The following is a 57,671-nucleotide window of genomic DNA, read 5'->3' on the forward strand; positions in this document are numbered from 1 at the left end:
GGCTGGGCACCGCTGGGGGCGCTCCTTCTGGTGCCGCCGGTGCGGTGGGCCGCCCACGCCGTGTACCGGCTGGTCGCGGACAACCGCCGGTGGCTGCCCGGCGGTACGGGCGCGTGCGCCGCCCCCGCGCGGCGCCCGGACGGCAGCTGAGCGCCACTCCCGGCGCCACCCGCCGACCGCCCGCGCGTGCGGGGCGAGCCCGGCACGGTCCGGGCGCGACGGGCGCCCGGGCGGGCGCGAGGTCAGGACATCGTCAGCAGCGAGTCGTCCTCCGGGCGGGCGCCGGGAAGGCGGTGGCGGGCGGCGACCAGGGCGGTGTCGACGTCCCCGGTGCCCGTGGCGACGCACAGGGTGCGGGCGATCTCGGCCATGCGCCCCCGGACCTCGGGGCCACCCGCCTCGGCATGCAGCAGCTTGAGGGTGTCGTACTGCTCGACCAGGTTGTTCAGGACGGCGGGGTGAGCCATCAGCACGGCCGGTCTCCTTCCTGACGCCAAGCGCCGGTTGTCCGCGTGGAGCCCTGCTACCCGGTGATCCGTTCCGCATGCCCCGGCGTCCTGGGCTAGCTTCACCCCATGACCAGCGCCGCAGCCCCCGTGTTCGCCGAGACGCTGACGTCCTCGGCCTCCCCCGTCGTCCTCGACGGCGGGCTGTCCAACCAGCTGGAGACCGCCGGGCACGACCTGGGCGACGGCCTGTGGTCGGCACGGCTGCTCGCCGACCGGCCCGAGGCGATCGTGGCCGCGCACCTCGCCTACTACCAGGCCGGCGCGAGCGTGGCGACGACGGCGACCTACCAGGCCACCTTCGAGGGCTTCGCCCGCCGAGGCATCGGGCACGACCGGGCGGCCGGACTCCTCGCCCTCGGCGTGGAGCTGGCACGGGAGGCCGCCCGGCGCGCCGAGGCGAAGGCGCCGGGACGACCGCTGTGGGTGGCCGCCTCCGCCGGACCGTACGGCGCGATGCTCGCCGACGGTTCGGAGTACCGGGGCCGCTACGGGCTGACCGTCGCCGAACTGGAACGGTTCCACCGCCCGCGGCTGGAGGTCCTGGCCGCCGCCCGCCCGGACGCCCTGGCGCTGGAGACTGTGCCGGACGCGGACGAGGGCCGGGCCCTGGTGCGCGCGGTGCGCGGGCTGGGCGTACCGGCGTGGCTGTCGTACAGCGTCTCCGGCGACCGGACGCGCGCGGGCCAGCCGCTGGAGGAGGCCTTCGCGGTCGCCGCCGGGTCGGAGGAGATCGTCGCAGTCGGGGTGAACTGCTGCACGCCCGAGGACGCCGGTCACGCGGTCGCGGTGGCGGCGCGCGTCACGGGCAAGCCGGTGGTGGTGTACCCGAACAGCGGGGAGCGGTGGGATGCCGGAGCCCGTGCCTGGCGGGGCCGTTCGACGTTCTCGGCCGGGCGCGTCGCCGACTGGCGGCAGGCCGGCGCACGGCTGATCGGCGGCTGTTGCCGGGTCGGACCGGACGCGATCGCCGAACTCGCCGCGAGCACCGGCTGATCGTTCGATCGTTTGACCGGGTCCCCGTCGGCCGATCACCATGCCCGGGAGCCGCTCCGCCCCGCGGAACGCCCCGTCACCAGGTGCCGCCGCCGGTGGGCAAGCCGGGAGCGGGGGCGGCGGTTCCGCCCTCCCGTGCGACGTGAAAGGCCGGTGCGCCCCGCATGAGCGAGTACCTGCGACTGCCGCCCGACGACCGGGTGGCGAGCCCGTGCACCGGGTTCACCCGCGCCCACTGGGAGGCGGCGGCCGACGGCCTGGTGCGGGCCGCCTGGCGCTGGGCGACGCCCGGGGGCGCGCTGCTGGACCTGCCGGGGCGGCCGTCCGTCTCGGGGGTCCGCTCCGACGGGCTGGAGGGGGTCGCGCGGACGTTCCTCGCCGCCGCGTTCCGGGTCGCGGGCGCCGGCGGGGCGGACCCGTACGGGCTGCTCGGCCGGTACGCGGACGGGCTGGCCGCCGGGACGCGTACGCCGGGCCGCGAGGACGCCGAGTCGTGGCCGGCCGTCCGCGACCACCACGCCGGGGGCCAGCCGATGGTCGAGTCGGCGTCCGTGGCGCTGGGGCTGCGGCTGACCCGCCCCTGGCTGTGGGACCGCCTCGACGGCGGCGTGCGGGACCGGGCCGAGCAGTGGCTGCGGGGCGCGCTGCGGCACACCCCCGCCCCGAACAACTGGTACCTCTTCCCGCTCACCGTCGCCGGGTTCCTGGAGTCCGTGGGGCGCGGCGACACCGAGACGGCACGGGCGATCGGGCGGGGCCTGGAGCTGCTGGAGGGCTGGTACCAGGGCGACGGCTGGTACGCGGACGGCGACGGCCGGGCGTTCGACCACTACAACGGCTGGGCCCTGCACCTCTACCCGCTGATGCACGCCCACCTCGCGGGCGACCGTGCCCTCCTGGGCGCGTACGGGCCCCGGCTGCGCGAGCACCTGGAGGGGTACGCGCTGCTGTTCGGCGGCGACGGGGCGCCGGTGCACTTCGGGCGGTCGCTGACGTACCGGTTCGCGGCCGGTGCCGCGGTGGGGCTCGGCGCGCTGACCGGTCACACCCCGCTGGCGCCCGGGGTCTCGCGGCGGCTGCTGAGCGGCTGCCTGCGGTACTTCCTCGACCGGGGCGCGGTCGACGCGCGCGACGGGCTGCTGACGCCCGGCTGGCACGGTCCGCACGAAGCGACGCTCCAGTCGTACTCGGGCCCCGCCTCGCCCTACTGGGCCTCGAAGGCGTTCGTGGCGCTGCTCGTCCCGGCGGACGACCCGCTGTGGACGGTGCGGGAGGAGGAGGCGCCCGCCGAGCGCGGCGACCGGGTGCGGGCGCTGCCCGCGCCGGGGCTGCTGGTCCAGACGACCGGCGCGGACGGCGTCGCCCGGCTGCACAACCACGGCAGCGACGCCGTGCCGCCGTTCGCCGGGGACACCGCCGGGGGGCACGACGTGCTGTACGGGCGGCTCGCCTACTCCACCCGTACCGGGCCGACCTCCGCGGCCAACCCGCCCGACAACCACCTGGCCGTCGAGGTCGGCGGGGTGGCGTCGGTGCGCTGCCGGATCCGGCCGCTGGGCGCGGGGCACGGGGACGGCTGGGGCTGGGCCGCGTCCTGGCACCGGCCGGTGTTCCCGGCCGGGCCGCCGACGGTGCCGGGGCTGCGGGTGCAGAGCGTGACGGTGGCCCGCGGCCGGTACGAGCTGCGGGTGCACCGCCTGCTGGGCCTGGAGCGCGGGGCGCGGGTGCGCCTGTCGGGGTGGGCGACCGGCCCGGACGAGCCGCTCACCTCGCAGCTGCTCGGGCTGTACGGGTGGGAGGCGGCGGACGCCGAGGAACTGCGCGCCCCTCAGGGCACGGCGTTCACCCGCTGGGCGGTGCTCCCCCGGCTGACCGCCGTGCCGCCCGCCGCGGGCGGCACGGCCGTGCTGGTGGCGCTGGCGTCCCTGACGGCGGCCCCGGACGCGGCGCCGCTCGCGGGCGCGGCGGCCGTGGAGCGGGCGGACGGCGAGCTGGTCGAGGTGCGGTGGGCGGACGGCGGAACGCTCACCCGGATCGCGTTCACCCCGGCGGTGACGGTCACGCGGGTGTCCGGGTGACCGTCACGCGGGTGTCCGGGTGACCGTCACGCGGGTGTCCGGGTGACCGTCACGCGGGTGTCCGGGTGAGGGTCCGGTCGGCGGCCTGGAAGGTGCGGCGGTAGGCCAGGGGGGAGACGCCGATCGCGGCGTGCAGGTGCTGTCGCAGGGAGGTGGCCGTCGCGAAGCCGACCTCGCCCGCGATGCGGTCCACCGGCAGGTCGGTGGACTCCAGCAGGTGCCGGGCCCGGGCGACGCGCTGCTGGATGAGCCACCGGCCGGGGCTCGTGCCCACCTCCTCGCCGAACCGGCGGGCGAAGGTGCGGCTGCTCATGCGGGCGTGCCGCGCGAGGTCGGCGAGCGTGAGCGGCAGGTGCAGGTTCTCCAGTGCCCAGTGCCGGGTGGCGCCCGTCCCGTTGTCCGACGTCTCGGGCACCGGCTGCTCGATGTACTGGGCCTGGCCGCCGTCCCGCCAGGGCGGCACCACGCACCTGCGCGCCACCTGGTTGGCCACCTCGCTGCCGTGGTCCTCGCGCACGATGTGCAGGCAGACGTCCACACCCGATCCGGCACCGGCGGAGGTCAGGACGTCGCCGGTGTCGACGAAGAGGACATCGGGGTCGAGCGTCACGTGCGGGAAGAGCTCGCGGAAGAGCGGCACCAGCGACCAGTGCGTGGTGGCGGTGCGGCCGTCCAGCAGGCCCGCCGCCGCCAGCAGGAAGGCGCCCGTGCAGATGGAGACGGTGCGGGTCCCCGGGCGGATCAGGGTGAGCGCGTCGGCGACCGGTCGGGGCAGGTCGGCGGTGGCGAGCCCGATGTCGAAGGGCGGGATGACCACGGTGTCGGCGGTGGCCAGCGCCTCGGGGCCGTGCTCGACGGCGATCGAGAAGTCGGAGCCGGTACGCACCGGCCGGCCGTCGGCGGAGCAGGTGAGCACCTCGTACCGGCCGTCGGCGGAGCCGAAGACCCGGTTGGGGATGCCCAGTTCGAAGGGATAGACGCCGTCGAGGGCGAGGACGACCACACGATGCATGGCACGATCCTATCGGATGTTGGCCATCTTGCCATTTCTCCCGCGGGCCACCCCCGGCACAGTGGAACGCATGACGAACACGACAACGATGCGCGCGATCAGCCAGGACGTCCTCGGCGGCCCCGAGGTCCTCAAGGAGGTCGAACTGCGGCGCCCCGAGCCGGGCCCGAGCCACATCCTGGTCCGCGTCCACGCGGCGGGGGTCAACCCGACCGACTGGAAGCACCGCGGCGGCCGGATGTTCCTGGGCGATCCGCCGTACGTCCTGGGCTGGGACGTCTCCGGAACGGTGGAGGCGGTCGGCATGGGCGTCACTCTGTTCAAGCCCGGCGACGAGGTCTTCGGGATGCTGCCCTACCCGCACGGCGCCGGTTCCCACGCCGAGTACGTCACCGGCCCGGCGCGCGCCTTCGCCCGCAAGCCGGCCGGCATCGACCACGTCCAGGCCGGCGCCCTGCCGCTGGCCGCGCTGACCGCTCATCAGGCCCTGGTCGACACCGCCCGCGTCGAGGCCGGGCAGCGCGTGCTGATCCACGCGGCGGCCGGCGGCGTGGGACACCTGGCGGTCCAGATCGCCAAGGCACGCGGGGCGTACGTGATCGGCACGGCCAGCGCGGGCAAGCACGCGTTCCTCCGCGATCTGGGCGCCGACGAGCTGATCGACTACCGCGAGCAGGACTTCGCCGAGCAGGTCGCCGACGTCGACGTCGTCCTCGACACCATCGGCGACGACGATTACCGCACGCGCTCGCTGCGCACGCTCCGCCGGGGCGGCCTGCTGGTGTCCATCCTCCCGATGGGCGGCGAGGAGCTGGCCGCCCGGGCACGCGAGCACGGCGTACGCACCGAGCTGCTGCTCGTCGAGGCGGACCACGCGGGCATGAACGCGATCGCCCGGCTCGTGGAGGAGGGCCGGCTCCGCGCGGCGATCGCGGGCACCTTCCCGCTCGCGGAGGCCGCCAGGGCGCACGAGCTGGGCGAGACCGGCCGGACGGCCGGCAAGCTGGTCCTCACCGTCGCCTGACGCCGGACGGGCCGAGGGATGCCGGGCGGCGCCTCACGCGTGACACCTGGCGCGCTGAGGCGTTGTCCGGGGCATGGAGCAGACGAACGGTGAGGACGAACGGTCGACGACGGCGGGCGCGCCCGCCACGGGCGCGCCGCCCGCGCGGGTGCCGACCGTGGGCGTGGTCGTCGCGCGCACGGGCCGGCTGGCGGGGCTGGGGGATCCGCTGGCCTACGTCATGGACCTGCTGGCGCCGGTACTGCGCGGGCGGCTGCGCCTGGTGGGCCGGGACAGCCGGTCCACCGCCGAGGGCGCCCGGCGGGCCGTGCGGGAGCTGGTGGAGGTGGAGGGGGCGCGGATCGTGCTGACGCTGGCGGGCACGGAGGTGCTGCCGGCGGTGGCCGACGCGTGCGAGGAGGCCGGCGTCCCGTGCCTGTCGAGCACCTTCCCCTGGCAGGTGTACTACTACGGCGGCGCGCGGCGGCGCTGGACCTACCACTTCTGCTGGGGGCTCGACGACATCGCCGAGACGTTCGCCGACCTGTGGGAGGCGGTCGGCGGTACGGAGCGGACGGTGGGCTGCCTGTGGAACGACGGCCCGCAGGGCACCTGGTCGCGCCATGGGACGCACGGTTTCCTGCCGGCGGCACGCGCGCGTGGCCACCGCCTGGTGGACCCGGCCGGTTACCGGGAGCCGGCCACCGGCCTGGGCGGGCATGTGACGGCGTTCCAGGAGGCCGGCGCGGACGTCGTCACGAGCGCGGCGACCGGCGCGGATCTTGGGGTGTTCCGCCGGGAGGCGGCGGCGCGGGGGCTGCGGCCCCGGCTGATCACCTGCTCGCGGTGGCTGGCCTATCCGCCCTCGACGACCGGGTCGGCGGATGCCGGGGCCGGGGTGGCGGCCACGGGAGCCGAGGAGCCGCCCCAGGCGAACGTCGCGACGCTCGTGTACTGGACCCCGGCCCACCCGTACCGCTCGTCCCTCGACGGCACGACCGCCGCCGAGCTGGCCGAGGGGTACGAGCGGGCCACGGGCAACCAGTGGCTCCAGCCGCTGGGCCTGGCGTACGCCCTGGTCGAAGTGGCCGCGCACGCCCTGGCCACGGCCGGCGACCCGACCGACCCCGCCTCCGTGGCGGCCGCGCTCGGGGCGACCCGGCTGGAGACCGTCGCGGGCCCGCTGGACTGGACGTCCGGCCCCGTGCCGCACATCGCCACGGTGCGGCTGGCCGGCGGGCAGTGGCAGCGGGGCCGTCGGCACCCGTACGAGCTGGTGGTCGTCGACGCCCGCGGCCTGGACGGGCTGCCGGCCGGCGGCGAACTGCTGCCGCCGGATCCGCTCCGGTAGGCGACGGGGCCCGGAGCCAGGGGGTGTCCTGCCGATCTTGCCGGGCTCACTGATCCGGCCTGACACCCCCATCTGTGGGCCGGGGCCCCTCCCCGGCGCCGCCAGCCGGATGACGTTGCAGGACATGGGTTCCAGCACGGCGCTCAGGACGCCGCCCGCGAGAGTGGTCGTCGATCATGACCCGCCACCCCGAACGGGACCGTAGGTTCGGCCGCGGTCGGCGTCAATGGCGAGCGGGCGGGCGCCCAAGTCGACGACACGCGTCCGGAGTCGCGAAGGGCCCGGCGACGTCCCGTGTGTCAACTCGGGGTTGACGCGAGGGCAATGTCAACCTACGGTTGACACATGACGAAACCGGTCGGCATGACGCACACAGTCCGCCTCGACGACCTCATCGAGGCCATCAAGAAGGCCCACACCGACGCGCTCGACCAGCTCTCCGACGCCGTGATCGCCGCGGACCACCTCGGCGAACTGGCCGACCACCTGATCGGCCACTTCGTGGACCAGGCCAGGCGGTCGGGCGCCTCCTGGACCGACATCGGCAGGAGCATGGGCGTCACCAGGCAGGCCGCCCAGAAGCGCTTCGTACCGAAGGCCGGCGAGTCCTCGGACCTCGATCCCGCCCAGGGCTTCGGCCGCTTCACCCCGCGCGCCCGCAACGTCGTGATGGCCGCGCAGAACGAGGCCCGCGCGGCGGAGAACGACGAGATCCGCACCGAGCACCTGGTGCTGGGACTGCTGCACGAACCGGAGGGGATCGCGGCGAAGGCCATCACCGCGCAGGGAGTGCTCCTGGACACGGTCCGGCAGGAGGCCGCCGCCGCGCTGCCGCCGAAGGCGGACGCCGCCCCCGACCTCGTCCCCTTCGACGCCCGGGCGAAGAAGGTGCTGGAGCTGACCTTCCGCGAGGCCCTGCGCCTGGGCCACAACTACGTCGGCACGGAGCACCTCCTGCTCGCCCTGCTGGAGTTCGAGGACGGCGAGGGGATCCTCACCGGCCTCGGCATCACCAAGGCGGCCACCGAGACCGAGGTGGCCACCGCGCTGGCGGCGGTGGCCGGCACGGGGTCCGGCGGCGGTTGAGACGCCGGCCCGTCCGCCGCCCGGAGAGGGGCTCCCGCCCCGGTGGTTCGCCGGTCAGGGCCCCTCACGGGTCGCGGTGCCGTCCGCCTCGTCCGGTTCCGCGAGGACCCGGCGGGCCACCGCGAAGGCGGCGTCGGCCGCCGGGACGCCGCAGTCGCGGCGGCCTGGAGCAGGGCGGCGCCGATCTCGTCCGGGGTCGGGCCGTCGCGGCGGGCGGCCCCCACGGCGGCCCCCGGCCGGCGCCTATGCTCCTGCCATGGAGGCACTCGCCGTACGGCTGTCGGGACTGGACGCGCTCGCCGAGGGGGCCATCCGGGTGATCACGTTCTACGACACGCTCATGCGCCGGCGGGTGGATCTTCCGGCGCTCGCCCGGGCGTCGGCGGGCCTGGCCGAGTGCGTGACCGGGATCCGGCTGCACGGCACGGGCCGGACGATCCGCGTGTCCCCCGACGGTACGGACGCGACCACCCCGCCGTCCCCCGCGTCCACCACCACCCCGATCACCCTCGACGAGGAGGAGATCGGCACCGTGTGGCTGGAGCGGCCCGGGCCGGCCGTCCCGCTCGACGACGTGCTGCTGGAGCGGCTCGCCATCGCCGCGGCCGGGGTCGTCGAGCGGTACGGCCCGGCCCGCACCACCATGGCCGACCCGGCCCTGGTCGAGCTGGTGGTCGGCTGCGACAGCGACGAGGCGGCCAGGGCCCGCGCGCTGCGGCTCCTGGGGTTCGCCGCCGGCCTGCCCGTCCGCGTCGTCGCCGTACGCTCACGGCTTCCGCTCGACCGGGTCGGCGGCCTGCTCTGCCCGGACCGCCCGGTGAAGGCGGCGCTCCTCGCCGACGTGGGCGTCGTCCTGGCGACCACCGTGGACGCGGCGCGGCTCCCGGCCGGCGTACGGGCGGGCATCGGCGCCGCGGAGAGCCCCGACCGGGCCTGGCGGGAGGCCCGTGCCGCGCTGCGCTTCACCACCGCGCGCCGGCCGGTCGTCCGCTACGACACGCTGGGGGCCCTCGCCCTGCTCGCCCAGGTGCCCGACGCGGCCCTGCGGGACAACACCGATGTGGCGGCGGTCGCCCGGATCGCGGGCAGCCCCGAGGACCTCGACACCCTGGACGCCTACTGCGCCACCGGCTCGCTGCGCCGGGCCGCCGACCTGCTCCACCTGCACCACAGCAGCGTGGCCCGCCGGCTCGACCAGATCGCCAGAACCCTGGGCATCGAGCTGACCGAACCCGCGGGACTGACCCGCGCCTCCCTCGCCCTCACCGCGTGGCGACTCCTCGGCGACTGAGCCGTCCCTCCCCCGCACGGGCGGGTGCCGCCACACCTACGCTGGGACGCGGACGCCCCGTGTCCCCGGCGGGCGCCCCGGAGGAAGGAGCCGCCTCGATGCGCGTCGCGCTGTTCGTCACCTGCGTCAACGACGCGGTGTATCCCGCGACCGGGATCGCCACGGTGAGACTCCTCGAACGCCTGGGCGTCGAGGTGGACTTCCCCGCGGCCCAGACGTGCTGCGGTCAGCCGCAGTTCAACACCGGCTACCGCCGGGAGGCCGAGGTCCTGGTCCGTCGCACGGCACGGGCCTTCGAGGGGTACGAGTACGTCGTCACCCCCTCCGGTTCGTGCGCGGCCATGGTGCGCGACCACTACGGCCGGCTGGGCGGGGCGGGGCTCGGGCCCAGGACGTACGAACTGACGGAGTTCCTGGTCGACGTGCTGGGCGTGACCGACGTGGGGGCGTACTTCCCGCACCGGGTGACGTACCACCCGTCGTGCCACGGTCTGCGGCTGCTGGGGCTCGGTGACCGGCCGCGCCGGCTGCTGGAGGCGGTGAGGGGCCTGGAGCTGGTCGAGCTGCCCGGCGCGGAGGAGTGCTGCGGCTTCGGCGGCACGTTCGCGGTGAAGAACCCGGCGGTGTCGGTGGCGATGGGTCGTGACAAGGCGCGTGCCGCGGTGGGGACGGGGGCCGAGGTGCTGTGCGGGGCGGACAACTCGTGTCTGATGCACATCGGCGGCGTCCTGCGGCGCGAGGGCGAACGGCTGCGGCCGGTGCACATCGCCGAGATCCTGGCCGGTACGGGGGAGGAACCGCCGCGATGAGTGGGACGTTCCTGGGCATGCCCGCCTTCCCGGAGGCCGCCGCGCGGGCGGTGGCCGACCCGGGCCTGCGGGCGAACCTGCGCCACGCCACGCACACGATCCGCGACAAGCGGGCGCGGGCGGTGGCGGAGCTGGACGACTGGGCGCAGCTACGGGAGGCGGGCAGGCGGATCAAGGACCGGACGCTGCGCCGGCTGGACACCCACCTGCTGCGGCTGGAGGAGGCCGTCACGGCGGCGGGCGGCACGGTCCACTGGGCGGAGGACGCCGCCGAGGCCAACCGGATCGTGACCGGGCTGGTGCGGGCGACCGGCGAGCGGGAGGTCGTCAAGGTCAAGTCGATGACCACGCAGGAGATCGGCCTGAACGAGGCCCTGGAGGCCGAGGGCATCGCCGCGTACGAGACGGACCTGGCCGAGCTGATCGTCCAGCTGGGCGAGGACCGGCCCTCGCACATCCTCGTCCCGGCGATCCACCGCAACCGCGGGGAGATCCGGGACGTGTTCCGCGACCGGATGGCCGACTGGGGGCGGCCGGCGCCGGACGGCCTGACCGACGCGCCCACCGATCTGGCCGAGGCGGCCCGGCTGCACCTGCGGGAGAAGTTCCTGCGGGCGAAGGTGGGCGTCTCGGGGGCGAACTTCATGGTCGCGGAGACCGGCACACTGATCGTGGTCGAGTCCGAGGGGAACGGGCGGATGTGCCTGACCCTGCCGGAGACGCTGATCTCGGTGGTCGGGATCGAGAAGGTGGTGCCCACCTGGCGCGACCTGGAGGTGTTCCTGCAGACGCTGCCCCGCTCGTCGACGGCGGAGCGGATGAACCCGTACACCAGCATGTGGACCGGGACGGCGGACGCCGACGGGCCCACCGCGTTCCACCTGGTCCTGCTGGACAACGGACGCACCGCCGCGCTCGCCGACGAGGTGGGCCGCCAGGCGCTGCGCTGCATCCGCTGCTCGGCGTGCCTCAACGTCTGCCCGGTGTACGAGCGGGCCGGCGGGCACGCCTACGGTTCGGTCTACCCGGGGCCGATCGGCGCGATCCTGACCCCGCAACTGCGCGGCACGGCGAGCGACGTCGACGCCTCCCTGCCGTACGCGTCGTCGCTGTGCGGGGCGTGCTACGAGGTGTGCCCGGTCGCGATCGACATCCCCGAGGTGCTGGTCCACCTGCGCGGCCGGGTCGCCGGGCGGGGCGGCCGGGGTCACCGCCTGGAGCGGGCGGCCGTCCGGGCCGCCACCTGGCTGCTGGACCATCCCAACGCCCTCGCGGCGGGTGAGCGCGTCGCTTCCGCGTCCCGCGGGGTGCTCCCGTCCCGCCCGCCGGGCGCCGGGGCGTGGACCGACGGCCGTGACCTGCCCGAGCTGCCGGAGCGGTCGTTCCGCGACTGGTGGAGGGAGAACCGCGCATGAGCGCCCGCGAGCGGATCCTCGCCCGTGTCCGCGCGGCCGTCGCCGGCGCGCCGGACGCGCCCGAGCCGGTCCGGGACTACCGCGCGAGCCACTCCCCCGAGGACCCTGCCGCCCTGCTGGACCTGCTGCACCGCAACCTGGCCGAGTACCGGGCCCACGTCCACCGTGCGGGCGAGGCGGAACTGCCGTCGCTGATCGCCCGGTTGCTGGCCGGGCGCGGGGCCGCCTCCGTCGCCGTGCCGCCCGGCCTGCCGGCGGCGTGGCTGTCGGCGACGGAGGCCGAAGTGCGGCACGACACGGCGGAGCGCCCGCTGACCGCGTACGAACTCGACGCCACCGACGCCGTCGTCACCGGCTGCGCCCTGGCGATCGCCGAGACCGGGACGATCGTCCTGGACGCGACGGAGGGCCAGGGGCGGCGCGCCCTGACCCTCGTACCGGACCTGCACATCTGCGTCGTGCGCGCACCCGGGCAGGTGGTCGCCTCGCTGCCGCGGGCGCTGCCGCGGCTGGACCCGGTGCGGCCGTCGACCTGGATCTCCGGCCCGTCGGCCACCAGTGACATCGAACTCGACCGGGTGGAAGGGGTGCACGGCCCCCGGACGCTTGAGGTCGTTCTCGTCACGCCGGACTGACCGGGCGCCGGGCGGCACGGGCGGGCAACGCGGCGGCGGGGCGCCGCCATACGCAGCCGGAGTGAACGTTTCGCCGCTCCTGTACGGGTGAGCCACGGCCCGGCGACGGGGGCGCGCGGCGGCGCGGGCAACGGGGCGCGTACGTGTGCGGTGCGCTACGGCACGACACGTGCGCACGCGCGCCGATCCCCTTTCACTTCGCGTGACGGATATTCACTACGCGTGACGACGCCTGGTGGGGTCGCACGCCGGTCCGACGGCCGCCCCGCCGCACGGATCAGCGTACGAAAGGGACATCAGCCCATGGCAGTCAGGACGCGCCCCGCTTCGCCGGAACCGCAGATCCCCGCCTGGCGCGGCATTCCCATCCTGCCGTGCGGCAAGATCCCCATCACCGAGCACCACACGTCGTCGATCATCGCGATGCGCACCGGCGAGGACAACGAGGGCGTCATCGGCCTGTACCAGACCGGGCTGCCCGACGAGTACGAGCCCGGCCTCGACGTCCGCTTCATGGGTATCGACGAGAAGGCGATCATCTCCTACCTCGTCAGCACCTACTACTCGGCCGCGGTCATGGTGCCGGACGCGATCGGCATCCTCGAGAACGTCGAGGTACGCCCCCGGCTCCCGACCGGACCGACGGGGCCGGGCACGGCCGCCGCCCGGCCGACCGCGCGGACCGTCCCGTACTGGTAACCGCGCGCCACGTCCGCGCTCGCCACGGGCATCGAGGAGCCCCTCCTCACCACGTACGAGGAGGGCGGCTTCCACTACCCGCTGATCGCGGCGGACCGGGTCTGACACGTCGGACCCGTCCGGGCACGGGTGCGGAAGGGCGCCGAGGCGTACCGTGGGCAGATAGGCAGCCCCGCCGCAGCGCGCACCTGGAAGGACGGTGCCTCCCATGCCCGAGGAATCGCTGTTGGGGGGCCGTGCCGCCGATGGCCGGGCGCACGGCCCCTGCCGGGGGGACATCGGCCGGCGCGTGGCCGCGCGCCGGGAGCAGCTCGGTCTGAGCCGCGAGGAGGTGGCCGTCCGGTCGGGTTCGGCGCCCGGGTACATCCAGTATCTGGAGGAGCAGCCGGCGACGCCCGGGATCGGCTTCCTGCTGCGGCTGGCGGACGCTCTGGAGACCACCGTCGTGGAACTCACGGGCGGCACCGCCGACCTGCCCCCCGGCGCCGGCCGCGCCCCGCTCCACCCGCAGCTCGTCGACCTGGACCTGGAGGAGTGCCGCACCCTGCTGGGCACGCACGGGGTGGGACACGTGGCCGTGACGACGCGCGAGGGCCCCGCCATCCTTCCGGTGAACTATCTGGTCGCAGACGGAGAGGTCGCCTTCCGGGTGGCGCCGGACGCGTTGGCGCCGGCGGCCGGGGACGGCCGGGTGGCCTTCGAGGTGGACCACATCGACGACGCGCTGTGCCGGGGCTGGAGCGTCCTGGTCGTCGGCGCGCCGCACACGGTCACGGACCCCGACGCCGTGCGCGGCCTGGACGAGCAGGCGTACGGCACCCCGTGGGCGGCAGGCGGTGAGGGGGCCCGGTGGGTGGCCGTGACACCGGTGCGGGTCAGCGGCCGGCGCATCGAGGTGCCGTTCACCCACGCGTAGGGCCCCCGGCGGCCCCGTCGGCTCCCTGGCCGGTGCCGTCCGCCTGGTCGGCGAACCGCAGCTCGCACACCTCCCCCGGCTCGACCGCCACGGGCACGCCCCCGGCCGGCTCGACGGCGATCGGTTCGCTGCCGGAGCCGGGCACGGCGATGCGCAGGTGGCCGGGTGTCATGCGCAGCCGTACGCCCCAGTGGCCCCGGTAGCGGAGGGTGAAGTCGTATTCCGACAGCTCGGGCAGCGGCACCGGGTCGAGCCGCAGGACTCCGCCACGCGTCTCCAGGCCGGTCAGGCCACGCTGCACGAGGTCGAGGGTGCCCGCCATCGCGCCCAGGTGGATGCCCTCGCCGGTGGTGCCGCCCTGGACGTCGGCGATGTCCCCGATGAGCGCCTCCTGGCAGAACCGCCACGCCTCGGAGCGCCGGACACGCGCCAGCACCCAGCCGTGGACCAGGCCGCTGAGCGTCGAGCCGTGGCTGGTGCGGTTCAGGTAGTAGTCCACGGTCCGGTGCCAGGTCTCGTCGTCCAGGTCGTGGCCCAGGCGGCGCAGCAGCGCCCGCAGCTCGGCGGGTGAGAAGAGGTAGCCGAGCATCAGGACGTCGGCCTGCTTGGACGCCTGGTAGCGGTTGACGGAGTCGCCCTCGGCCTCCAGGATCCGGTCGAGCCGGCGGATGTCGCCGTAGCGGCGGCGCCAGCCCTCCCAGTCGAGTTCCGCGAGGTCGCCGAAGCCCTCGAACTGGCTGATGACGCCCCCGTGGAACGGGACGTGCAGCCGCCGCGAGACGTCCTCCCAGAGTTCCAGCTCGGCGTGGTCGAGCTCGGTGCGCTCGGCGAGCTCCCGGCGGCGCGGCTCGGGCAGGTCGCGCAGCAGCTCCAGGGTGCGGGAGAGCACCCAGGCGGCCGTGACGTTGGTGTACGCGTTGTCGTCGAGCCCGGGCCGGTCGGCGCCCGGGTAGGCGTCGTGGTACTCGTCGGGGCCGAGGACGCCCCTGATCCGGTAGCGGCCGAGGCCCGGGTCCCAGGCGGCGCGGCAGGCCCAGAAGCGGGCGATCTGGAGCAGCATCTCCGCGCCCTTGGTGTGCAGGAACTCGGTGTCGCCGCTGGCTTCGCAGTACTGCCACACGTTGTAGGCGATGGCCGAGCCGACGTGGTGCTGGAGGTGGGAGTGGTCCGGCAGCCAGCGTCCCGAGCGGGGGTTGAGGTGGAGCAGCTGGGTCTCCTCGCGGCCGTCGCTGCCGCTCTGCCAGGGGTACATCGCGCCGGTGCAGCCCGCGTCGCGGGCGGTGAACCGGGCCTGTTCGAGCCGCCGGTGGCGGTAGGTGAGCAGGGCCCTGGACACCTCGGGAAAGTGCAGGTTGAGGTAGGGCAGGACGAACAGCTCGTCCCAGAAGATGTGGCCGCGGTAGGCCTCGCCGTGCAGACCCCGGGCCGGGACGCCGACGTCGAGGTCGGCGGTGTGCGGGGAGAGGGTCTGCAGGACGTGGAACAGGTGCAGGCGCAGGATGCGGCCGGCCTGGTTCGGCACCTCCAGGGCGGCCCGGCGCCACAGCTGCCGCCACGCGGCGCGGTGGGACAGCAGCAGCGCGTCGAAGCCGGGGGCGCGGCGCACCCGGTCGACGGCGGCGTGCAGGGGGTCACTGATCGCCGCGTCCCGTGAGGTGTGCAGGGCGACGGTCTTGTCGACGACGACCGGGCTGCCGGGCCTGAGGGGCAGCCGCAGGCGCTGGGTGGCCCGGCGGCCGGCGTGGTGGACCGTGAGCCGGGCACCCTCGGCGCCGGTGGTGGTGGTGCGGGCGGCCATGCCGACGCGGATGTCGGAGGTGCGGGTGCGGCAGCGCAGCCACACCGTGTCGGCGGCGGCGTCACCGGTGTGCACATGGGTGAGGTGGCGGGAGGCGAGCTGCCGGTAGCGGGCCACCCCGGCGTTGGTGACGTCGCCGTCTAGTTCGGCCTCGACGTCCAGCGTGCCGGCCCAGTTCTCGGCCGTGAACTCGGTGCGCAGTGCCGCGAGGTGCGGGGACGCCATGTGGACGACCCGGGTCTGGCGCACCATGAGGCGGCGGCCGTCGTCGTCCTCGTACCGGATGAGGCGTTCCAGCGTGCCCGCCCGCAGGTCGAGCGTCTGGCGGTGGTCGGTCAGCTCGTCGCTGCCGGGTCCCAGCCAGGCGCCGGGGGTCTCGGAGTCGTCGACGCGGTAGCGCAGCGGCAGCCAGTTCGGCAGGTTGACCATGTCCTCGTTCTCGACGGTACGGCCGGCGACGTCGGAGGTGAGGCGGTTGTAGCAGCCCGCCACGTACGTGCCGGGGTAGTGGACGCCGTCGGCCGGGCACTCGGGGGCGGCGCCGCGGGTGGCGAAGTAGCCGTTGCCGAGCGTGCACAGGGATTCCCGGAGGCTCTCCTGCGCGGGGTGGTACCCCTCGTACTCCCAGGTCCAGGCCGTCACGACGGCACCCCCGCGCCGGGGGCGGCGAGCAGGTCCGCCGGGTCGCGTACGACGGTGTCGGCGCCCGCGCGGCGCAGCGCGCCCGCCGTTCCGGGGCCCGCCGCGCGGTCGACGCCGACGACCAGGCCGAAGCCGCCGCGCCGCCCGGCCTCGACGCCCGCCAGGGCGTCCTCCAGGACCGCGCAGTCGGCGGGTGGTACGCCGAGCCGGCGGGCCGCCTCCAGGAAGAGCGCGGGATCGGGCTTGCCGGGGAGCCGCAGCCGGGCCGCGTCGACGCCGTCGACGACCGTGTCGAAGAGCTCCAGGAGGTGCGCGGCGGCGAGGACCTCGCGGGCGTGCCGGGAGGCGGACACGGCGGCCAGCGGGACGCCCGCCCCGTGCAGGGCGCCCAGCAGCCGCACGGTGCCCGGGTGGGCGCGTACGCCCCGCTTCCTGATCAGTTCGGTGAACAGCCGTTCCTTCTCGGCGGCCACGGCCCGGATCTCGGCGGGGGACGGGCGCAGTCCCCGGGCGGTGAGGAAGGCCGCCGCGCCGTCGAGGCGGGACCTGCCGTCGACGTACCGGAGATAGTCCTCGGTGGCGTCGAAGGGCCTGCGGGCCGCCGGGTCCCCCAGGGTTCGCAGGTGGGCGTCGAAGGCCGCCTTCCAGGCGGTGGCGTGCGTCCGGGCCGTGTCGGTGATCACGCCGTCGGTGTCGCACACCACCGCGCGCGGGGCGTTCAGCCGGTGGGCGGGGGCCGGTGCGGTCATGGGCGGTCCTCCTGGTGGTGCTCCGGACCTCGGCGGGTTCCCGGCCACGGGCGGCGTACGCGGCGAGCCGTCACCATCCGCCCCTCGGAAAGGGAACCTCTCCCGTCTCTTGATCCTCTTCCCTGCCGAAGCGCGCGCAGTCAGCCGAACAGGACGAGAGAGAGGGGGGCCGCGTCGATGGGTCGCACGCCGTACCGTCCGTGGCCGCCCCTCGTGGAGAGGCATTTATGTTCAGCAAGGCATTCGCGCCGGAGTACCAGGGTGCGCTCAGCGCGCTGTCGGTGAACTCCTCGCTCACGGACGTGCTGGAGGCGGCGACCGGGCAGCTGGTCGCCGCCCGGCGCGCGGGGGACGCGCACGAGATGGCGCGGGCCGCGCTCGCGGTGGCGGAGGCGAACCGGCGGCTCGGCCACGTCGAGGCGGCGGACCGGGCGTGGAAGACGAGCTACCGCACGGCCCGCACGGCCCGGGACGTGCCGGCCATGGCCTGGGCGCTGTGGAGCGGCGGCACGCTTGCCCGGCAGCGCGGCGCCCTCGCTCTCGCCTTCCGCCTCCTGCGGTACGCCGCCGACCTGGGCAAACGGGGCGGTGACGTGGTGGCCCACGGCTATTCGCTGGCCGGGCTCGCGGAGACGGGCCGTATACGGGGCGACTACGAGGCGGTCGGCGCGCTGCACGACGAACTGCTCGCGGCGGCGCGCGAGCGGGGCGAGGCGCGGCACACCGTGTGGGCGCTGGAGGGCATCGCCCAGATGCACCGCAACGGCGGCCGGTACGACACGGCGTTCCGCCTGTTCGAGGAGGCCGCCGGCATAGCGGCCGCCGCGGACGACCGGCGCGGTCACGCCTGGGCGCTGCGCGGGCTGGCGGACATCGTCTCCGTACGGGACGGGGACACCGCCCGCGCGCTGGAGCTGCTCGGCCGGGCGGAGGCGGGCTGCCGCGAGATGAACCTGTCGAGCGCGCTGGCCTACAACCACAAGATGCGCGCGAACGTGCTGTACCGGGCGGGGCGGTACGCGGAGGCGCTGGAGACGTACGAGCAGGCGCTCGGCGAGTTCCGCGCGATGGGCGAGCCGCGCGGGGAGGCCCTGTCCCGCCTGGGCTCGGTCAAGGCCCGCGCCCGGCTCGGCGCGGACCCGGCACGGACCGCCGCCGAGCTGGCGGAGCTGGGCGGCATCCTGGACGGCATGGGTCTGCGTCACGCCCGCGCCATGGTGGACAAGGCCCTCGCCGAGCTCGGCCTGTCCTTCGAGGAGTCCCGCTGATGACACGCCCGCCCCACAGCCGCCCCGCCCCGCCGCCATCCCCCACCGGCGCCGCGCAGGACCCCCCGGCACCGGCCGCCCCGGGCAGCGCGCCGGGCACGTCGGGGGCCTCGGGCTCGCCGGGGGCCTCGGCGGGGCCGGCCGGCACGGCGGGACCGCAGGCCGGGCGGGAGCCGGGCACCGGGCAGGAGTCGGGCGGTGGCGGGCACGCGGCCGTGGCGGAGGGCACCGGCGGCGAGGGTGTGCGGGAGCATCCCGTACCGGATGACGCCGACGCCGTGGAGTCGGTGCTGGCGCGGTGCCGCGCCATGGTGGAGCCCGCGCTGCGGGCGCGGGTCGGCGGGATGCACGCGTGGCCGGCCGAGATGGCCGGGTACGCCTTCGGATGGTGGGAGCGCGGCGGCGCGCCCCGTGCCGGGTCGTCCGGCAAGGGCGTGCGCCAGGCGCTGGCCGTCCTGTGCGCGGAGGCGGCGGGCGCGCCGGCGGAGGCGGCCGTCGACGGTGCCGTGGCCGTGGAGCTGGTGCACACCTTCTCCCTGCTCCACGACGACATCATGGACGGTGACGAGACCCGCAGGCAGCGCCCCGCGGCGTGGAAGGCGTACGGGACGGGGCCCGCCGTCCTGGCGGGGGACGCGCTGTTCGCGCTGGCCTTCGAGGTCCTCGCCGGCTCGCCCGGCCCGCACGGAGGGGCGGCCGTGCGGCGCCTGTCCGGGGACATGGCGGACGTGGTGGACGGACAGGCCGAGGACCTGCTGTTCGAGGAGCGGCCGTGGACGGGACCCGGCGCCGTCCCGGTCGACGCCTACCTCCGCATGGCCGAGCACAAGACGGGCGCCCTGCTGGGTTGCGCGGCGGCGCTGGGCGCCCTGCTGGCGGGCGCGCCGGGGGCGACCGTGGACGCGCTGGCCACGGCGGGGCGGCAGCTCGGTGTGGCGTTCCAGGCGGTCGACGACGTCCTGGGCCTGTGGGGCGACCCGGCGACGACGGGCAAGCCGGTCCACGGCGACCTGCGGCGCCGCAAGAAGACCCTGCCGGTGCTGGCGGCCCTCGCGACGGGTACGCCGGCGTCCCGGGAGCTGGCGGCGCTCCTCTCCGGGCCCGGCCCCCTGGACGGGACCGCGTCGGCGCGGGCGGCCGGGCTCGTCGAGGAGGCGGGCGGCCGGGAGGCGGCCATGGCGGAGGCCCGTGGCCGTCTGGACCGGGCGCGGGCCTGCCTGCGCGGGGTCCCGTTGGCCCCGGAGCCGGCCGGCCGGCTCCTCACGCTGCTGCCGTACGTGGTGGGCCGCTCGCTGTGAAGGCGGGCCGGCGGAGGGACGGCGCCGTCACGGACGGGGCCGGCGCCGGGAGAGCGGCCGCCCCCGTCCGGCCCGCACATCCTTTTTGAGGCAATGTCAGCGAATCTGCACACCGAATGTACAGGCGTCACACGGCCTCCCGCGTCTCGTCATGACCTTGGCGGGATCACCCGGCCGTTGATACCGGAATGTCCCGTTCCGAAATGTCGGCGGCCACGGCACCGGAATGGCGGCCGGGCGGCCGTGTGAAGAAGCTGCCACCAAGCCATGGATTCGTCTGCACATCGACGCAATTCAGCACCCCGTCAACGCCGTTGCGGGTACCCGGCGGATTGGCTGGGCAACCTGCCCGCGTGCTTTGATCCTTCGCACTGCGGCGGTCGCACAAAGGCTCGCACCGCAGTCATTTCGAGTTATTCGCGCGAAGGGAACAGCATGAACCCCCAGATCCAGACCCAGGAAATCTCCGACGCCGACCTGGACGCCGTGTCCGGTGGCCTGCACAGCGCCGTCGCCAGCGGTGTCGTCGGCAGCGCGACGGCCACCCTCGACTCGGTCGCCCCGGTTTCCACCGTCGCCGCCACGACCGTCGGCGCCGTCGAGTCCTTCGCGGGCCTGAACACCTCGGCCGTCACCGGCCTGGTCGCCGGTCTCTGAGACGGTACGGGCGGGCCCCGGGACTTCACCGTTCCGGGGCGCACCGCTCGGTTCACCTCCTGATCCGGACATGCGCAGTTGAGGGAAGAGTTACGTGCAGTTCCGCCAAAAGGCCCTTTCCAAGCTGCAATCGCCCGAGGAAATGGACCTGCCGGTGCGACTCGCCCGCCCGCAGGGCCTTCTCGTGCTGGCCGTCACCGTCGTCGCCATGACGGCCGCGGCCGTATGGGCCGTCACCGGAACGGTGTCCTCCACGCTCACCGCGCCCGGCATCCTCACCCATGGCAGGGGCAGTTACGTCCTCCAGAGCCCCGTCGCCGGCCAGGTCACCCGCGTGCTCGCCGAGGAGGGGGACCACCTGCCCTCCGACGCGCCGCTGCTGGAGGTCCGCACCGCCCAGGGTCCGTCCATGGTGCGCACCATCGCCGCGGGCCGGATGACGACACTCGTCGCGACGATCGGCTCCGTGGTCACCACCGGCTCCGACGTGGCGTCCGTCGAGCGGGTCGCCACGAAGGACGCCCCTCTCACGGCGACAGTCTACGTCCCCGCGGAGCGCGGCGCGACCGTACCCGTGGGCGCCGCCGTCGACCTCACCGTCCCGTCGGTGCCGGCACAGACGTACGGCGTCCTGCGCGGCCGGGTGACATCCGTCGGCCGCACCCCCCAGAGCCGCCAGCGCATCGGCGCGTTCCTCGGCAACAGCCAGTTGGGCGAGCAGTTCTCCCGCGCCGGCCAGCCCGTGGCGGTCCTGGTCGAGCTGGAACGGTCGGCCTCGACGCGGACCGGGTACGCCTGGTCGACGTCCGGCGGCCCGGCGTACGCGCTCGACTCCATGACCCCGGTGAGCGCCTCCGTGCACCTGGCCTCGCAGCACCCGGCCGAATGGCTGCTGCCGTGAGCGCGCCGGGCGGCCGGCGCCGCGCCGGGCAGGCTCCACGGCGCGGGGCGAGGGCCGGGCGGCCCGCCGCTGCCAAGCGGCCCCGTACCGTCCGCACGCCCACCGTGCTCCAGATGGAGGCCGTGGAGTGCGGGGCCGCCTGCCTCTCCATGGTGCTCGCCCACCATGGACGGCACGTGCCGCTGGAGGAGCTGCGCATCGCGTGCGGGGTCTCCCGCGACGGCTCCCGCGCCAGCAACGTGCTGAAGGCCGCCCGGACCTACGGCCTGGAGGCCAAGGGCATGCAGATGGAGCCCGAGGCGCTCGCCGGGGTGCCGGTTCCGGCCATCCTGTTCTGGGAGTTCAACCACTACGTCGTCTACGACGGGACGGGGCGCCGCTTCGGCCGCCGCGGCGTGTACGTCAACGACCCCGCCAAGGGCCGCCGTTTCGTCCCGCCGGAGGAGTTCGACACCAGCTTCACCGGTGTCGCGCTGGTCTTCGAGCCCGGCCCCGGCTTCCGCGCGGGCGGTCGCAGGCCCGGTTTCCTGAGCGCCGTGCCCGCCCGGCTGCGCGGCACGACGGGCACGCTGCTCGCGGCGCTGCTCGCCAGCCTTCTGCTCGTCGCGGTGGGCGCGGTGCTGCCCGCGCTGAGCCGTACGTACATCGACATGTTCCTGATCGGCGGCCAGACCTCGGTGCTGGGACCGCTGTTCGCGGCGATGGCGGCGATGGTCGCCCTGACCGCCGTGCTGACCGGGCTGCAGCAGGCGAACCTGCTGCGGGGGCGCATCATCGCCTCCACCCTCGGCAGCGCCCGCTTCCTCCGGCACCTGATGCGGCTGCCGGTGACGTTCTTCGCCCAGCGCAGCCCCGCCGACCTGGTGCAGCGGCTCCAGTCCAACGACGCGGTGGCCGAGACACTGGCGAGGGACCTCGCCGCCGCCGGGGTGGACGGGGTCGTGGTCGTCCTCTACGCGCTGCTGCTGTGGACGTACGACCCCCAACTGACACTGGTGGGTGTGCTGATGGCGCTGCTCAACGTCGTCGCCATGCGGACGGTGATCCGGCTGCGGTCGACGCACACCCAGAAGCTGCGGGCCGACAGCGCGCGGCTGACCAACACCTCCTACACGGGTCTCCAGCTGATCGAGACCATGAAGGCGACCGGCGGCGAGGACGGCTACTTCCGCCGCTGGGCGGGCCAGCACGCCACCACGCTGGAGGTGCAGCAACGCCTCGGCGTGCCCAGCGCCGCCCTGGCGGTCGTCGCACCCACCCTGGCCACCCTCAACAGCGCGCTGATCCTCTGGATCGGTGGCCTGCGGGCGGTGGAGGGCCACCTCTCCATCGGTCTGCTCGTCGCCTTCCAGGCCCTGGTGACGCGGTTCACCGCGCCCATCACCCGCCTGAACGGGGTGGCCGGCCGCATCCAGGACTTCGCCGCCGACGTGGCCCGGCTGAAGGACGTCGAGAACTTCCCCGTGGACGCCCTCTACGCGCGCGTGGAGCCGGACGCCGACACCCGCCGCCTCAAGGGCCACGTGGAGCTGGAGAACATCACCTTCGGCTACAGCCCGCTGGACGCTCCGCTGCTGAGCGGCTTCTCGCTGACCCTGCGCCCCGGCCGGCAGGTCACGCTGGTCGGCGGCTCCGGCAGCGGCAAGTCGACCGTGTCCCGGCTGATCTCGGGCCTGTACGCCCCCTGGGAGGGGACGATCCGCATCGACGGCCGACGCCTGGAGGACATCCCGCGCGGCGCGCTGGCCGCCTCCGTGTCCTTCGTCGACCAGGACGTGTTCCTCTTCGAGGGCACCGTGCGGGACAACGTCGCCCTGTGGGACCCCTCCATTTCGGACGACGCGGTCGTCGCGGCCCTCAGGGACGCGGCCGTGTACGACGACGTCGTCGCCCGGCGCCCCGGGGGCATCCACAGCCGCGTGGAACAGGACGGCCGCAACTTCTCGGGCGGGCAGCGCCAGCGGCTGGAGATCGCCCGCGCCCTGGTGCGGCGACCGAGCGTCCTCGTGCTGGACGAGGTGACCAGCGCTCTGGACGCCCGCACCGAGCAGGTCATCATCGACAACCTGCGGCGGCGCGGCTGCGCGTGCGTGGTGATCGCCCACCGGCTGTCCACGGTCCGCGACAGCGACGAGATCGTGGTCCTGGACCACGGCACGGTCGTCGAGCGGGGCCGCCACGAGGACCTGCTCGCCGCCCGAGGGGCGTACGCCGAGCTGGTCGAGGAGCGCTGACATGTCCGTGCGTCCCGAGTCCGTCCACCAGGAGGCCGCTCACCCGCGATCCGGTCATCCCGGGGTGGCCGCCGACCCGGTGGTCCACGCCCTGGGCACCCTGGGCCACCCCGTCGCGTGCGCGGGTCTGCGGAACGTGCCGCTCGACGGGCCGCACGTGCTGTGGCTGGTCGTGGCCGGCGGGCTCGACCTGTTCGCCGTCGACGCCGCCGAGCAGGGCCACTGGCACTTCCTGGGCCGCCTGGAGACGGGGAGCCTGCTCCTCGGCCCCGTCGAGGGACCGCAGCACACGCTGGTGGGCCGCCCGACGCAGGACTGCGTGCTGCGCCGGATCGCGCTGCGCGAGCTGTACGCCGACCAGGACCCGTACGCCCCGCACGACCCGTGCCACTCGCACGACCCCTACGGCAGCCACGGCACCTACGACCCGTACGGCGCGGGGGCGCCCGTGGAGCACGCCGTGGCGCTGGGCACCGCCCGCAGCCTGGGCGTGCTGTTCGAGGCGCCGCTCGGCGACGGGCGCGCCCCGGGCGACGGGACCGTGGCCGCCGACGACATGCTGTGGATGCCGGTTCCGCCCGGCAGCGTCCGTTACGGCGCGGCGTACCCGGCCGTGTACGGCGTGGAGGCGGCGGGCGATCTGCTCGTCGACGCCGCGCTGTGGCAGCGGATGGTGAACCAGCAGTACCGGCTGCTGGCCGCCGTGGACCGCTGGATCGAGCAGCTGGAGCGGGCGCACGAGGACCGGGCGGCGGCCGGCCTCAGGGCGGGTGAGGCGGTCCGCACGCGGGCCGACCAGGCGCTGCTGGCGTCGATCGGCCGGCCGGGGCGCACGGGCCGGAAGAAGACGCCCGCGGCGTCCGACGACGCCACCTTCGCGGTGTGCCGGCACGTCGCCCGGGCGGCCGGGATCACCCTGGCCGAGCCGTCGGCGGGCGGCGTCGCCGACGAGCGGACCGGCGCGGTGGAGCGGATCGCGCTCGCCTCCCGGGTCCGTACCCGGTCGGTACGGCTGGAGGGGCGCTGGTGGCGGACCGACTCGGGCCCCCTGGTGGGGCACTGGGCGAAGTCCGGCGCCCCGGTGGCGCTGCTGTGGCGGCGCGGCCGGTACGAGGCGGTGAACCCGGCGTCGGGCCTGCGGTTGCGGATCGACGGGGAGAAGGCCGCCGAGCTGGAGCCCCGGGCGGTGATGTTCTACCGGCCGTTGCCCGAGCGGCCGATGACGCCGGCGCGGCTGATGCGCTTCAGCCTGCGGGGCGCCGGGGGCGACGCCCGCAGGCTGGCCCTCGCCGGGCTGGTGACGGTGGGCCTGGGCGCGCTGGTGCCGGTCGCGACGGGGCGGATCCTCGGCGCGTACGTGCCGGCCGGGCGGACGGGCCCGATCGCGCAGATGGCGCTGGCCGTGATGGTGGCGGGCGTGGTCTCGGCCGCGTTCATGCTGATGCAGAACCTGACGGTGCTGCGGATGGAGGGCCGCGTCGAGAGCATCCTCCAGCCCGCCGTGTGGGACCGGCTGCTGCGGCTGCCGACGAAGTTCTTCGCCGAACGCTCCACCGGGGAGCTGGCGAGCGCCGCCATGGGCATCAGCGCGATCCGCCGGGTACTGACCGGCGTCGGCCCGGTGGCCGTGCAGGCGAGCACGGTCGGCGTGGTCAACGTGGTGCTGCTGCTCTGTTACAGCGTCCCGCTGGCGCTGACGGCGATGGCCATGCTGCTGGTCATCGCGGTCGTCTTCCTGGGGCTCGGGCTGTGGCAGGTGCGCTGGCAGCGGCGGCTGGTCGAGCTGAACAACAAGCTCAACAACCAGGCCTTCCAGACCCTGCGGGGACTGCCGAAACTGCGGGTGGCGGCGGCGGAGAGCTTCGCGTACGCGGCGTGGGCGCGCCAGTTCGCCCGCTCCCGCGAGCTCCAGCGCCAGGCGGGCCGGATCCGCGTCGTCACCACCGTCCTGGACGCGGTGTACCTGCCGCTCTGCTCGCTCATCATGTTCATGCTGCTGGCGGGACCGGCGCGCGGCAGCATGACGGCCGGCGGGTTCCTGACGTTCAGCACGTCGGTGACGATGCTGCTGACGTCCGTCACGCAGGTCACCGGCGCCCTGGTGTCGGCCGCCGCGGCGCTGCCCCTGTACGAGCAGGTCAAGCCGGTCCTGGAGGAGGCGCCCGAGGTCCGCGGTTCGACCACCGCGCCCGGTGTCCTGTCGGGCGCCGTGGAGGCGCGCAACCTCTCCTTCCGCTACTCCGACGACGCGCCCCTGGTCCTCGACGACGTGTCGCTCGACATCCGTCCGGGCGAGTTCGTGGCGGTGGTCGGCCCGAGCGGCTGCGGCAAGTCGACGCTGCTGCGCCTGCTCATCGGCTTCGACCGGCCGGTCTCGGGCAGCGTCCTGTACGACGGCCAGGACCTGACCGCTCTCGACCAGGCGGCGGTGCGGCGCCAGTGCGGTGTCGTCCTGCAGAACGCCCAGCCCCTGACCGGCTCCATCCTGGACTGCATCAGCGGGGCCGAGTCCTTCTCCCAGGAGGAGGTGTGGACCGCCGCGGAGATGGCCGGCCTGGCGGAGGACATCAGGCGGATGCCGATGGGCCTGCACACGATGATCGCCGGCGGCGGGGCGATCTCCGGCGGCCAGCGCCAGCGGCTCATGATCGCCCAGGCCCTGATCCGCCGGCCCCGGATCCTGTTCCTGGACGAGGCGACCAGCGCGCTGGACAACGAGACGCAGCGCGTCGTCATCGACTCCACGCGCCGCCTCGACGCCACCCGGCTGGTGATCGCCCACCGGCTGTCGACGGTCATGGACGCCGACCGGGTGATCGTCATGTCGGCCGGCCGTGTCGTCGAGGAAGGCCCTCCCGCCACGCTCCTCGCCGACCCGGACGGTCACCTGTACGACCTGGTGCGCCGCCAAATGCGCTGACCGGGCACCCCTCGAAAGGGTGGGATCCACCCCGAGGGGCGCGCCGGTCCCCGCGATCGAGGGAACCCCTCCCTCCGAACCCCGCCCGGACGGACCGGGCGGCGCGTCCACGGAGGAACACATGCTCAGGAAGGCCTTTGCCTGCACGGCTCTCGTCGCCGCTGCCCTGGCGCTCGGCACCGTCCCCGCCGCCGCCGACGGCTACGAGAACGACGACCACGGCAAGTTCCACGCCGTCGAGTGGGACAAGGGCAAGTTCGCCGCCCTTGAGTCGGCCGGCGGCTCGAAGATCGCCGCCGGCGGCTGGAACAAGGGCGGGGCCATCGGCGCCGAGTGGTAGCCGACCCGCTCGCCGAACGGCGGCCGCCGGGACGACAGCGTCGTCGTCCCGGCGGCCGCCGCCGTCCGGACCCTCCTACGCCCCGGAGGGCGCATCCCGCCGTTGCGGCCGTGGTGACCGGCGGTGCCGGAGGCGCTGGGCCGCGGCGCAACGCAAAAGGCCCCTGATGGATCAGGGGCCTCACGTGGTCCGTGGTGGGTCGTTCACGAGATCCTTTGACCAGCCGCAACTGGGCTGATTGCTGTCGAGGGTCCCGCGAGTCGCAAGATCACTTCCCGAGAGTACGCAGCAGACCATAGGACTTAGCGGAATTTCATAAAGTTTTTCGGTATGAAACCGAGGTATAGGGTCCTCGGCCCGCACTCAGAGACGCCACTCCTCGGCGAGCACGCCCAGCAGCTCCTCCTGCCTGGCCTTGAGCGACTCGGGGGTCCACTCGGCGTGCTGGAGCACCTGGCTCGTCAGCGCGAAGGGGACCACTCCCCCGCGTCCGGTGAAGTACTTGGCCCTCTTGGCGGCGAAGTCGTAGTTCTGGGCCGCAGAGTTCTTGGCGCGGTTCAGTAGAACCAGGTTTCCCAGGCGGTGCGTCCACTGAGCGCGCTGCTCCTCATCGAACAGCTCGACCCACTGCGAGTCGTCATTCGGGCTCTGCGGCAGAACGTGTTCCACCGTGATGAGCGGGTGGTCGTACGTCACCCCCTGCCCTCGGGCCAGCAGCTCGTCGAGGCGAAGCAGAACGTACTTGCGGATCCTGCGGACGAGATAGAGATCGCCGTCGAGCAAGGTAAGGGTGTCCGCCTTCTCGTCATCCCTCAGTTCGAGGGCCGGGGAGTCGAGGCCCTGGCCCTCGTCGAGCTGCCGGAGCAACTCGGCATAGCGCATGACGCGAGGTGTCGTGTAGACGCGTCGGATGAACATGCTGGCCGACAGGCGCTCCAAAGCCCGCAGGAACGCGTCGAGCCATGCCGGGTCGCTCTCATGGTGGCGCAGCGCCCAGAGAGCGGCCGGTCGCCAGTCGTAGTTGTCGATCTGATGGAGCCTCCTGAACCAGGCGTTGACCGCCTCCGCGCCCGAAGCCGACTCATAACGGGCCTCCTTGATCTGAGCGTAGGCCTCGGCATATGGCCGAACGACGTCATGGACGAAGGCCTCAGCCCTGTCCGGGAGGTATTGGCTCAGCACCTGCTCCGGGAACTCCTTGAGCAGCTCCTGCTCCGCCCGCTTCTTGGCGAAGATCAACCGCAGATGGAGGAAGAGCTCCGCGAAGTCGTCGCGCCCCAGCATCTCCTCCGCGTCCTCCCAGGTGGTGGCGCACGCCTCGGACGCCTCCGCGTCAAGGTCACCGATGATCTGCGACTTGAAGATGTCGGTGGGCGACAGGTCCAGGCCGCGGGAGTTCATGACGCTGAAGATCCGGTGGGCACTGTCGAGGTCGGGAGTGCTGACGACGACCAGGAAAGTCCGCTCGGCCAGCATCTGAGCCAGTTCCAGCCGGCGCTGCTCGGTCTGCGCGGCGAGGCTGCTGTGCAAGACCCGCGCGTTGCGGAGGATGGCCTTCTGCGCGTCGGTCCGCAGGCTGTCCTCCTTGAGCGCCAGCAGCGTGTCCACCGCGCCCTTCGTCTGCACGTACTTCTCGAAGAAGTCTTTGTCGCGGTATCGCAGGGTGAGCCGTGGCTGCGGGGCGAGGCCACGGATCTTGGCGCCCGGCTCCATCACCAGCCGGTCGAGATCACCCCGCAGTTCCGCGTCCTCGGTGAGGTCGCGCAGGACCGACAAGAGGATGGTGAGGGTGGTGAGCCGCTGCTGGCCGTCGATGACTTCCGCCTTGGGGGCCCCGCCGCCCTTGACGAGTACGACGGACCCGAGGAAGTACGGCTCGTCCGCACCGCGGTCCAAAGCCTCCTGCAGGTCGGTCAGCAACTGGGACGCCTGCTCCTCCTGCCAGGCGTACGGGCGCTGGTAGTCGGGGATCTGGAAGTCGTAGTCGCTGCTGAACACCTTGTGCAGGGGCATCTCGTGCGCCTCAAGCTTTTGCATGCCCCGATGATGTCGGAGAAATGGAGCTCCGCGGCAGTGATCCGGCGCAACTCCCTTCCGTCCGGCAGCGGTTCCATGGGAGCCAGAGCCACCTCACAGATGGACAAGAGATTCACCGTCTGCTGCTGTATCGGCGACAACTGAGGGCCTCATGTCCGGTATGGGGCTTTGCAGAGACCGGGAGTCCGCCATCCCCTTTCAATCGGCACTCGGCCGCACATGTCCCTTGCCCACGCGTCCGTGTGCCAGCTCAAAGCCCACCGCGCGGAGGTGCTTCCGAGCCGTGACGACCTGTTTGATCGTCAGGTCCTGCGCGGAGATGCTCCGGTAGACGAATCGGACGCGAACCCGCCGAAGGACAGCGGAGCATTCGGGGCGGTTGCAGGTCGCTCGGGACCCGTGTCGCGCAGCCGGGTACGCGCCCGGTCGAAGCAAAAGTAGTCACTGTGGCGCGGGCCTCCCGCCGCGTCGGGCCGGGGCCGCGGGCACAACCCGTCGGGTAGACCAGCCGGTACTGACCTTCCTGGACCTGCCGGCCAGCAGGGGACGTCTCCGAGGTGAACATCTCCACGACGCCCCGGCCCCGGCTCATCGCCGTCCGCACGACGACCCCGTCCCGCCCTTTTGTCTCCTGCACCAGCTCTACCGGGACGAGGCTCGGGACGTGCAGGCAACGCGTGTCCCGCACGGTCGCGTCCAGGAGCGCTCGTAAGGATGGCGACCGCCTCCTCCGGTGCAACGGTTCCGCCCCCGCGGGTGTGCCGACCTCGGCGGCCAGTCGCACGCGCTCCTCGATTGGCCGGCTAAGCGGCCGCATGTCAGGATCGCTACGCGCCTGTTTCCGCAGGAGAGAGGCTCAGTACCTGGACCGCCACGGCCCCGCCTCCTCGTCGAGTCGATCACAAGGCTCGAGACCGCGGAAACGACGAATTACCGGTGAGTCACATGACTCGACCGGTGATTCGTGAACGCTTCGGGACGATCTCGTGGACGTCCCACGTGGTGTCCGAGGGGGGACTTGAACCCCCACGCCCGATAAAGGGCACTAGCACCTCAAGCTAGCGCGTCTGCCATTCCGCCACCCGGACAAGGTGTCTGTCGCCGGGCGGGTCCTCCCCGCGGCGACATGGATAACTCTACCAGGGGTTCGAGCGGCCCTTCACCCGTATATCCCGTGGTCAGGCGGCCGGGCGGGGTTCGCGCGGAGACCCCGGCGCGACACATACGCAGCGTTTCCACGGCCGTACTCACGGTGGGGGTGGCGCGGGGATAGCGTGCGAAGGTGAGCTTTGTGCCGGAGTACCGCAGGCCCCGCATGCTGTCGGCGCTGCGCGAGCACCTGAGGGACACCTTCTGGTTCGCGCCGACCATGGGTCTGGCGGTGTCTCTCGTGCTGTGGACGGCGGCGGCGACGGCCGACACCGCGATCGTCGACCATCTGCGGGACCGGCGGGCGTACGCCGAGATCGGGGATCTCACCGCCATCGCCGAGGACGCCAAGGCGATCGTCACCACGGTCAGCTCGGCCATGATGACCTTCATCGGCGTCGTCTTCAGCATCTCCCTGGTGGCGGTGCAATTGGCCGCCGGGCAGCTCACGCCCCGGGTGGTGCGGATCTTCGTCCGGAGCAGGATCAGCAAGCTGACGCTGACCGTGTTCCTGTCGACGTTCCTGTTCTCGCTGCTGGTGCTGACGTCGTACGAGAGCACGACGGAGCCGGAGCGGGTCACGACGGTGCCGCTGGTGCAGTCGGTGGTCACGCTGCTGCTGGTGGGGCTGAGCCTGCTGCTGTTCATCGCGTACGTGACGACCACTCTGCGCCTCATGCAGGTGGGGCCGGTGATCGACCTGATCACGCGGGAGGCGCTGCACGTGCTGGGGCGGCAGCCGGCCGGCGGGCCGGAGGAGGCGCCGCTGCCACCCGAGTCGGGCCGGGTGGCGCACCGGGGGCGGGCCGGGGTGCTGCGGGACGTGGACGTGGCGCGGCTGGTACGGCTGGCGCGGCGGCAGGGCGCGGTGCTGCGGCTGATCCCGCGCATCGGCGACTACGTGGTGCCCGGTACGCCGGTGCTGGCCGTGCACGGCGGCCGCGCGCCGGCCCCGGCGGCGTTGCGTTCCTCGGTGTCGGTGGGGGTGGATCGGACGTTCCACCAGGATGTGTCGTTCGGGCTGCGGCAACTGGTGGACATCGCGCTGCGGGCGATGTCTCCGGCGGTGAACGATCCGACGACGGCCGTCCAGTGCCTCGACCGGATCGTGCAGTTCCTGGCGGCCGTCGCGCCGCGCCCCCTGGGCACCCTGCGGCACCGCGACCGGCGGGGTGCGGTACGGCTGGTCCGCGACGTACCGGGCTGGGACGACCTGACGGACCTGGCATTCACCGAACTGCGGGCCTGTTCGGCGCAGAGCCCACAGGTGACGCGGCGGATGCTCGCGGGCATCGACGACCTGCTCCTGCTCGCGCCCGCGGAACGGCGGGAACCGCTGATGCGCCATCGCGCGCTCCTGCGGCAGGCGGTGGAGCTGGCGGTGCCGCAGTCCTCCGACCGGGCGTTCGCTCTGCGGCCCGACCGGCAGGGCATCGGTTAGCGGGTGGGGCCGGCGTCGGGACGGCTGCCGGGGCGGCCGCGGGCCCGCCGCATCGAGGCGGACCCGCGGCCGGTCGGCCGGGACGTGGAGCGGTACGTCCGCTCAGCAGTCCTTCTCGCGCAGCGAGTGCAGGTGCGCGCTCGCCTTGCGGGCGAAGGCGAGGGACTCGACCGGGTTGTCGTGCTCGGCCTGCCAGTGGTGGTCGCGCCGGCCGCCGCGGGTGCGGCCGACCGCCGACATGAAGCGCTGGTAGTCGATGTCCCCGTCCCCGACGTCCACCATCCGGTAGCCGTCGCGGGCGGAGTCGTCGCGTTCGCCGTCCTTGACGTGGAAGAGCGGGTACCGGTCGGGCTGCTTCAGCACGTAGGCGAGGGGGTCGAAGGGGGCGGGCGTGCCGTCGGCGCGCCGGCTGAAGCGGTACTGGCCGGCGTACGCCCAGTAGATGTCCATCTCCAGGTAGACGAGGTCGGGGTCGGTCTCCGCGAGCAGGACGTCGTAGAGCCGGACGTCGGGCCGGTCGGTGGCGAAGGAGAACTCCTCGGCGTGGTTGTGCTGGTAGAACTTCATGCCGCGCTTCTTCGCCTCGGCGCCGTAGTGGTTGAACTCCTCGGCGCAGCGCTTCCAGCCGTCCACGGTGGCTCCGTAGCGCCAGGGGCCGGAGGCGGTGCCGATGTGCCGCAGGCCGAGGGCCTGGGCGTCGTCGAGCACCTGGGTGAGGTTCTGGGCGAAGGTGTAGGCGCCGGGGTCGGAGGAGTAGTGGCCGACGTGGCTGCCGATGGCGCGCAGGCCGTTGTCGCGGGTGATCCGCCTCAGCTGGGCGAGGGTGAGGGGGCCGGCGGAGCCCTGGGTGTATCCGGCGTACTCGACCTCGTCGTAGCCGAAGCGCCGCAGTTCCTCGAAGACCTTGGCGAAGCCGAGGGTGGAGACCTTGTCGCGCAGGGAGTACAGCTGGATGCCGAGGCGGCCGGGCGGCAGGACGGGGCGGCCTCGTCCCTGCCCGGTGCCGGTGCCGGTGCCGGTGCCGGTGCCGGTGCCGGCGGCCGAGGCGGTGCCGGTGCCGGCGAGCAGTGCGGCGGTAGCACCGGCGGCGACGCCGAGCATGCCGCGTCTGCTGAGCCTGTGCGCGAGTTCGGGGTCGGTGGTCCTGGTGGTGCGCGGCATGTGGATAACTCCTCGTTGTCGGTGGCGTCTGCTTCACTGAGGTCGGGTCAGTGGAGACCGGCGAGTCGCAGCAGCAGGGTCTTCACATCGGTGGCCGCGACGCGGCCGGGTAGAGCACGGGGGGTGGAGCACAGGATGAGCGGACCTTCGTCGTCGCTCGCGGGGAGGCGGCCGTGGCTGCCGCGGACAGGTGAGGGGTCGAGGGGCACGACCGCCATGCGGTAGCGCAGGCCCAGCTTCTTGCGGGCGAGCGCCGTGGCCGCCTTGACGCGGACGTAGGGGTCGTGGGGGTCCATGAACAGCTCGACGGGGTCGTAGCCGGGCTTGCGGTGGATCTCGACGAGCGGGGCGAAGTCGGGCGCGCGGGCCTCGTCGAGCCAGTAGTAGTACGTGAACCAGGCGTCCGGTTCGGCGAGGGCGACCAGCTCGCCGGACCGGGGGTGGTCCAGTCCGTGGGCCTTCTTGCCCTCGTCGTCGAGGAGTGTCTCGATGCCGGGCAGAGCGGCGAGGGCTTCGCGGGCGGCGGCCAGGTTGTCGGGGTTCTCGGGGTGCCGTACGTAGACGTGGGCGATCTGGTGGTCGGCGACGGCGAAGGCGCGGGAGGCCATGGGGTCGAGGTACTCCATGCCGTCCTGGGTGTGGACCTCGAGCAGGCCGGCGCGGCGCAGGGCGCGGTTGATGTCGACGTGCCGGTTCACGCGGGTGATGCCGTATTCGGAGAGCGCGACGACGGTCCGGCCCTCGGCCTCCGCGTCGTCGAGGAGGGGGGCCATCACGGTGTCGAGTTCGGTGGCGGCCCGGTGGGAGCGGGGGTCGTCCGGGCCGTAGCGCTGGAGGTCGTAGTCGAGGTGCGGGAGGTAGCTCAGGGCGAGGTCTGGGGTGCGGGTGCGGATGATGTGGCGGGTGGCGTCGACGATCCACCGGCTGGAGACGATGCCGGCGCCGGGGCCCCAGAAGTGGAAGAGGGGGAAGGTGCCGTACTTCTCGGTGAGTTCGTCGTGCAGGGCCGGGGGCCGGGTGTAGCAGTCGGGTTCCTTGCGGCCGTCGGCGTAGTAGACGGGGCGGGGGGTGACGGTGAGGTCGGTGTCGGCGCCCATGGCGTACCACCAGCAGATGTTGGCGACGGTGTAGCCGGGGTGGGCTCGGCGGGCGGCGTCCCAGAGTTTGTCGCCGGCGACCAGTCCGTTGTGCTGGCGCCACAGCAGGACGTCGCCGAGTTCGCGGAAGTACCAGCCGTTGCCGACGATGCCGTGCTCGGCGGGGAGGGCGCCGGTGAGGAAGGTGGACTGGGCGGCGCAGGTCACGGCGGGCAGGACGGTACCGAGCGGGGCCCGGGAGCCGGACCCGGCGAGACGCTTGAGGCGGGGCATGTGGTCCAGGAGCTGGGGGGTGAGGCCGACGACGTCCAGGACCAGGAGGGGGGTGGGCCGGTTCATGGCAGTTCCTTGAGGCCGAGGTCGGTGAGGAGGTCGCGGGCCAGGGTGAGTTCGGCGGCGATGCCGTCGGCGAGCCTGCCGCGGGTTCGGGGCCGCAGGCCGGGAGGGAGGGCCTGCCAGGTGTAGGTCTCGACTTCGAGGTGGCGGGTGTGGGGGGCCGGTCCGCCGACGAGCCGGGCCAGGGCGTCGCGGAGCACGGGGAGGGTGGAGGTGAGGGGCGCGGCGGGCGGGCTGTGCAGGGGGACGTGGAAGTGGGCACGCCAGGGGCCGCCGTCGGGGAGCGTCTCGCCGTCGAGTGCCTCGGTGAGGTCGTCGGTGCCGCGCAGGCCGGCGGCGGTGCTGGTGCGGGTCTGGTGGAGGAAGCGCGGTTCGGCGAACGCGGCGAGCGCCGCGCGGACTTCGGGGAGGTGGGGGTGTTCGGCATGGAGCGCGGCGGAGAGCTGGGCCTTGGGGATGGGGACGCGGGCGGCCACCAGGGCTTCGACCGCCGTGTGGGGGTCTTCGAAGGAGGTGGCGAGGTGACAGGTGTCGACGCAGATGCCGATGCGGGGGTGGGACACCTCGGTGAGCGGGCCGATCGCGTCGGCTGTGGTCTCGATCGTGCAGCCGGGTTCGGGTTCGAGGGCGATGCGCAGCGATTTGCCGGTCAGTTCTTCGAGGGCGTCCAGGCGGTCGGCGAGGGTGAGCAGCGCGGTGCGGGCGCGAGCGGCGGCGGCGGTGTCGAAGGAGGTGCGCCAGGCGAGGGGCAGGGTGGAGATCGAGCCCTCGGTGATGTCGTCGGGCAGCAGCGCGGCGAGGAGGCGGGCCAGGTCGGTGGTGTGGGCCAGGCGTTCCGGGCGGGTCCAGTCCGGCTGGTAGACACGGTATTTGACCTCTTCGGCACCGAAGCCCTCGTAGGGGAAGCCGTTGAGGGTGACGACTTCCAGGCCCCGGCGGTCGAGTTCGGCGCGCAGTCGGCGCAGGGCGGCCGGATCGTCGGTCAGGGCGTGCGCGGCGGCCCTGGCGAGCCAGAGGCCGATGCCGAGGCGGTCGCGACCGAGGCGTCTGCGGACCGGTTCGCCGTGGTCGCGCAGCTGTGCGAGGACGCCGTCGAGCGTTTCGGCGGGGTGGACGTTGGTGCAGTAGGCGAGGTGGACGGTCGAGCCGTCCGGGTGGCGGAAGCGCATGGCCCGCCCCTCTCATTCCCCGCCGCGGAGGATGGAGTTGCCCTCGTGGAGGGCGCCCGGGGAGGGGAGGTCGAGGTGCAGGCGTCCGCTGAGGCCGTAGAAGGCGACGGGGTTGCGCCACAGGACCCGGTCGACGTCGTCGTCGGTGAAGCCGGCGGCGAGCATGGCGTCGCCGACCCCGCGGGTCTTGAGGGGGTCGCTCCTCCCCCAGTCGGCGGCCGAGTTGACCAGGACGCGTTCGGTCCCGTGGTCCTTGAGGACGGCGACCATGCGGTCCTCGTCCATCTTGGTGTCGGGGTAGATGGAGAAGCCGAGCCAGGCGCCGCTGTCGGCGGCTTCCTTCACGGTGGTCTCGTTCAGGTGGTCGAGCAGCACCCGCTCCGGGGGGAGGTGGGACTCGCGGAGGACGTCGACGGTGCGGCGCAGCCCGGCGAGCTTGTCGCGGTGGGGGGTGTGGACGAGGGCCGGCAGGCCGTGGTCGGCGGCAAGCTGGAGCTGGGCGGCCAGGGCGGTGTCCTCGGCGGGGGTCATGGAGTCGTAGCCGATCTCGCCGACGGCGACGACGGAGTCCTTGACGAGATAGCGGGGCAGCGCGTCGAGGACGGGGGTGCAGCGGGGGTCGTTGGCCTCCTTGGGGTTGAGGGCCAGCGCACAGTGGTGGGCGATGCCGTACTGGGCGGCGCGGAAGGGTTCCCAGCCGAGCAGCGCGTCGAAGTAGTCGAAGAAGCTGGCGGGCGAGGTACGGGGCTGGCCGAGCCAGAAGGAGGGTTCGACGAGGGCGCGGACCCCGGCGTCGTACATGGCCTCGTAGTCGTCCGTGGTGCGGGAGGTCATGTGGATGTGCGGGTCGAAGATGCGCATCAGGACTCCTGCGGGAGGACGGTCAGGGCGAGGACGCGGTGGAGGCCGGCGGGGGCGGGGCGGCCGGCGGCGGAGCGTTCGGCGGCGTAGTCGGCCAGCATCCGCGCCAGTTCGGTGTCGCCGCCGGCGCGCCGGGAAAGGCCGGTGACGGCGTCGAGGGGGACGCCAGTGAAGAGGCACTTGAGGACGGCGTGGCGCCAGGAGTGCGGGTCCAGGTGGGTGGCGGCGTAGGGGCCGACGGCGGCGGCGACCAGCCGGGTGTCGTTGGTGCGCAGGGCGTCCTCGACCAGGGGCAGGGCGTCCGGGCCCGGTACGAGGGCGGGGAGGGCGAGCAGGACGGCGCGCCGTTCGGCGGCGGTGCCGTGCCGGTAGAGGCGGGTGAGGGTGTCCGTGTCGGCGCGGGCCTCGTGGAGGAGGAGGGTGCGTACGGAGTCGGCGTGCTCCGGGCCGCAGTGGCGGCCCGCGGAGGCGAACCGCAGTTCCCAGGGGGGCACGGCGCCGGGGGTCGTGGGGGGTGCGGCCCCGGTGGCGTGCGCGGCCTCGGTGAGGGCCTCGTCCAGCCAGGCGCGGGCGGCGCCGTCGAGCCGGTCGTCCAGTTCCTCGCGGATCGTCGTCATGGTGCCGTTGCCCCCTTGCTGCCGGTGAGCCGGCTGAGGAAGTCGATGGACCGCCGGGCGAGTTCGGGTCCCGCGTGGGAGTGGCGGGGCAGTTCGACGACCGTCAGGCCCTGGTATCCGGTGGCGGCGAGCGCCTGGAGGACGGGCGGGAAGTCGATCTCTCCGTCGCCGAAGGGCAGGTGTTCGTGGACGCCGCGCCGCATGTCCTCGATCTGGACGTGGTGCAGCCAGGGGGCGGCGTCGCGGACGCAGTCGGCCGGGGCGGCCGGTTCCAGGCACTGGCAGTGGCCGATGTCGAGGGTGAGGCCGAGGAGGCCGGGGGCGGGGTCGCCGAGGAGGCGGCGGAGGTGGTGGAAGTCGGCGAGGGTGGCGATGAGGTGGCCGGGTTCGGGTTCGACGGCGAGCGGGACGCGGGCGGTGGCCGCCGCGTCCAGGACGGGTGCGAGTGACTCCCCGAGCCGTTTCCAGGCGGTGGTGGTGTCGGTGGGCGGGATGTCGTGGGGGGTGATGCCGCTGAAGCAGTGCACGGCGTGGGCGCCGAGGTCCGCGGCGACCCGCACGGCGCGGAGCAGGAGGCGGGTGCGGGCTGCCCGGCCGTCGGGGTCGGGATCGAGGAGGGACGGGAGGTGCTTGCGGCGCGGGTCGAGGACGTAGCGGGCGCCGGTCTCGACGGTCACGCCCAGACCGAGGTCGCCGAGGCGCCGGGCGACCCGCGAGGTGCGGGCGGCCAGGTCCGGCGCGAGGGGGTCGAGGTGCATGTGGTCGAGGGTCAGGCCGACGCCGTCGTACCCGAGGTCGGCGAGGAGGACGAGGGCGTCCTCCAGGCGGAGGTCGGTGAGGCCGTTGGTGCCGTAGCCGAAGCGGAGGGGGATGGTGCGGGCGGTCGTGCGGGACGCGCCGGTGGCGGGCTCGGTCATGTGGGGCTCACCTTCCGGGCGAGGGCGCGGGCGAGCGGGGCGAGTCCCATGAGGGCCGGCCCCGTGATGGTGGCTCCGCCCCGGGCGGCGAGCGTGGCCTGGAGGGGGATCATGGCGCGGATGCCACCGCCGACGGCACGCCGGGTGAGGGGTGGCGACGGGTTGAGCGCCGCATGGAGCAGGGGGACGCCGGCGGTGCGGAGGTAGGCCGCCGCGGTGAGGGTCGCCGTGCGGGTGTGGCGGCCGCTCGCCCCTCCCGGTGGGCGGGACGCCATGGCGCCGAGCAGGGCGGTGGCCGCGAGTGCTGCGAGCGGGGCGGCGGTCGAGCCGCCGTGGACCTCGTGGCGGGACACGGCGGTGACCGCGTAGGTGTGCGCGCCGAGCAGGGCGGCGGACGGCAGGGCGGCCAGGGCCGGGACGCGGCGGCCGGGCCCGCGCCGTCCGGCGGGCGCGGCGGCCGGGGAGCCCCGGTGCGTCCCTTTTTCGCGGGCGGTCGCGCGCCGCGCGGGGGCGGCGGGTGTGGCCGTGCCGGCCGTGGCCGTCGCGCCGAGCAGGAGGTCCAGGGCGCGGGCCGTTGCCATGGCGGCGGGGGCCGCGCGGGTGTCCTTCAGGCGGAGGTCGTACGCCCACACCGTGGCGGCCAGCGCGGTCGCCACCGCCAGGGGGGCGCGGCCGGCGCGGGCGGCGAGCGCCAGGCCCGTGGCGGTGAGGGCGGCCGACGCGGCCAGGGCGGCGCGCGGGGTGACGCGGCCCGACGGGATGGGGCGGTGCGGGCGGTCGACGGCGTCCTCGTCGCGGTCCGCCCAGTCGTTCAGCGCCATGCCCGCCTCGTACAGGCACAGGGAGGAGCCGACGGCCAGCGCGGTGCGCCGGTCGGGACGTACGCCCGCGGCGGAGGCGCCCGCGAGCGCGTCGCCGGGCACCGAGAACAGGGCGGACACCCGCAGCAGTTCCGCCCAGGCCCGCCGCCGCGCCCCGCGCGGGCGCCCGCCGGGGCGGGTCACCGGGCGTCCCGGAGCCTGGCGGCGAAGGACAGGAGCGCGGCGTACTGGTCGGACAGGGCCGCCGGCCCGCCGTCGGGGTCCTTGAAGTAGAAGCCGAGTTCGGGGACGGGCCCGGAGACGCCGGCCTCGTGGGCGCGGGCGACGAGGCGGGCGAGATCCAGGACCAGGGGGGCGGCGAGAGCCGAGTCGCAGCCCTGCCAGATGGTCTGGAGGACCATGCGCGACCCGAGGAACCCGTCGAAGGCGATGTGGTCCCAGGCGGTCTTCCAGTCGCCGAGGGACGGTACGTCGTCGATGTGGACCTCGCCCTCCGGGGCGTGGCCCAGCGTGTCGGTGAGGACCCGTTCCTTGCCGGCGTTCTTCGCGGCCGCCGCGGCCGGGTCGGCCAGCGCGGCCCCGTCCCCGCCGCCCAGCAGGTTGGTGCCCGACCACGCCCGTACGGACAGGGCGCGCTGCACGAACATCGGGGCGAGGACGGAGCGGAGCAGCGTCTGGCCCGTCTTGCCGTCGCGGCCCGCGTGGGGAAGTCCCCGGGCGGCGAAGGCGTCGGTGAGGGCCGTGGTGCGCAGCCCGGTGGAGGGGGTGAAGTTGACGTACGGACAGCCGGCGCGCAGTGCGGCGGCCGCGTAGAGGGAGCTGGGCGCGGCGCGTGGGGCGTCCGGTGCCGGGGTGGGTTCCGTGGAGGCCACGTTGATGACGACGGTACGGGTGAGGCCGTGGCGGCGGGTGAAGTCGGTGATGTCGGAGGCGAAGGACGCGATGAGTTCGTCGTCGGTGCGGGTGTCGCCGGCGGAGGGGCCGCCTGGGCGGACGGCGCCGTCCGCGGCGGTCAGTTCCCCGCGTACGGCGTCGGCCAGGCCGTGCGGGAGGACGCCGGCCGCGGTGAGCTCCTCCGCCCGCTTGGGCAGGGGGCAGGCCGCCGTGTCGTGCCCGCCGAAGACGAGCGAGGAGAGGGAGGGGAGGCCGGACGCGGCGAACGGCGGGGTCTCGGTGACCATGCCCGTCGGGGGGTGCAGCCCGGCGGCGACGGCCGCGCACCCCGCCACGGCGGTGGTGGCGACGGAGCCGCGGGCCCCGACGAACCAGACACCGACGTCTCCGACACGACGTTCTTCGAGCATGGCCAGCCTCCCTGGGTGTGGTGCGTCGAAGACGGCGGGCGGGGGGTACGGCGCCTCCCCGCCCGCCGCCGGCTTGACCGGAGCGGCCCCTATGGGGACGAGGGCAGCTCCTTGAGCTGGATGTCGCGGAAGGACACCTGGTCGTCGGCGCCGTGGTTCTGGATGCCGATGTAGCCGTCCTTCAGGCTGCGGACCGGGTCGGTGTTGGTGAAGTCGTTGATCTTCACACCGTTGAGGAACACCTGGAGCCGCTCCCCCTGGACCTTGATCTCGTAGCTGTTCCACTGGCCGGGGGGCCGCAGGACCCGGTCGCGGGCCTTGAGGTTCGCCGACGCGAAGCCGTAGACGGCGCCGGTCGTGCGTTCGGCCGCGTCCGTGGCGTCGATCTGGATCTCGTAGCCCTTGTTCACGGCCGACCAGGGGTCGTCGGACGCCGGGAACCCGACGAACACGCCGGAGTTGTCGTCGTCCGTCATCTTCCAGTCCAGCTTCAGCGAGTACGACGAGAGCTCCTTCGCCTGGTACCAGAGCATCCCCATACCGCCCTCGGTGCGCAGCTCACCGTCCACGACGGTGAACCTCCCCGGCCCGGCCTGCTTCCAGCCCTCCAGGGTGTGCCCGTTGAACAGGGGGCGGTGTCCGGTCCGCGGGGCGCAGTCCGCCTTCACCTGTCCGGTGGCGTACCGCAGGCCGCCCAGCAGGTGTTGGCGGAAGGCGGGTTCGGCGTAGGACGCGGCCGTGTGGCCGCCGCCGGTGTAGAAGGCGCGCCCGCCCTGGTAGCCCTGGCACCAGGCGATGGGGTGGTCGCCCTTCATGGTGCCGCCCTGATAGGTGGTCTCGTCGAGGGTGGCGAGGACGCGGGCCTGGCCGCGCGGGTTGGTGCGGTAGTTGTACCACTCGTCGGTGCGTTCCCAGCCGGCCGCGGGGAGGTGTGCGGTGGCGGGGTGCCGGTGGTCCTCGGCGCGGACGGTGGCGGGCTGGATGTGCGGGTGCGAGGCGAAGTGGGCGCCGACGAGGCCGCCGTAGAACTCCCAGTCGTACTCGGTGTCGGCGGCGGCGTGCACCCCGACGTACCCGCCGCCGGTGGCGACGTAGTGCTCGAACGCCTTCTGCTGCTCGGCGTCCAGGACGTCACCGGTGGTGGACAGGAACACCACCGCGTCGTAGCGGGCGAGGTTGCTGGTGGTGAACTGGGCGGCGGTCTCCGTGGCGTCGACCGTGATGTTGCTGGACGCCCCCAGCTCCTTCAGGGCGGCGATGCCGGCCGGGATGGAGTTGTGCCGGTAGCCGGCGGTCCTGGAGAAGACCAGGACCCGCTTGGCGGTGCGGTCCACCGGCGCGTCCGACAGCTCGAAGTCGTCGATGTCGTAGAGGGCTCCCGCCCCGCCCTTGAACACCAGGAACAGTTGCGTGGTCCGCTTCGGCACGGCCCGCAGCGGGACGTCGACGTCCTGGAAGGTCTCCCAGCCGCCGGTCACCGGCACCGGGGCGGACCCGAGGAGGGTGCCGGTCGCCGATCCGGCGCGTACCTCCAGGAAGCCGCCCGCGCCGCCCGAGGAGATCCGGGCGGTGAGCTTGGTGGACCCGGAGAGGTGGTAGGGCGTGAAGGAGATCCAGTCGCCGTTGTGGATGTCGCCGACGGTCCTGCCGCCGTGCGCGGTGCCCTTGTCGTGGGTGCGGATGCCGGACTGGGCGGAGAAGTGCTCGGCCTGGCGGTGCCGGGGCTGGAGCTGTGCCTGGTCGTGGCTGGTCAGCGCGGCCTGGCCGCCGCCTCCGCCGTCGGTGTACTCGGCGTCGAACACCCCGAAGATGTTGGCGTTGGGGTCGTGGCCGCCGTCCGCCGAGGTCTTGATGGTGCCGGTGCAGCCGTTGGCGGAGGTGACCGGGTGGCCGTGGCTGTCGTGGCCGAGGATGTAGGTGACCTTGACCTTGGCGCAGTCGATCGTGCCGTCCTCGGGGTCGGTGACGGTCACCTTGAAGGGGATCTCGTCGCCGAAGTCGAACAGGGCGCCTTCCTGCGGCAGGTCGAGCGTCACCTTGGGGGCCGTGTTGCCGACGACCACGTGGACGCTGGCCGAGCCGGTCCGTCCGGTGGGGTCGGTGGCGGTCACGGTCGCGGTGTACGTGCCGTTCCTCCGGTACGTGTACGTGGGGTTCGCCGCCGTCGACGTGCCGGTGCCGTCGCCGAAGTCCCAGCTGTAGGTGAGGGCGTCGCCGTCGGCGTCGGCCGTGCCCGCCGAGGAGAAGGCGACCCGCAGCGGTGCCTTGCCGGACGTCCTGTTGGCCGATGCCTCGGCGACCGGCGAGAAGCCCCCGGTGGCGTTCTCGACGCGGTAGAGGCCGGCGTTCTCGTCGCCGCCGAACCAGGCGGTGCCGTAGTCGAGGACGTACAGCGCGCCGTCCGGGCCGAAGGCCATGTCCATCACCTGGGTGCCGGTCCACGGCACCGGGTTAATCGACCGCACCGTCCCGTCGGCGTCGTGCTCGATGCGTTTGATCCAGCGGCGCCCGAACTCACCGGCGAAGAAGTCCCCGTCGTACGCCTCCGGGAACTTGACGGGGGACGTGTTGGCGGGGTCGTAGTGGTAGACCGGTCCGCCCATCGGTGACTCGGACCCGGAGCCGAACTCGGGCAGCGACCCGTCGTCGTAGGGGATCCACGCCGGCTCGGCCGGCGGGAGGTCGACCAGGCCGGTGTTGTGCGGCGAGTCGTTCTTCGGCGCCGCGCAGTCGAAGGGGGCGCCGGAGGTCCTGGTGGCGAAGTCGTGGTCGACGTACGGGTCGTTGTCGCCGGTGCAGAAGGGCCAACCGAAGTTGCCCGGCTTGGTCACGCGGGCGAACTCGACCTGGCCGGCCGGGCCGCGGGCGGGGTCGGCGGCGCCGGCGTCGGGCCCGTAGTCGCCGACGTACAGCACGCCCGTCTTCTTGTCGACGCTGAAGCGGAAGGGGTTGCGGAATCCCATCGCGTAGATCTCGGGGCGGGTCTTCGCGGTGCCGGGGGTGAAGAGGTTGCCGTCGGGCACGGTGTACGAGCCGTCGTCGGCGACCTTGATGCGGAGGATCTTGCCGCGCAGGTCGTTGGTGTTGCCCGAGGTGCGGCGCGCGTCGTAGGCGGGGTTGCGGGTGGGCCGTTCGTCGATCGGGGTGAAGCCGTCGGAGGCGAACGGGTTGGAGTCGTCGCCGGTCGACAGGTACAGGTTGCCCTGCGCGTCGAAGTCGATGTCGCCGCCGACGTGGCAGCAGATGCCGCGCGTCGCGGGGATGTCGATGACCTTCTTCTCGCTGGCGTTGTCCAGGGTGCCGTCCGGCTTCAGGGTGAACCGCGAGAGCCGGTTGACACCGTCGTACCGCGCGAAGTCGGCGGGCGTGCCGTCGTTGGGCGCGTCCCCGGCGGGGGTGTCCAGCGGGGGCGCGTAGTACAGGAAGACGGCGCGGTTGCGCGCGAAGTCCGGGTCGAGGGCGACGCCCTGCAGACCCTCCTCGTCGTGGGAGTAGACCGGGACGGTGCCGATGACCCGGGTGTTTCCGGCGGCGTCGGTACGCCGCAGTTCCCCGCTCCGCGAGGTGTGCAGCACGCTGCGGTCGGGCATCACGGCCAGCGACATCGGTTCGCCGACCTCCTCGCCGCCCTTGGCGAGAGTGACCTGCTGGAACTGCTCCTCCGCCGCGGCGGCGGGTGTCTCGGCCGCCATGCCCGGTGGGGCGCCGAGGGCGAACGACGTCGCGGCGAGCAGGCCGCCGGTGAGGAGGGCGAGTGCCTTGCGTGCCTTGTGTGCTCCGAGCGTTTTCCTGTGCACGAATGTCCTCCGGAGAAGGCCGGGGTACGGGCGAGTTGCCTGGTGCCTCGATGGGGCGGCTCCCACGGTTTGCCGGGGGTGCCGCGCCGGGTTGTCCGGGGACCGGCGTGCGCCGTCACGCTGGTCGTCGGTCGGAAGGGGGCCGAGCCGGGTGTTGCTGACCTGTACACCTCAGGGTGGTACGAGAGGGACGTTAGCCGGGTTGGTCCGGAGCCGAAAGCCCTTGTGCACGACCTCGGTTCCACTTCTTCCCGGCGGTGGACAAAGCCGTCGCCGGGCAGGGTGGACCGCCCGGTGGCGGGTGCGCCACCGGGCCGTCCACCTGCTGTCACCGCTTAGTCGGCACCTCCGAACGCGGCGTCGAAGGAGGCCGTGGGCGGGTCGAAGTCGTACCGCTTCAGCGTGGCAAGCGCTTCCGGAGCACCGGTCAGCCGGTCCATCCCCGCGTCCTCCCACTCCACCGAGACGGGCCCGTCGTACCCGATCGAGCGCAGCATCCGGAAGACGTCCTCCCACGGCACGTCACCGTGCCCGGCGGACACGAAGTCCCAGCCGCGCCGCGGGTCGCCCCACGGCAGGTGGGAGCCGAGCCGGCCGTTGCGGCCGTCGAGCCGCCGCCGCGCCTCCTTGCAGTCGACGTGGTAGATCCGGTCCCGGAAGTCGTAGAGGAAGCCGACCGGATCGAGGTCCTGCCACACGAAGTGGCTCGGGTCGAAGTTGAGGCCGAAGGCAGGGCGTCCGTCCACCGCCTCCAGGGCCCGCCGCGTGGTCCAGTAGTCGTACGCGATCTCGCCGGGGTGGACCTCGTGGGCGAACCGCACGCCCTCCGCGTCGAAGACGTCCAGGATCGGGTTCCACCGCTCGGCGAAGTCCTGGTAGCCGCGCTCGATCATCCGCTCCGGCACCGGCGGGAACATCGCCACCAGGTGCCAGATGGACGACCCGGTGAACCCGACGACCGTCCGTACGCCGAAGGCGGCGGCCGCCCGCGCGGTGTCCGCGAGCTCCCGCGCGGCCCGCCGCCGTACGCCCTCGGGGTCCCCGTCGCCCCAGATCCGCCCCGGCACGATCGCCTGGTGCCGCTCGTCGATGAGGTGGTCGCAGACGGCCTGGCCGACCAGGTGGTTGGAGACCGCCCAGCACGTCAGGCCGTACTTGTCGAGCAGCGCCCGCCGGCCGTCCAGGTAGGACGGGTCGGACAGCGCCTTGTCGACCTCGAAGTGGTCGCCCCAGCAGGCGAGTTCGAGGCCGTCGTAACCGAAGTCGCGGGCGAGGCGGCAGACCTCCTCCAGAGGCAGGTCGGCCCACTGGCCGGTGAAAAGGGTGAAGGGGCGTGGCACGGCGGACCTCCTACGGCGTCACGGGGGTGTAGACGGCGTTCTTCTCGGCACTCTCCTCCACCGCCGCGAGCACCCGCTGCACCCGCAGCCCGTCCGCGAAGGACGGCGCCGGCTCGGTGCCCGAGGCGATGGCGTGGATCAGGTCGCGGGCCTGGTGGGCGAACGTGTGCTCGTAGCCCAGGGCGTGCCCGGGCGGCCACCACGCCTCCAGGTAGGGGTGGTCGGGCTCGGTGACCAGGATGCGCCGGAAGCCGGCCGACCGCGCGGGGTCGCCCCCGTCGTAGAACGACAGCTCGTTCAGCCGCTCCAGGTCGAAGGCGAGCGAGCCGCGCTCGCCGTTGATCTCCAGCCGCAGCGCGTTCTTGCGGCCCGCCGCCATCCTCGTCGCCTCGAACGACACCAGCGCCCCCGACGCCAGCCGCCCGGTGAACACCGCCGCGTCGTCCACCGTCACCGGCCCGCGCTCGGCGCCCCCCGACGCCGAGAGCCCGGACGACGCGCCGGCGAGCAGTGGGCGCTCGCGCACGAAGGTCTCGGTCAGCGCCGACACCCCCACGATCGGCTCCCCCGCCAGGTACTGCGCAAGGTCCACGATGTGCGCGCCCAGGTCGCCGAGCGCGCCCGACCCGGCGTGCTCGCGCTCCAGCCGCCAGGTCAGCGGGAAGTCCCGGTCGACCAGCCAGTCCTGCAGGTAGGTGACCCGGACGTGGCGCAGCGCGCCCAGCCGTCCGTCGGCGACCAGCTCCCGGGCGTACGCCATGGCGGGCACGCGCCGGTAGTTGAAGCCGACCATGGCGGCCCGGCCCCGGGCGCGGGCCCGGTCGGCGGCGGCGACCATGGCCTCCGCCTCGGCGACGGTGTTGGCCAGGGGCTTCTCGCACAGGACGTGCTTGCCCGCCTCCAGGGCGCTGATGGCGATCTCCGCGTGGCTGTCGCCGGGGGTGCAGATGTCCACCACGTCGACGTCGTCGCGCGCGACGAGGGCCCGCCAGTCGGTCTCGGTGGCCGCCCAGCCGTGTCTGTCCGCGGCCGCCCGCACGGCGGTTGCGTCGCGTCCGCAGACGGCGGCGAGCACCGGCCGCAGCGGCAGGTCGAAGACGCGGCCCACGGTGCGCCAGCCCTGTGAGTGGGCGGCGCCCATGAACGCGTACCCGACCATGCCGATCCCCAGGGTCCGGCCCGGGGCGCGGCCGCCGTTGTGTTCCTTCCCGGCCATTCGGTTCCTCCTCGTCGGTTGCTCGGTGGGGGCGCGAAGCCGGGTCAGTTGAAGCCCGTGGGCAGGTAGTCGTCGACGTTGTCCTTGGTGACGACGGCCGAGTAGAGGGTGATCGAGGCGGGGATCTCCAGCTCGGACATGCCGCCGACGCCCTTCTTCTGGCCCAGCGCGCGGGCCAGGTCGATGGCGGAGGCGGCCATGGTCGGCGGATAGAGCACGGTGGCCTTCAGCACGCTGTCGTCCGCCTTGATGGCGTCCATCGCCGACTTGGCGCCCGCCCCGCCGACCATCAGGAAGTCGTCGCGGCCCGCCTGCTGGATGGCGCGCAGGGCGCCCACTCCCTGGTCGTCGTCGTGGTTCCACAGGGCGTCGAACCGCTGCTGCGCCTGGAGGAGTTGGGCCATCTTGGCCTGGCCCGACTCGACGGTGAACTCGGCGGCCTGGCGTGCCACCTTGGTGATGTTGGGGTAGTTCTTCAGGGCGTCGTCGAAACCCTGGGTGCGCTGCTTGGTCAGCTCCAGGTTGTCGAGGCCGGCCAGTTCGACGACCTTGGCGCCGGGCTTGTCCTTGAGCTGTTCGCCGATGTAGCGGCCGGCGTTGAGGCCCATGCCGTAGTTGTCGCCGCCGATCCAGCAGCGGTACGCCTGCGGGGAGGCGAAGACCCGGTCGAGGTTGATCACCGGGATGCCCGCCCTCATGGCCTGGAGTCCCACCTGGGTGAGGGCCTTGCCGTCGGCGGGCAGGACCACCAGGACGTCGACCTTCTTGTTGATGAGGGTCTGGATCTGGCCGATCTGGGCGGCGGTGTCGTTGGACCCCTCGGTGATCTCCAGGGTCACCTCGGAGTACTTCTCCGCCCGCCGCTTGGCGTTCTGGTTGATGGCGTTGAGCCAGCCGTGGTCGGCCTGCGGTCCGGCGAAGCCGATGGTGACGGGCGAGCCGGGCTTGTCGTCGGCGGCGGGCGCGTTGCCGGCGGCGGGCGCGGCGTTCTTGGGTTCGTTGCTGGTGCAGGCGGTGAGCAGGGCGCCTGCGGAGACGGCGGCGGTGCCGAACAGCAGTCCTCTGCGGCTCGTTGGTGGCATGACGGTTCGACCCTTTCCGTTGGGGCGGTGGCACGGGAGCGGGCGTGGCGGGGTGTCAGGCCTCGCCGGGGCCGCGCGCGGTGCGGCGCTGGACCAGGACGGCGGCGACGATGATCGCGCCCTTCGCTATCTGCTGGACGTCGCTCTGCAGGTTGTTCAGGGCGAAGATGTTGGTGATCGTGGTGAAGACGAGCACGCCGAGCACCGAGCCGACGATGGTGCCGCGCCCGCCGCTGAGGAGGGTGCCGCCGATGATCGCGGCGGCGATGGCGTCGAGTTCGTACAGGTTGCCGTTGGTGTTCTGGCCCGAGCCGGCCAGGACGATCAGCAGGAACGCCGCGATGCCGCAGCACAGGCCGGACAGCAGGTACAGGTAGAGGCGCTGGCGGCGTACGTCGATCCCGGCGAGCCGCGCCGCCTCCGCGTTGCCGCCGACGGCGACGGTGCGCCGGCCGAAGGTGGTGCGGTTCAGCAGCAGCCAGCCGATCACGGTCACGGCGGCGAAGACCAGCACGAGCGGCGGTACGCCGAGCACGTACGCGTCGGGGACGCCGAGGTCCAGGACGGACTGGACGGTGACGATCTGGGTCCGGCCGTCGGTGATCTGGAGGGCGAGCCCGCGTGCCGAGGCGAGCATGGCCAGCGTCGCGATGAAGGGGACCATCCCCCCGTACGCGATGAGGACGCCGTTCACCAGGCCGCAGCCCAGGCCCACCACCACGGCGGTGAACAGGATGCCGGCGAAGCCGTACTCCTGGGTGGCGACGGTGGTCGCCCACACGGACGCGAGGGCGACGATCGCGCCGACCGACAGGTCGATGCCGCCGCTGGTGATGACGAACGTCATGCCGACGGTGACGACGCCGATGACGGACGCCTGGGTGAGGACCAGCTGGAGGTTGGAGGTGTCGAGGAACTGGTCGGGCTTGGTGATGCCACCGACCGCGATCAGCACGGCGAGGACGCCCAGGAGGGAGAGGTTGCGGACGTCGGCCCGCAGCCCCAGGGGCGGGCGGCCGCCGGCCTTGCCCACGGGTGGTTCGGCGGTCGTGACCGGAGCGGGCTGGGTCATGACGTCGGGCTCCCTTCCATCACCAGGTCGAGTACGCGGTGTTCGTCGAGCTCCGGGGCGGGCGCCGTGTGCACGACCTCCCCCTCCCGCAGCACCAGCACCCGGTCGGCGAGGCCCAGGACCTCGGGCACCTCGCTGGAGACCAGCAGGACGGCGAGCCCGTCGTCGGCGAGGCGGCGGATCACGGCGTACAGCTCGGCGCGGGCGCCGACGTCCACACCGCGGGTCGGCTCGTCGAGGAGGAGGACGCGGCAGCCGCGCAGCAGCCAGCGGGCGAGCACCGCCTTCTGCTGGTTGCCGCCGGAGAGGGTACGGACGCGGGCGTCGGGGTCGTCGGGGCGCAGCGACAGCTCGCGGGTGGCGGTGCGGGCGGCGTCGCGTTCGGCGGCGCGGTCGATCCAGCCGCCGCGCGAGAAGCGGGACAGGGACGACACGGAGACGTTGCGTGTGACGGATTCGAGCATCAGCAGGCCCTGCGCCTTGCGTTCCTCGGGGGCGAGGCCGAGCCCGGCGCGGACGGCGGCGCGGACGCTGCCGGGGCGCAGGGGGCGGCCGTCGACGAGGACGCGGCCGGCGGTGGGGCGGCGCGCGCCGAAGATCGTCTCCAGGATCTCGGAGCGTCCGGAGCCGACGAGTCCGGCGAGCCCCACGATCTCCCCGGGCCGCAGTTCCAGGTCCACCGGTGCGAACTCGCCCTCGCGGGTGAGCCCTTCGGTCCTCAGGACCGGCGTCCGGGTGCGGGGCGGCGGGGCCGAGGGGCGTTCGGGGAAGACGTACCCGACGTTCCGGCCGGTCATCATGGCAACGATGTCGCGGGTCGGGGTGTCCTCGGCGGACAGCCCCCCGGCGACGGCACGTCCGTCCTTGAGTACGGTCACGCGGTCGCCGATGCGCCGGATCTCCTCCAGGCGGTGGGAGATGTGGACGACGGCGACCCCGTCGGCGGTGAGGCCGCGGACGATCCGGAAGAGGTTGGCGGTCTCGTCGGGGTCGAGGGCGGCGGACGGCTCGTCCATCACGATGAGGCGTACGTCGTGGGAGAGCGCGCGAGCCATGGAGACGATCTGCCGCTGGGCCGCCGGCAGGTCACCGACCGGTCGGGCCGGGTCGATCTCCGGGTGGCCCAGGCGGCGCAGCAGGGCGGCGGTGGCGGCGCGGGCGGCCCGGCCGCGTACGACGAAGCCGGCGGTGGTGGGCTCGTGGCCGAGGAAGACGTTCTCGGCCACGGACAGGCCCTCCACCAGGTCGAGTTCCTGGTAGATGGTCGCGATGCCCAGGCGCATCGCGGCGATGGGCGACTTGAGCGCGACCCGCTCGCCGCGCCAGGTGATCGTGCCGCCGTCGGGCTGGTGGGCGCCGGCGAGGACCTTGATGAGGGTGGACTTCCCGGCGCCGTTCTGGCCGAGGAGGCAGTGGACCTCACCGGGCCGGACCTCCAGGTCGACGCCGTCGAGAGCGCGTACGCCGGGGAACGACTTGGTGATGCCGGACATGGTGAGCAGGGGTGGTTCCGGTGTTGCCATGACGAATCCCCTCGGCGGGCGGGTGCGGTGCCGGTGAGCGGGCAGGGCGGAGGACCAGGTGTGCGGTGGCGTTGCGTACGGGGTGGTGCGTACGGGGTCGGTACGTGGCCGTGCGGGTGCCGCGCCTGTGGTCAGGCCGGTGAGAACAGGTGGTCGCTGATGAGCCGGGCGGCGCCGGTGACCCCCGCGACGGCACCCAGCTCGCCCAGGACGATGGGCAGGTTTCCGGTGGCCAGGGGCAGGGACGTGCGGTAGACCTGGGTGCGGACGGCGGCGAGCAGGTTGTGGCCGAGGCCGGTCACCCCGCCGCCGATCACCACCAGGCCGGGGTTGAAGAAGCTGACGAGCCCGGCGATGACCTGGCCCACATGGTTGCCGCCCTCGCGGATCAGTGCGAGCGAGGTGGCGTCACCGGCGGCGGCGCCGGCGGCGACGTCCAGGGCGGTGAGCCTCCCGGCCGCCTCCAGGCGGCGGGCCAGCTCCTCGGACCGGCCGGCGCGCGCCGCGTCCTCGGCGTCCCGGGCGAGCGCCGCGCCGCTGAAGTGGGCTTCCAGACAGCCCCTGTTGCCGCAGGCGCACGGGCGGCCGTCCGGGACGACCTGGATGTGGCCGATGTCGCCGGCGCTGCCCGTCGTACCGCGGTAGACCTCGCCCCCGACGACGATTCCGCAGCCGATGCCGGTGCCGATCTTGACGCAGAGGTAGTCGCGCGCGGAGCGGGCGACGCCCGCGTGCTGCTCCCCCATCGCCATCAGGTTCACGTCGTTGTCCACCATGACCGGGCAGCCCAGCTCCTGGCTGAGCGCCTCCCGGACCGGGAATCCGTCCCAGCCGGGCATGATCGGCGGCGCGACCGGTACGCCCTCGGGGAAGCGGACCGGGCCGGGTACGCCGATCCCGGCGCCGTCGAAGCCCTCGGCCAGACCGGACGCCCTGAGCTTGGCCGCCATGGCGAGCACCTGCTCGAACACGGCGACCGGGCCCTCGCGGACGTCCATGGGCTGGTTGAGGTGGCCCAGCACCTCCAGCTCGGCGTTGGTGACGGCGACGTCGATCGAGGTGGCGCCGATGTCCACGCCCAGGAACCGGAGGCCGGGCGCGAGGCGGATGTTGTGCGACCGCCGGCCGCCGCGCGACGCGGCGAGACCGTCCGCCACCACGAGCCCGGTGTCCAGGAGCCGGTCCACCTCGACAGCCAGCTTGGACCGGGACAGGTCGACCTGATCGCCCAGCTGCGCGCGGGAGTTGGGCCCCCCGTCGCGCAACAGCCGCAACAGCCGGGCCTGGTGCGCGTTGGCGGGTCGAGCCGTCATACGTCTCACGCGTCCCTCCCCGCCGTCGAGTCCGGCCTCGGTGTGCTGCTTCGGAGGGGAACGTAGCAGCGCTTTGCCGCAGGGGGAAGAAGTTGCGCGCCAATCGACGTCAACTTTCTCCACAGCCAGGACAAAGCCGGATCACCCCTGCCGACGGAGGCGTGTCGCTGCGGATACGGGGCGGGGCGCCCGCGCGGGGGGCGGCGTCCGAGCCGCGGGGCGAGTGCGGTGGACGGCGCACCCGCACCGGGCAGAGCGGGCGCCACAGGGCCGCCCCGGCACGCGTCACCCCGTCACCCCGTCACCCCGTCACGGGACGCGGACGACCTGGCCTGCGTAGGAGAGGTTGCCGCCGAAACCGAACAACAGCGCGGGCGCGCCCGACGCGACCTCGCCACGTTCGACCAGCTTGCTCAACGCCATGGGGATGGACGCGGCCGAGGTGTTGCCGGACTCGGTGACATCGCGGGCGATCACCGCGTTCACCGCGCCGATCCGCCGCGCGACCGGCTCGATGATCCGCAGGTTCGCCTGGTGCAGCACCACCGCCGCCAGGTCCTCGGGCGCGACGCCCGCCCGCTCGCACACCTTCCGGGCGATGGGCGGCAGCCGGGTGGTGGCCCAGCGGTACACCGCCTGGCCCTCCTGGGCGAACCGCGGCGGAGTGCCCTCGATACGGACGGCGTGACCCATCTCCGGGACGGAACCCCACAGCACCGGGCCGATGCCCGCCTCGCCGGGTGCCGCCTCCACGACCGCGGCGCCCGCGCCGTCGCCGACCAGGACACAGGTGGTCCGGTCCGTCCAGTCGGTGACCGCGGTCATCTGGTCGGCGCCGATCACCAGCGCGCGGGCCGCCGAACCCGCCCGTACGGCGTGGTCGGCCGTGGCCAGCGCGTGGGTGAACCCGGCGCACACGACGTTGAGGTCCATGGTGGCGGGTGCCCCCATGCCGAGCCGGGCGGCCACCCGGGCCGCGGTGTTCGGGGAGCGGTCGATCGCCGTGGACGTGGCGACCAGGACCAGGTCGACGTCGGCCGGGGTGAGCCCGGCGGCGGCCAGCGCCTTGGCGCCCGCGTGGGCGGCCATCTCGTCGACGGGCTCGTCGGGGCCCGCGATGTGGCGGGTCCGGATGCCGACCCGGCTGGTGATCCACTCGTCGCTGGTGTCGACCAGCTCGGCCAGGTCGGCGTTGGTCAGGATCTTGGCGGGCTGGTAGTGCCCGAGCGCGGCGATACGAGTGCCCGTCATGCCCGGGACCCCCTTGTGTGAAGTGCTGCGAATGCCCCGGCCGGTCTCCGGCCGGGGCAGGAGCTCCTCAGTCTCGTCAGCGACCGGTGAGTAACCGGTCAACTGAACCAACAGGATTTGCGCCAACCTCTTGGAGAGTCCGCAACATCCCCCTTCCCAGCCGCCCCGCCGCGCGAAAACCGGGGCGAAGCCCGCCGGTGCGCCGTCCGCCCCGCCGGACCGGCCGGCTCCGGCCGCGTGACCGGCGCCGGGCACGGCCCCCGAGCGCCCGCTCCCGCCCGGCGCGGAGCCGGCCGCGACCGCGCCCCCGCCCGTGACGGACAATGGACCGTCGGGGTCACCTCGCCGCACGACGACCCGGTGACCCCGCGGCAACCGCCGCGCTCAAGGCCGCCGCGGCCACCACCACGTGCAGAACCGGGACTGATCAGCATGGGACGGGTCACCGAACGCCGCCGCGTCATCCGCATCCGGGACGGGGCCGTCTCGACCCGCCCCGACACCCTGGTCGCCGAGGAGCCGCTGGAGATCCGGCTGAACGGCAGGCCCCTGGCGATCACCATGCGCACGCCGGGGGACGACTTCGCGCTGGCGGCCGGCTTCCTCGTCAGCGAGGGCGTCCTGGGCTCCGCCGCCGACGTGCGGAACATCGTGTACTGCGCCGGCGCCAAGGACGACGGGACCAACACGTACAACGTGGTCGACGTCCAGCTCGCTCCCGGCGTGCCCGTCCCGGACATCACCCTGGAGCGGAACGTCTACACCACCTCGTCGTGCGGGCTGTGCGGCAAGGCCAGCCTCGACGCCGTGCGGACCACCGCCCGCTTCCCGATCGCCGACACTCCCCCGCTGCGCGTCGGGCCCGGGCTCCTCGCGGACCTCCCCGACCGGTTGCGGGCGGCGCAGCGGGTCTTCGACCGGACCGGCGGGCTGCACGCGGCGGCGCTGTTCTCGGAGGACGGCGAGCTGCTGGACGTGCGGGAGGACGTCGGCCGGCACAACGCGGTGGACAAGCTGGTCGGCCGCGCGCTGCGGGAGGACCTGCTGCCGCTGGACCGGGCGATCCTTCTGGTGTCGGGCCGGGCGTCGTTCGAGCTGGCACAGAAGGCGGTGATGGCGGGCATCCCGGTGCTGGCGGCGGTGTCGGCGCCGTCGTCGCTCGCCGTGGACCTGGCCGCCGAGGCGGGCCTGACGCTGGTCGGCTTCCTGCGCGGCGCGAACATGAACGTGTACGCGGGCGAGCACCGCGTCGCCCTGGAGGCGGCGGACCTCCGGGGCTGACGTCCCCGACCGGCCTCCACCCGGCGTACGGGACGGTGCGGCCGACGGGGGCGCCCTCGCCGTACCGCTACTTCCTCGGCGGGTCGATCATCTGGAGCGCCAGCGTGGCCGGGGGTTCCGCGACGCCCGGCCCGCCGGCCTCCGCCCACGCCAGGATGTCGTCGAGACAGTCGTCGTCGAGCGCCCAGCCGATCCACGCGGCCCGGGCGCCGCGCCGCCGGGCCTCGGTGGAGGGCTGGACGACCACCACGTTGGCCTGGCCGCACGGCCCGAGGCAGTCGCTGGTCCGGACGGCGAGCCGGCCGCCGGAGGCCGCGGCGGCCTCCCGGATGCGGGCCAGCTGGCCGGCGTGGTCGGTACCGGGGTGCTTGCGGGCGTCACCGCAGCAGCAGCCCCGGCAGACCACCAGGGAGCAGGGGCGGGCGGCGCCGGGGCGTATCCAGCCGCGGTTCACCGGGCGGCCTCCGGGGCGTCGAGTGAGGGCATGGCCTCACGGTACCGAGCCGGGTGATCATGGCGGGGCGGCGGGGTGCGCGAGCGGGCCGCGGGCACCGGCCGGAGGCGGCGTGGGACGGCGGCCGGGGTGACGGGCTTGGTCCGGTACCGGACCACGTCGCCCTCCTGGAAGCGCCATTCGGCCGGCAGATCGTCTTGTCGCCATTTCCCGGCGGCTGGGCCCGTGCACCCCTGCGCGCCTCCCGTAACGTCCTGGATGAAGTCGCGGGCTGCGTCGCGCGGGCGATCCGGTGAGCCCCCGGGCGCGCAAGGGCCGGACGACGGCCGGGCGCCCGTCGGCGCGGCGGGGGCCCGCACGTCCGGCGGGCGGCGCCGGGGCGCGGACGACGGGCCGACATCCTCCGTCGTGGCGACGGCCCTGGCCGTCATACCGGCGGTGGCCGTCGTGGATCAGGCGACCCGCCTCCGGGGCGTGACGGCGGCCGGGCGTGAGCGGGGCGTACAGATTCCGTGGAGATTCCGGCAGCCGCTACTTACCCGGCAGTCAGTAGTCCGGGCGCACCCACCCCGATGGCCGGGCACTCCGCTTCTGACCAGTGGTGATGCCCGGTGGACGGGGGTTCCCGAAGGGCCTCCCGCGCGGGTCCCGTCTGGGGTACCGTCACCCTCCGCCGTGCGGAGCACCCCCCAAGGAGCAGGCCATTGCGCGAGTTCTCTGTCCCACCCGTGGCGACGGCTCCCCTGGTCGGCGGACTGGCCGATTCCGTATTCGAGCACGCCAGGGACGATCCGGACCGCGTCGCGCTGGGGCGCAAGGACGCGGACGGCCGGTGGGCCGATGTGACGGCGGCGGAGTTCCGGGACGAGGTGCTGGCGCTCGCCAAGGGGCTGCTGGCGGACGGCGTGCGGTTCGGCGACCGGGTCGCCATCATGGCGCGCACCCGTTACGAGTGGACGCTGTTCGACTTCGCCCTGTGGACGGTCGGCGCGCAGTCCGTCCCGGTCTACCCCACCTCCTCCGCCGACCAGGTCCACTGGATGCTGCACGACGCCGAGGTGACCGCGTGCGTGGTGGAGCACGAGGACCACGCCATGACCATCGGCTCGGTGGTCGACCGGCTGCCCCGGCTGAAACGGCTGTGGCAGCTGGACGCCGGGGCGGTCCCCGGGCTGATGGCGGCGGGGGCGCGGATCGACGAGGAGGTGGTGCAGCGGCACCGGCGTGCGGTGACGCCCGAGTCGATCGCCACGGTGATCTACACCTCGGGGACGACGGGCCGCCCCAAGGGGTGCGTGCTGACGCACGCGAACTTCATGTTCGAGGCGGACACCCTGGTCAGCCGCTGGGAGCCGGTGTTCCACTCCAAGCCCGGCGACGAGGCGTCGACGCTGCTGTTCCTGCCGCTGGCCCACGTCTTCGGGCGGATGGTGGAGGTCGCGGCGATCCGCAAGCGGGTCAAGTTCGGCCACCAGCCGCAACTGGCGGCCGGCCCGCTGCTGGCCGACCTGGCCGCGTTCCGGCCGACGTTCGTGCTGGCCGTCCCGTACATCTTCGAGAAGGTCTTCCAGGCGGCGCGGCGCCGCGCGGAGGCGGACGGGAAGGCCGGGCCCTTCGACAAGGCCGTCGAGGTGGCGGTGCGCTACGCGGAGGCGCTGGAGGCGAAGGCCTTCGGGCTGGGCCCCGGCCCGTCGGCGGCGCTGCGCGTGCAGCACCAGTTCTTCGACAAGGTCGTGTACGGGAAGGTGCGCGACGCCCTGGGCGGGCGCGTGCGGCACGCGATGTCGGGCGGGTCCGGGATGGCCCGGCGCCTCGGGCTGTTCTTCGAGGGCGCGGGCGTCACCGTGTACGAGGGGTACGGGCTGACCGAGTCGGCGTCGGCGGCCACCGCCAACCCGCCGGAGCGGACCAAGTACGGCACGGTCGGCCCGCCCATCCCGGGCACGGCGGTCCACATCGCGGAGGACGGCGAGGTGTGGCTGCGCGGCCCGCACGTCTTCTCCGGGTACCTGGGGAACCCGGCCGCGACCGCCACCGTGCTCCGCGACGGCTGGCTGGCCACCGGCGACCTGGGCGCGCTCGACGCGGACGGGTACCTGACCATCACCGGGCGGAAGAAGGAGATGCTGGTGACCTCGGGCGGCAAGAGCGTGCCGCCGTCCGGCCTGGAGGAGCGGGTGCGGTCCCACCCGCTGGTGGCGCAGTGCATCGTGGTCGGCAACGACCGGCCGTACATCGCGGCGCTGGTGACCCTCGACCAGGAGGCGGTCGACCACTGGCTGGCCGTGCAGAACCGCCCGCCCTTGCCGCCCGCCGAGCTGGTGCGGGACCCCGCGCTGGAGGCGGAGATACGGCGGGCCGTGGTGGCGGCGAACACGCTCGTGTCGCAGGCCGAGTCGATCCGTACGTTCCGGATCCTCGCGCATCCGTTCACCGAGGAGCACGGGCTGCTGACGCCGTCGCTGAAGCTGAAGCGCAAGGCGATCGAGACGGCGTACGCGGCGGAGGTCGAGGCGCTGTACCGCTGAGGCGGGGCTCCGTGCCGCCGAGCCGAGGTGTTGTGCCGCCGACCGGGGTGCGGCACGCGGTTACCGGGAACAGGTTGCGGAAGGTGATCGTTGCACCTGTGGGTAACAACCGACGACGTAAGGATCGACCGCTCGTGAGCAAGGTCCCCTCCATCACCCTCAACAACGGCGTCTCCATGCCGCAGCTCGGCTTCGGTGTCTGGCAGGTGCCCGACGACGAGGCGGCGAAGGCGGTGGGCACGGCCCTGGAGGCCGGATACCGCAGCATCGACACCGCAGCCATCTACGGGAACGAGAAGGGCACCGGGGAGGCCATCGCCGCCTCCGGCATCGCCCGCGACGAGCTCTTCGTCACCACCAAGCTCTGGAACAGCGAGCAGGGCCACGACGCGACGCTGCGCGCGTTCGACGAGTCGCTGGGCCGTCTCGGCCTCGACTACGTGGACCTGTACCTGATCCACTGGCCGGTGCCCTCGAAGGACCTGTACACCGAGACGTACAAGGCGTTCGAGAAGATCCACGCGGACGGCCGCGCCAAGGCCATCGGCGTCTCCAACTTCCTGCCCGAGCACCTGGAGCGCCTCCTGGCGGAGACCTCCGTCGTCCCGGTGCTCAACCAGATCGAGCTCCACCCGCAGCTCCAGCAGGCGGAGTCCCGCGCGTTCCACGCCCGGCACGACATCCGGACCGAGGCGTGGTCGCCGCTGGGCCAGGGCAGGGGCCTGCTGGAGGTCCCGACCATCGTCGCGATCGCCCGCAAGCACGGCCGGACCCCGGCCCAGGTGGTGCTGCGCTGGCACCTCCAGCTCGGCAACATCGTGATCCCGAAGTCCGTGACGCCGTCCCGGATCCAGGAGAACATCGACGTCTTCGACTTCGAGCTGGACGCCGACGACCTCGCGGCCCTGGCCGCCCTCGACGAGGGCAAGCGCCTGGGTCCCGACCCGGCCGTCTTCGGCGGCTGACCGGCCCCGGGACGGGGCGGCGGGCCGAGGGGCCGTGCGGACGGTGTCCGCACGGCCCCTCGGCCACCTCGGCGGTCAGGTGGTCAGCAGCCGGTTGAAGAAGGACCGGTACTGGCGGAGCGCCTTGCGGAGGTCCTCGGTGTCCACCTCCTCGCCCCGGTTCCACTGCCCTTCCAGCCCCTTCTTGTGGTCGGCGAACGTGGTGGCCAGTTGCCGCATGACGTCCGCGACGAGGGTGTCGGCCTGGTGGACGGCCTCGCGGGGGTCGTCGACGAACCGGGTCTGGACGTCCTGCCAGCGGGTCCGGAAGCCCTCCTCGTCCTCCTCGGTGAGGA

The 57,671-nt window shown here is 73.7% G+C and carries 45 protein-coding genes, 1 tRNA gene and 1 pseudogene (2 of these 47 cut by a window edge); 23 read left to right on the top strand and 24 right to left on the bottom strand.

The window, feature by feature from the left end; all coding sequences use genetic code 11:
* Positions 1-150 carry the final stretch of a thiol-disulfide oxidoreductase DCC family protein gene (locus AC07DW_RS11115; RefSeq protein ID WP_478857351.1) on the top strand. Its footprint begins 240 nt before the window's first position, so only the last 150 of its 390 coding nucleotides appear in the window; its start codon lies beyond the left edge, outside the window; it ends in the stop codon at positions 148-150.
* A 92-nt stretch (positions 151-242) separates the two neighbouring features.
* Here AC07DW_RS11115 and AC07DW_RS11120 read toward each other — a convergent pair whose 3' ends face one another.
* Complete coding sequence (locus AC07DW_RS11120) at positions 243-473, bottom strand: DUF5133 domain-containing protein (RefSeq protein ID WP_478857352.1); 231 nt, start codon at positions 471-473, stop codon at positions 243-245.
* Between the two features lie 102 nt (positions 474-575).
* Here AC07DW_RS11120 and mmuM point away from each other — a divergent pair, with 102 nt between their 5' ends.
* Both mmuM and AC07DW_RS11130 read left to right on the top strand, forming a co-directional pair.
* Positions 576-1,502: a homocysteine S-methyltransferase gene (gene mmuM / locus AC07DW_RS11125; RefSeq protein WP_478857353.1), complete on the top strand. Its 927-nt coding sequence runs from the start codon at positions 576-578 to the stop codon at positions 1,500-1,502.
* A 164-nt stretch (positions 1,503-1,666) separates the two neighbouring features.
* Complete coding sequence (locus tag AC07DW_RS11130; RefSeq protein WP_478857354.1) at positions 1,667-3,580, top strand: DUF2264 domain-containing protein; 1,914 nt, start codon at positions 1,667-1,669, stop codon at positions 3,578-3,580.
* A 49-nt stretch (positions 3,581-3,629) separates the two neighbouring features.
* Here the strand turns inward: AC07DW_RS11130 and AC07DW_RS11135 are convergent, their stop codons facing one another.
* Positions 3,630-4,592: a GlxA family transcriptional regulator gene (locus tag AC07DW_RS11135; protein ID WP_478857355.1), complete on the bottom strand. Its 963-nt coding sequence runs from the start codon at positions 4,590-4,592 to the stop codon at positions 3,630-3,632.
* Between the two features lie 70 nt (positions 4,593-4,662).
* Here AC07DW_RS11135 and AC07DW_RS11140 point away from each other — a divergent pair, with 70 nt between their 5' ends.
* From AC07DW_RS11140 to AC07DW_RS11180, 9 genes and pseudogenes are all read left to right on the top strand, one after another.
* Positions 4,663-5,616 (top strand): NADP-dependent oxidoreductase, encoded by a 954-nt coding sequence (locus AC07DW_RS11140; protein WP_478857356.1) that lies wholly within the window; start codon positions 4,663-4,665, stop codon positions 5,614-5,616.
* Positions 5,617-5,689: 73 nt separating this feature from the next.
* The gene (locus tag AC07DW_RS11145; protein ID WP_478857357.1) at positions 5,690-6,946 is read left to right on the top strand and encodes an ABC transporter substrate-binding protein; all 1,257 of its coding nucleotides are present in this window, start codon (positions 5,690-5,692) and stop codon (positions 6,944-6,946) included.
* 345 nt (positions 6,947-7,291) lie between these two features.
* The gene (locus tag AC07DW_RS11150) at positions 7,292-8,032 is read left to right on the top strand and encodes a Clp protease N-terminal domain-containing protein (protein ID WP_478857358.1); all 741 of its coding nucleotides are present in this window, start codon (positions 7,292-7,294) and stop codon (positions 8,030-8,032) included.
* A gap of 256 nt (positions 8,033-8,288) precedes the next feature.
* Positions 8,289-9,323 (top strand): PucR family transcriptional regulator, encoded by a 1,035-nt coding sequence (locus AC07DW_RS11155; RefSeq protein WP_478857359.1) that lies wholly within the window; start codon positions 8,289-8,291, stop codon positions 9,321-9,323.
* A 98-nt stretch (positions 9,324-9,421) separates the two neighbouring features.
* On the top strand, positions 9,422-10,132 hold the full coding sequence (locus AC07DW_RS11160; RefSeq protein WP_478857360.1) for a (Fe-S)-binding protein: 711 nt from the start codon (positions 9,422-9,424) through the stop codon (positions 10,130-10,132).
* A complete protein-coding gene (locus AC07DW_RS11165) occupies positions 10,129-11,547 on the top strand; it encodes a lactate utilization protein B (protein ID WP_478857361.1) in 1,419 nt (472 codons plus the stop codon). Before AC07DW_RS11160 ends, AC07DW_RS11165 begins: the two co-directional genes overlap by 4 nt.
* Positions 11,544-12,182: a LutC/YkgG family protein gene (locus AC07DW_RS11170; protein ID WP_478857362.1), complete on the top strand. Its 639-nt coding sequence runs from the start codon at positions 11,544-11,546 to the stop codon at positions 12,180-12,182. Before AC07DW_RS11165 ends, AC07DW_RS11170 begins: the two co-directional genes overlap by 4 nt.
* A 342-nt stretch (positions 12,183-12,524) precedes the next feature.
* A pseudogene (locus tag AC07DW_RS11175) lies at positions 12,525-12,800 on the top strand (Crp/Fnr family transcriptional regulator); the annotation flags it as partial.
* Between the two features lie 289 nt (positions 12,801-13,089).
* Positions 13,090-13,797, top strand: a complete 708-nt coding sequence (locus tag AC07DW_RS11180) for a helix-turn-helix domain-containing protein (protein ID WP_478857363.1) — start codon at positions 13,090-13,092, stop codon at positions 13,795-13,797.
* Here AC07DW_RS11180 and AC07DW_RS11185 read toward each other — a convergent pair.
* Both AC07DW_RS11185 and AC07DW_RS11190 read right to left on the bottom strand, forming a co-directional pair.
* The gene (locus tag AC07DW_RS11185) at positions 13,784-16,237 is read right to left on the bottom strand and encodes a glycoside hydrolase family 65 protein (RefSeq protein ID WP_478857364.1); all 2,454 of its coding nucleotides are present in this window, start codon (positions 16,235-16,237) and stop codon (positions 13,784-13,786) included. The genes AC07DW_RS11180 and AC07DW_RS11185 overlap by 14 nt on opposite strands.
* Complete coding sequence (locus AC07DW_RS11190) at positions 16,234-16,986, bottom strand: HAD family hydrolase (protein WP_478857365.1); 753 nt, start codon at positions 16,984-16,986, stop codon at positions 16,234-16,236. The genes AC07DW_RS11185 and AC07DW_RS11190 overlap by 4 nt, the downstream gene beginning before the upstream one ends.
* Before the next feature lie 227 nt (positions 16,987-17,213).
* Here AC07DW_RS11190 and AC07DW_RS11195 point away from each other — a divergent pair, with 227 nt between their 5' ends.
* From AC07DW_RS11195 to AC07DW_RS11225, 7 genes are all read left to right on the top strand, one after another.
* Entirely contained in the window at positions 17,214-18,254 is a 1,041-nt protein-coding gene (locus AC07DW_RS11195) for a tetratricopeptide repeat protein (protein WP_478857366.1), read from the top strand.
* 308 nt (positions 18,255-18,562) lie between these two features.
* Positions 18,563-19,552, top strand: a complete 990-nt coding sequence (locus AC07DW_RS11200; protein ID WP_478857489.1) for a polyprenyl synthetase family protein — start codon at positions 18,563-18,565, stop codon at positions 19,550-19,552.
* Positions 19,553-19,987: 435 nt separating this feature from the next.
* Positions 19,988-20,209, top strand: a complete 222-nt coding sequence (locus tag AC07DW_RS11205) for a type A2 lantipeptide (RefSeq protein ID WP_478857367.1) — start codon at positions 19,988-19,990, stop codon at positions 20,207-20,209.
* 94 nt (positions 20,210-20,303) lie between these two features.
* Complete coding sequence (locus tag AC07DW_RS11210; RefSeq protein WP_478857368.1) at positions 20,304-21,110, top strand: hypothetical protein; 807 nt, start codon at positions 20,304-20,306, stop codon at positions 21,108-21,110.
* The gene (locus tag AC07DW_RS11215) at positions 21,095-23,344 is read left to right on the top strand and encodes an NHLP family bacteriocin export ABC transporter peptidase/permease/ATPase subunit (RefSeq protein ID WP_478857369.1); all 2,250 of its coding nucleotides are present in this window, start codon (positions 21,095-21,097) and stop codon (positions 23,342-23,344) included. Before AC07DW_RS11210 ends, AC07DW_RS11215 begins: the two co-directional genes overlap by 16 nt.
* A 1-nt stretch (position 23,345) precedes the next feature.
* Positions 23,346-26,264, top strand: coding sequence for an NHLP bacteriocin export ABC transporter permease/ATPase subunit (locus AC07DW_RS11220; RefSeq protein WP_478857370.1), 2,919 nt, complete (start codon positions 23,346-23,348; stop codon positions 26,262-26,264).
* 121 nt (positions 26,265-26,385) lie between these two features.
* Entirely contained in the window at positions 26,386-26,604 is a 219-nt protein-coding gene (locus tag AC07DW_RS11225) for a hypothetical protein (RefSeq protein WP_478857371.1), read from the top strand.
* A gap of 363 nt (positions 26,605-26,967) precedes the next feature.
* On the opposite strand, the gene AC07DW_RS11230 is transcribed toward AC07DW_RS11225, so the two are convergent.
* Entirely contained in the window at positions 26,968-28,641 is a 1,674-nt protein-coding gene (locus tag AC07DW_RS11230; protein ID WP_478857372.1) for a DUF262 domain-containing protein, read from the bottom strand.
* 1,000 nt (positions 28,642-29,641) lie between these two features.
* A tRNA-Leu gene (locus tag AC07DW_RS11235) sits at positions 29,642-29,729 on the bottom strand.
* A gap of 227 nt (positions 29,730-29,956) precedes the next feature.
* Here AC07DW_RS11235 and AC07DW_RS11240 point away from each other — a divergent pair.
* Positions 29,957-31,231 carry a DUF2254 domain-containing protein gene (locus AC07DW_RS11240; RefSeq protein ID WP_478857490.1) on the top strand — a complete coding sequence of 425 codons (1,275 nt, stop codon included), beginning with the start codon at positions 29,957-29,959 and terminating at the stop codon, positions 31,229-31,231.
* A gap of 102 nt (positions 31,232-31,333) precedes the next feature.
* Here AC07DW_RS11240 and AC07DW_RS11245 read toward each other — a convergent pair whose 3' ends face one another.
* The 16 genes from AC07DW_RS11245 to AC07DW_RS11320 all read right to left on the bottom strand — a co-directional run bounded on the left by AC07DW_RS11245 (position 31,334) and on the right by AC07DW_RS11320 (position 52,108).
* Positions 31,334-32,392, bottom strand: a complete 1,059-nt coding sequence (locus AC07DW_RS11245) for a sugar phosphate isomerase/epimerase family protein (RefSeq protein ID WP_478857373.1) — start codon at positions 32,390-32,392, stop codon at positions 31,334-31,336.
* Between the two features lie 47 nt (positions 32,393-32,439).
* Positions 32,440-33,828 carry an alkaline phosphatase family protein gene (locus tag AC07DW_RS11250; protein ID WP_478857374.1) on the bottom strand — a complete coding sequence of 463 codons (1,389 nt, stop codon included), beginning with the start codon at positions 33,826-33,828 and terminating at the stop codon, positions 32,440-32,442.
* Positions 33,825-34,994: a metabolite traffic protein EboE gene (gene eboE / locus AC07DW_RS11255; protein WP_478857375.1), complete on the bottom strand. Its 1,170-nt coding sequence runs from the start codon at positions 34,992-34,994 to the stop codon at positions 33,825-33,827. The genes AC07DW_RS11250 and eboE overlap by 4 nt, the downstream gene beginning before the upstream one ends.
* Positions 34,995-35,006: 12 nt before the next feature.
* Positions 35,007-35,855 (bottom strand): TatD family hydrolase, encoded by an 849-nt coding sequence (locus tag AC07DW_RS11260; protein WP_478857376.1) that lies wholly within the window; start codon positions 35,853-35,855, stop codon positions 35,007-35,009.
* Positions 35,855-36,472, bottom strand: a complete 618-nt coding sequence (locus AC07DW_RS11265; protein ID WP_478857377.1) for an EboA domain-containing protein — start codon at positions 36,470-36,472, stop codon at positions 35,855-35,857. The genes AC07DW_RS11260 and AC07DW_RS11265 overlap by 1 nt, the downstream gene beginning before the upstream one ends.
* Positions 36,469-37,389 carry a sugar phosphate isomerase/epimerase family protein gene (locus AC07DW_RS11270; RefSeq protein WP_478857378.1) on the bottom strand — a complete coding sequence of 307 codons (921 nt, stop codon included), beginning with the start codon at positions 37,387-37,389 and terminating at the stop codon, positions 36,469-36,471. Before AC07DW_RS11270 ends, AC07DW_RS11265 begins: the two co-directional genes overlap by 4 nt.
* Positions 37,386-38,393, bottom strand: coding sequence for an SCO3242 family prenyltransferase (locus AC07DW_RS11275; RefSeq protein WP_478857379.1), 1,008 nt, complete (start codon positions 38,391-38,393; stop codon positions 37,386-37,388). The genes AC07DW_RS11270 and AC07DW_RS11275 overlap by 4 nt, the downstream gene beginning before the upstream one ends.
* The gene (locus tag AC07DW_RS11280; RefSeq protein WP_478857380.1) at positions 38,390-39,514 is read right to left on the bottom strand and encodes an inositol-3-phosphate synthase; all 1,125 of its coding nucleotides are present in this window, start codon (positions 39,512-39,514) and stop codon (positions 38,390-38,392) included. Before AC07DW_RS11280 ends, AC07DW_RS11275 begins: the two co-directional genes overlap by 4 nt.
* Positions 39,515-39,603: 89 nt before the next feature.
* Positions 39,604-43,311: a ThuA domain-containing protein gene (locus tag AC07DW_RS11285; RefSeq protein ID WP_478857381.1), complete on the bottom strand. Its 3,708-nt coding sequence runs from the start codon at positions 43,309-43,311 to the stop codon at positions 39,604-39,606.
* Positions 43,312-43,646: 335 nt separating this feature from the next.
* Positions 43,647-44,651 (bottom strand): sugar phosphate isomerase/epimerase family protein, encoded by a 1,005-nt coding sequence (locus AC07DW_RS11290; protein WP_478857382.1) that lies wholly within the window; start codon positions 44,649-44,651, stop codon positions 43,647-43,649.
* 10 nt (positions 44,652-44,661) lie between these two features.
* Positions 44,662-45,867, bottom strand: coding sequence for a Gfo/Idh/MocA family protein (locus tag AC07DW_RS11295; RefSeq protein WP_478857383.1), 1,206 nt, complete (start codon positions 45,865-45,867; stop codon positions 44,662-44,664).
* A 44-nt stretch (positions 45,868-45,911) separates the two neighbouring features.
* A complete protein-coding gene (locus tag AC07DW_RS11300; protein WP_478857384.1) occupies positions 45,912-46,949 on the bottom strand; it encodes a substrate-binding domain-containing protein in 1,038 nt (345 codons plus the stop codon).
* 55 nt (positions 46,950-47,004) lie between these two features.
* Entirely contained in the window at positions 47,005-48,021 is a 1,017-nt protein-coding gene (locus tag AC07DW_RS11305) for an ABC transporter permease (RefSeq protein WP_478857385.1), read from the bottom strand.
* Entirely contained in the window at positions 48,018-49,544 is a 1,527-nt protein-coding gene (locus tag AC07DW_RS11310; protein WP_478857386.1) for a sugar ABC transporter ATP-binding protein, read from the bottom strand. Before AC07DW_RS11310 ends, AC07DW_RS11305 begins: the two co-directional genes overlap by 4 nt.
* 131 nt (positions 49,545-49,675) lie before the next feature.
* Entirely contained in the window at positions 49,676-50,857 is a 1,182-nt protein-coding gene (locus tag AC07DW_RS11315) for an ROK family transcriptional regulator (RefSeq protein WP_478857387.1), read from the bottom strand.
* A 309-nt stretch (positions 50,858-51,166) separates the two neighbouring features.
* On the bottom strand, positions 51,167-52,108 hold the full coding sequence (locus tag AC07DW_RS11320; protein WP_478857388.1) for a beta-ketoacyl-ACP synthase III: 942 nt from the start codon (positions 52,106-52,108) through the stop codon (positions 51,167-51,169).
* A gap of 432 nt (positions 52,109-52,540) precedes the next feature.
* On the opposite strand from AC07DW_RS11320, the gene fdhD reads away from it, so the two are divergent.
* Entirely contained in the window at positions 52,541-53,389 is an 849-nt protein-coding gene (fdhD, locus tag AC07DW_RS11325; RefSeq protein WP_478857389.1) for a formate dehydrogenase accessory sulfurtransferase FdhD, read from the top strand.
* Between the two features lie 67 nt (positions 53,390-53,456).
* Here fdhD and AC07DW_RS11330 read toward each other — a convergent pair whose 3' ends face one another.
* Entirely contained in the window at positions 53,457-53,843 is a 387-nt protein-coding gene (locus AC07DW_RS11330) for a (2Fe-2S) ferredoxin domain-containing protein (protein WP_478857390.1), read from the bottom strand.
* A 704-nt stretch (positions 53,844-54,547) separates the two neighbouring features.
* On the opposite strand from AC07DW_RS11330, the gene AC07DW_RS11335 reads away from it, so the two are divergent.
* Together AC07DW_RS11335 and AC07DW_RS11340 are read left to right on the top strand one after the other, a co-directional pair.
* Positions 54,548-56,371: an AMP-dependent synthetase/ligase gene (locus AC07DW_RS11335; protein ID WP_478857391.1), complete on the top strand. Its 1,824-nt coding sequence runs from the start codon at positions 54,548-54,550 to the stop codon at positions 56,369-56,371.
* 134 nt (positions 56,372-56,505) lie between these two features.
* Positions 56,506-57,336, top strand: a complete 831-nt coding sequence (locus AC07DW_RS11340; RefSeq protein ID WP_478857392.1) for an aldo/keto reductase — start codon at positions 56,506-56,508, stop codon at positions 57,334-57,336.
* A 75-nt stretch (positions 57,337-57,411) separates the two neighbouring features.
* Here AC07DW_RS11340 and AC07DW_RS11345 read toward each other — a convergent pair whose 3' ends face one another.
* A protein-coding gene (locus AC07DW_RS11345) for a PB1 domain-containing protein (protein WP_478857393.1) crosses the window boundary here: on the bottom strand, positions 57,412-57,671 show its 3' portion. 247 nt of this gene lie beyond the right edge of the window; the window shows 260 of its 507 coding nt (coding positions 248-507); its start codon lies beyond the right edge, outside the window — the gene reads right to left on this strand; its stop codon occupies positions 57,412-57,414.

The sequence above is a fragment of the Streptomyces sp. NPDC045701 genome, assembly GCF_056432045.1.

Bases quoted from the DNA above. Each gene is read 5' to 3' on its own strand.
- mmuM (WP_478857353.1), top strand. From the start codon at position 576: ATGACCAGCGCCGCAGCCCCCGTGTTCGCCGAGACGCTGACGTCCTCG.
- AC07DW_RS11130 (WP_478857354.1), top strand. From the start codon at position 1,667: ATGAGCGAGTACCTGCGACTGCCGCCCGACGACCGGGTGGCGAGCCCG.
- AC07DW_RS11135 (WP_478857355.1), bottom strand. From the start codon at position 4,592: ATGCATCGTGTGGTCGTCCTCGCCCTCGACGGCGTCTATCCCTTCGAA.
- AC07DW_RS11140 (WP_478857356.1), top strand. From the start codon at position 4,663: ATGACGAACACGACAACGATGCGCGCGATCAGCCAGGACGTCCTCGGC.
- AC07DW_RS11145 (WP_478857357.1), top strand. From the start codon at position 5,690: ATGGAGCAGACGAACGGTGAGGACGAACGGTCGACGACGGCGGGCGCG.
- AC07DW_RS11150 (WP_478857358.1), top strand. From the start codon at position 7,292: ATGACGAAACCGGTCGGCATGACGCACACAGTCCGCCTCGACGACCTC.
- AC07DW_RS11155 (WP_478857359.1), top strand. From the start codon at position 8,289: ATGGAGGCACTCGCCGTACGGCTGTCGGGACTGGACGCGCTCGCCGAG.
- AC07DW_RS11160 (WP_478857360.1), top strand. From the start codon at position 9,422: ATGCGCGTCGCGCTGTTCGTCACCTGCGTCAACGACGCGGTGTATCCC.
- AC07DW_RS11165 (WP_478857361.1), top strand. From the start codon at position 10,129: ATGAGTGGGACGTTCCTGGGCATGCCCGCCTTCCCGGAGGCCGCCGCG.
- AC07DW_RS11170 (WP_478857362.1), top strand. From the start codon at position 11,544: ATGAGCGCCCGCGAGCGGATCCTCGCCCGTGTCCGCGCGGCCGTCGCC.
- AC07DW_RS11180 (WP_478857363.1), top strand. From the start codon at position 13,090: ATGCCCGAGGAATCGCTGTTGGGGGGCCGTGCCGCCGATGGCCGGGCG.
- AC07DW_RS11190 (WP_478857365.1), bottom strand. From the start codon at position 16,986: ATGACCGCACCGGCCCCCGCCCACCGGCTGAACGCCCCGCGCGCGGTG.
- AC07DW_RS11195 (WP_478857366.1), top strand. From the start codon at position 17,214: ATGTTCAGCAAGGCATTCGCGCCGGAGTACCAGGGTGCGCTCAGCGCG.
- AC07DW_RS11200 (WP_478857489.1), top strand. From the start codon at position 18,563: ATGGTGGAGCCCGCGCTGCGGGCGCGGGTCGGCGGGATGCACGCGTGG.
- AC07DW_RS11205 (WP_478857367.1), top strand. From the start codon at position 19,988: ATGAACCCCCAGATCCAGACCCAGGAAATCTCCGACGCCGACCTGGAC.
- AC07DW_RS11215 (WP_478857369.1), top strand. From the start codon at position 21,095: ATGGCTGCTGCCGTGAGCGCGCCGGGCGGCCGGCGCCGCGCCGGGCAG.
- AC07DW_RS11220 (WP_478857370.1), top strand. From the start codon at position 23,346: ATGTCCGTGCGTCCCGAGTCCGTCCACCAGGAGGCCGCTCACCCGCGA.
- AC07DW_RS11225 (WP_478857371.1), top strand. From the start codon at position 26,386: ATGCTCAGGAAGGCCTTTGCCTGCACGGCTCTCGTCGCCGCTGCCCTG.
- AC07DW_RS11230 (WP_478857372.1), bottom strand. From the start codon at position 28,641: ATGCAAAAGCTTGAGGCGCACGAGATGCCCCTGCACAAGGTGTTCAGC.
- AC07DW_RS11240 (WP_478857490.1), top strand. From the start codon at position 29,957: ATGCTGTCGGCGCTGCGCGAGCACCTGAGGGACACCTTCTGGTTCGCG.
- AC07DW_RS11245 (WP_478857373.1), bottom strand. From the start codon at position 32,392: ATGCCGCGCACCACCAGGACCACCGACCCCGAACTCGCGCACAGGCTC.
- AC07DW_RS11250 (WP_478857374.1), bottom strand. From the start codon at position 33,828: ATGAACCGGCCCACCCCCCTCCTGGTCCTGGACGTCGTCGGCCTCACC.
- eboE (WP_478857375.1), bottom strand. From the start codon at position 34,994: ATGCGCTTCCGCCACCCGGACGGCTCGACCGTCCACCTCGCCTACTGC.
- AC07DW_RS11260 (WP_478857376.1), bottom strand. From the start codon at position 35,855: ATGCGCATCTTCGACCCGCACATCCACATGACCTCCCGCACCACGGAC.
- AC07DW_RS11265 (WP_478857377.1), bottom strand. From the start codon at position 36,472: ATGACGACGATCCGCGAGGAACTGGACGACCGGCTCGACGGCGCCGCC.
- AC07DW_RS11270 (WP_478857378.1), bottom strand. From the start codon at position 37,389: ATGACCGAGCCCGCCACCGGCGCGTCCCGCACGACCGCCCGCACCATC.
- AC07DW_RS11280 (WP_478857380.1), bottom strand. From the start codon at position 39,514: ATGCTCGAAGAACGTCGTGTCGGAGACGTCGGTGTCTGGTTCGTCGGG.
- AC07DW_RS11295 (WP_478857383.1), bottom strand. From the start codon at position 45,867: ATGGCCGGGAAGGAACACAACGGCGGCCGCGCCCCGGGCCGGACCCTG.
- AC07DW_RS11300 (WP_478857384.1), bottom strand. From the start codon at position 46,949: ATGCCACCAACGAGCCGCAGAGGACTGCTGTTCGGCACCGCCGCCGTC.
- AC07DW_RS11305 (WP_478857385.1), bottom strand. From the start codon at position 48,021: ATGACCCAGCCCGCTCCGGTCACGACCGCCGAACCACCCGTGGGCAAG.
- AC07DW_RS11310 (WP_478857386.1), bottom strand. From the start codon at position 49,544: ATGGCAACACCGGAACCACCCCTGCTCACCATGTCCGGCATCACCAAG.
- AC07DW_RS11315 (WP_478857387.1), bottom strand. From the start codon at position 50,857: ATGACGGCTCGACCCGCCAACGCGCACCAGGCCCGGCTGTTGCGGCTG.
- AC07DW_RS11320 (WP_478857388.1), bottom strand. From the start codon at position 52,108: ATGACGGGCACTCGTATCGCCGCGCTCGGGCACTACCAGCCCGCCAAG.
- fdhD (WP_478857389.1), top strand. From the start codon at position 52,541: ATGGGACGGGTCACCGAACGCCGCCGCGTCATCCGCATCCGGGACGGG.